This window comes from Inquilinus sp. CA228 (genome assembly GCF_052078665.1).
Classification (GTDB): domain Bacteria; phylum Pseudomonadota; class Alphaproteobacteria; order DSM-16000; family Inquilinaceae; genus Inquilinus.
Map to the genome: position 1 here is coordinate 52,804 of NZ_JBQJIK010000012.1, position 55,995 is coordinate 108,798.

Sequence of the window (55,995 nt, forward strand, 5' to 3'; positions counted from 1 at the left end):
TGACCCATGGCGCGGTCAGCCGGCGCGTCGCCGCGGTCGAGGCATGGCTCGGCACCGCCCTGTTCGAGCGCCACGGCCGCGGCGTGCGCCTGACCCCGGACGGGCAGCGCTTCGTCTCGCGGGTCGAGGCGGCGTTCCGTCTGATCGACGAGGCCGCGGTGCGCTGGCGCCGCCGGCGCGGGCCGGAGGTGGTGCGGATCAGCGTGGTGCCGGGCTTCGCCAAGCTCTGGCTGTTCGAGCGGCTGGCGGCGCTGGAGCAGGGCGATCCGGCGCTGCGGGTCGAGATCGCGGTCGAGGGCCGCAACGCCGATGTCGAAGGCGGCGAGGTCGACCTGGCGGTGCGCTATGGCGCGGGTAGCTGGCCCGGAACCCAGGCCGTCCGCCTGCTGCCGGAGCGGCTGTATCCGGTGGCACACCCCGATCTGGCGCGGCGGCTCGGCCTGTCGCCGGACGGGATGCTGCGGGCGCCGCTGCTGCATGATTCCGATCTGACCGGCTGGCGCGCCTGGTTCGGATCCTGTGGGATCACGCTGAAGCCGCGGCCGCAGGACCGGCGTTTCGAGGACTACACGCTGGTCCTGGCGGCGGCGGAGGCCGGCCTCGGCATCGCCCTGGCCCGGGCGCCGTTCTCCGACCGTGCGGTCCGGGCGGCCGGCCTGGCGCGGCTGGGCGAGCACGCGGTGCCGAGCCCCCTCACCTACCATCTGGTCACTCGCACCGGCGGCAGCCGGCCAGCCGTCGCCGCGCTGGCCGCGCGGATGTTGGAGTTCGCTGCTTCCTCGTAGGTTATCCCGCCCGCACCGCCTGCAGCAGGCTGGTCGTCGCGAAGCCGTCCGGGATCAGGCCCTTGGAGACCTGCCAGGCGCGGATCGCCCCACGCGTCGCCGGCCCGATCAGCCCGTCCGGCGCGCCGCCGGTGGCGAAGCCCCGGGCCACCAGCAGCGACTGCAGCTCCAGCACCTCGTTGCGCGACAGCGGCTGCTCGCCCCGCGGCCAGGCCCCGACGATCGGGCCGCCGCCGGCCAGCCGGTCGGACAGCGTGGCGACCGCGAGCGCGTAGCTGGTCGAGTTGTTGTACTTCATGATCACGCTGAAGTTCGGGCCGACCAGGAAGGCCGGGCCGCGCGCGCCCGCCGGGGTGATCACCGAGCTGTCGCCCAGCGCCGGCAGGCTGCGGCCGGAGACCGGCTTCACCCCCAGCGCCGCCCACTGCGCCACCAGCCGCCTGGTGCTCAGCTCCGCCACCGAATAGTCGAAGCCGGGCGGCAGCGTCACCTCGACGCCCCAGGGCTGGCCGCGCTGCCAGCCCGACTGCGCCAGGTAGTTGGCGGTCGAGGCCATGACGTCGGGGATGCTGCCCCAGATGTCGCGGCGGCCGTCGCCATCGGCGTCGACGGCGGAGCTCAGGAACACCGTCGGCAGGAACTGGGTGTTGCCCATGGCGCCGGCCCAGGAGCCGAGCATGCGGTCGCGGCTGATGTCGCCCTGCTGCAGGATCTGCAGCGCGGCGAAGAGCTGTTCCTTGAAGAAATCCTGGCGCCGCCCCTCATAGCCCAGGGTGGCCAGGGCGTCGATCACCTCGGTGGTGCCGAAGTTCTGGCCGTAATTGCTCTCGATGCCCCAGATCGCGGTGATGACCTGCTTCGGCACGCCGTAGCGCTGCTCGACGGCGTTCGCGGTCGATCCCCATTGCGCCAGCATCGCCTGGCCGTTGCGGATGCGGTCGGCCGAGACCGCACCGTCGAGATAGGTCCAGATGGCGCGGGTGAACTCAGCCTGCGACTGGTCGGAGTCGATCACGTTCGGCAGGAACTGCACGGTGTCGAAGGCGGTGGCCAGCGTCGCCTCGCTGATGCCGCGCGCCGCGGCCTCGGCCCGGAACGCCGCCACCCATTGCGGGAAGCTCTGCGCCTCGGACTGGGCTGGGGGAAAGGCCTGGGCGCCGGGCGTCGGGGTCGGCACCACCGGCTGGCCCTGGCCCGAGCTCTGGCAGGCGGCCAGCAGCACCACCCCGGCCAGCACCGCCATCCGCGTGGTCATCGACATGGGCCCTCTCCGCAATTCCGAATCAGTCGGTGAACGTCGCGGCAAAGTGCCCCGAGATCAAGGCCGGACCGCGGCAGGGCCGCCGCAAATGCCGCGCGGCGGTCACCCCTGCGGCGCGCCGGGGAAGGCATCGAGCGGGATCTTCAGGTAGCGCCGGCCATTGCTTTCGGGCTCGGGCAGGCGGCCGCCGCGGATGTTCACCTGCAGCGCCGCCAGCATCAGCGCCGGCAGCGGCAGCGTCCGGTCGCGGTCCTGGCGCAGCGCCACGAACTCGGCCTCCGACACGGCGGCGACGTGGATGTTGCGCTCCTTCTGGTCGGCGACGGAGCTCTGCCAGCGCGGCTCGCGGCCGTCCGGCTGGTAGTCGTGCCCGGTGAACAGGCGGGTCTCGTCCGGCAAAGCCAGGATGCGCTGGATCGAGGCCCAGAGCTGGCGCGCGTCGGCGCCCGGAAAGTCGGCCCGCGCCGTGCCGCCATCGGGCATGAACAGGGTGTCGTGGATGAAGGCGGCGTCGCCGACGAGATAGGTGATCGAGGCCATGGTGTGACCCGGGCAGAACAGCACCCTGGCCTCCAGCGACCCGATCTGAAAGCGGTCGCCGTCGCGGAACAGCCGGTCCCAGCCCGAGCCGTCGGTCGGCTGGTCCGGCAGGTTGTAGATCTCCTGCCACAGCGCCTGGACGCCGGCGACCTTCTCGCCGATCGCCGTCGGCGCGCCGGTCTTCGCCTTCAGATAGGCGGCGGCCGAGAAGTGGTCGGCATGCGGATGGGTGTCGAGGATCCAGGCGACCCGCAGCCCGGACCGCGCGACATGGTCGAGGATCAGGTCGGCGTTGCGGGTGGAGACGGTGCCGGATTTCAGGTCGAAATCCAGCACCGGGTCGATGATCGCGCAGTCGCCGGTCCCGGGATCGGCCACGACATACTGCACGCTGCCGGTCCGCGGGTCGAAGATGGCGTGGATGGCGGGCGGCGCGCCGGCCGGTGTCATGGTCGATCGCTCTTGGCTGCTCGTGGAAGACTCTCCGACCATGCTGGCAAAATAATCTGTCGACGGGAATTTCAACCTGACATGAACACGGGAGGCTGAATTCCAAATTTCAGCCCGTATCGGCAACAATAGCACCATAAATGTCGTGAAGCTCTATCATGGGATTGCGCAGTATTTCGCTCGGATTGACATACGATCGGCGTCCAATCTTAGAAACGACACAGCGAATCGCTGGGGATCGATACGAAAGACGGGACGACGTGCGGGTTCTCTGCCGATGGCCGGTGAAATTCCGGACTCTCGTCCTCCGCGGCATGCAGAGGCCCTCAGCTGCGGGCGCGCAGCTCGGCCTGGGCGCGGCCGATGATGCCGGGGTAGCGCTTGTCCGGATACCACGGCATCTCGGCGATCCGGTCGAAGCCGGGGATCGCCTCCATGTGCTGCAGCATGCGCCGGCGCATCTCCGCGTCGGGCAAGGGGCCCCGCAGGGCGGCGATGTTCTCGGCGGCGTGGTCGGGATCGGCGGTCGCCGGCAGCGCACAGGTCACGGTCGGGTGCGAGATCACCCATTTCAGGAAATACGACGCCCAGCTGCCGATGCCGATCTCGGCAGCGAAATCGGGCAGCGGCCGGCCTTCGACGACTTTGAACAGACGCGCCTTCTCGAACGGCATATTGGTCAGGACGGCAGTGCCGCGCTCCGCGGCGGCGGGCAGCACCCGCTCCTCGGCGCGCCGGTTGAAGATCGAGTAATTGACCTGCACGACATCGAGATCGCCGCGTTCCACCCAGCCGGCCAGCGGCTCCAGATACGCGCTCTCGAAATGGGTCACGCCGATAAGTCGGATCCGTCCCTCCTTCTTCCAGGCACGCAGAGTGGGGACGATGAGGTCGACATTGACCAGGCTGTGGCATTGCATCAGGTCGATGCGGCCGCGCCACAGCCGGTCCTCCGACAGCCGCAGGCTGCGCAGGGCATGGCTCTCATCGGCCAGGAAGTCGCCTGTTGACCAGATCTTGTTGGCGACGAAGATCCGGTCGCCGATGCCGAGCGCGGTCGCGAAGTCCCCGACCGTGGTCTCCGCGGTGCCGTAGAGGGGCGAGGTGTCGACCACCCGGGCGCCGCCCTCCCAGGTGCGGCGCAGCACCTCGCGCAGATGGTCGCGCGGCGCGCCCGGGATGGTGTCGAAGGTCAGGAAGGTGCCGAGGCCGATCGCCGGCAGCGCCTCGTTGGTGCGCGGCACGGTCCGGGTGATGATGCCGTCCGCGGCGGCGGGCTGCTGGGCGCGGACGGCCGAGGGGCCGAGCAGTGCCGGTGCCGCGGCGAGAAGGCCGAGCGCCCCGCGCATCAGGCCGCGCCGATCGGTGGGAAGGAAAGGCTCCTGTCGCATCGCCGTGATCCGCTCCGGAATGTGTGCGCCGCGGACTCTAGCGGCCGTCGCGGCGGCAGATGCGCCGGATCCTGACCTGCCCGCGCCCGATCCTGACCCGATCGGCGGGCGGGATGCGTCGGCGGGGCACACTGACACCCGACAGGACCCGGCCTATCCTCGGAGCGTCGGTCGAGACCGGAGCACCGCATGGCATACGAGCGCAGGATCGAGCCGCGGGCCACCGGCTGGCGCAGCTTCGCCTGGGCCGGCGGCGTCTTCGACACGGCGCGCCGGCCCTACACCGAGGCGGTCGAGGGCACGATCCTGATCCCGCATCACCTGGTGCTCGTCACCCTCGCGGGCGGGGCATCCCATCAGGAGGTGGTCTCGTCCTGCGGCCACCGCTATGTCGGCAGCGACCGGCCGGGCGCGGTGTCCTTCGTGCCGGCCGATTGCGAGCGCCGGCTGCGGCTGCGCGGCGTCGAGTCGGAATGGGCGTCGATCTCGCTCGACCCGGCGCTGCTGCAGGACGAGGTGTTCGAACCGGCCGGGCGATCGCTGGACGGCGCCGCCTTCACCAACCAGGAGGCGCCCTTCCTGGCCGGCATGGTGGCGGAGGCCGCGCGCCTTGCCGCGGCGGAAGGCGGGCTGGACCGGGCCTATGGCGAGGCGATGTCCTGGGCCCTGGCCCATCACCTCGTCCGGCGCTACGGCCACGCCGCGCCCGCCGGCGGCCCGCGCCGCTGGGCGCTGCCGCCCTGGCGCCTGCGCCGCATCGCCGACTATGTCGACGCCCATCTCGGCGCGGAGATCCGGATCGCCGACCTCGCCGGCCTCGTCGGGCTCTCGCCCGGCCGGCTACACCGGGCGTTCCGGGAAACGACGGGCCGCACGCCGCTCGCCTTCATCAGCGACAGGCGGATCCGCCGCGCCATGCGGATGCTCGAGGCCGAAGGCGGCTCGATGGCCGAGATCGCGCTGCGCTGCGGCTTCGTCAGCCCGAGCCATTTCGCCCGCCTGTTCCGCAGCGTCGCCGGCATGGCCCCGTCGCGCTATCGCGCGTTGAATGGGGCCGGCCCGCGAGACCTGGCACCGGGCCGGCATCCGGATGGGACCGGATGCCGCAGCGGCCCGGTGTAAGGGGACGCCGGTCCGCTTCCCTGGCACAGTTGTACGACAAACGGAACGTATCCTTCTCCTTCCCGGATTCCTGGACCCGGCGCGCAGGCGGCGGTTCGCCGTGCATGGCCGGTCGCAGAGACGGAGCTGTCCATGGCTGTCGAACTCAACATCAATGGCCGGACCGAGCGCATCGACGCGCCGCCGGAGATGCCCCTGCTGTGGGCGCTGCGCGACGAGCTCGGGCTGGTCGGCACCAAATTCGGCTGCGGCGTCGGGTTGTGCGGCGCCTGCACCGTGCATCTCGACGGCGCCGCGGTGCGCGCCTGCCAGACCGCGATCGGCGATGTCGGCGGCGCCAAGATCGTCACCATCGAGGCGATCGGCGCCACCGACATCGGCGCCCGGCTGCAGCAGGCCTGGCTGGCCTTCGACGTGATGCAGTGCGGCTACTGCCAGGCCGGGCAGATCATGTCCGCCGCCGCGCTGCTGGCCACCACCCCGGCCCCCGGCGACGACGACATCGACTCCGCCATGGCCGGCAATCTCTGCCGCTGCGGCACCTACACCCGCATCCGCACCGCCATCCACAAGGCGGCCGAGCGGAAGGCGGCGGAAGGGAGGGCCGGCTGATGGGACACATCCTTCCTGACGCCGGCCCCATGGACGGCAGTCTGGGCCGGCGTGCCTTCCTCAAGGCCTCGCTGCTGGTCGGCGGCGGGCTTCTGATCGACGCCACCCTGCCGGTCCCGGCGACCGCCGCCGGCGGCGGCGCTGGCACGCTCGGCGCCTTCATCGCCATCGCGCCGGACGGGCGGGTGACGATCACCGGCAAGAACCCGGAGATCGGCCAGGGCATCAAGACGTCGCTGCCGATGATCATCGCCGACGAGCTGGACGTCGACTGGGACCAGGTCACCGTCACCCAGGCGATGGTGAACGAGGCCGCCTATGGCCCGCAGACGGCGGGGGGCAGCCGGGCCACGCCGGCCAACTGGATGCCGATGCGCCAGGTCGGCGCCGCGGCGCGGGCGCTGCTGGTCGACGCCGCGGCGCGGCGCTGGGGCGTGCCGGCCGACAGCGTCACCACCCGGTCCGGCCGGCTGCTGCACGAGGCCAGCGGGCGCTCCCTGGGCTGCGGCGAGGTCGCGGCCGACGCCGCGGCGCTGCCGATGCCCGATCCGGGCACGGTCCGGCTGAAGGACCCGGCCGAGTTCCGCATCATCGGCAAGCCGACCGGCGGCTGCGACAGCCCGAAGGTGGTCCGGGGCGAGCCGATCTTCGGCATCGACACCCGGTTGCCCGGCATGCTGTACGCGGTGTTCGAGCGCTGCCCGGTGTTCGGCGGCACGCTGACATCCGCCGATCTCGACGCCGCCCGCGGCCAGCCCGGCGTGCGCCAGGTGTTCACGGTCAAGGGCAACGGCCGGCCGGAAAGCCTGGTCGACGGCGTCGCGGTGCTGGCGACCAACTGGTGGCTGGCCAACCAAGCGCGGCAGGCGCTGAAGGTCGAATGGGACGAGGGCCCCGGCGCAGCCCAGAGCACCGACGGCTACGACGCCCGGGCCAAGGCCCTGTTCGACGGCACGCCGCAGGCCGAGCTGTTCCGCGCCGGCGACGTCGAGGGCGCGCTGGCCGGGGCCGCGAAGCGGATCACGGCGGACTACGCCTATCCGTATCTGTCGCATGCGCCGCTTGAGCCGCAGAACTGCACCGCGCTCTATCGTGCGGACAGCACGCTGGAGCTGTGGGCGCCGACCCAGATGCCGGAGCGCGGCCGCGGCCTGGTGGCCGAGGCGCTGGGGCTGAAGCCCGAGGCGATCACCATGCACATGCCGCGCATCGGCGGCGGCTTCGGCCGGCGGCTGATGAACGATTATGTGGTACAGGCGGCGGCGATCGCGCGGCAGGTGCCGGGCACGCCGGTCAAGCTGGTGTGGTCGCGGACCGAGGACATCCAGCACGACTTCTACCGCCCGGCCGGCTGGCACCGCTTCACCGCCGGCTTCGACGCGGCCGGCAAGCCGACCGTGTTCACGGGCCATTTCGTCACCCTGACCCGGGGCGGCAAGCCGGTGTCGGGCGGCGAGTTCGACTTCCAGGAGCTGCCGGCGCTGATGACGCCGAACCTGCTGTTCGCCCAGTCCGGCATCGACAGCGTGGTGCCGACCGGGCCGATGCGGGCGCCGCGGTCGAACGGCCTGGCCTGGGCCTACCAGTCCTTCCTCGACGAGGTGGCGCAGGCGGCCGGCAGCGACCTGCCGACGCTGCTGCTCGGGCTGCTCGGCGAGCCCCGGGCGCTGCCGGCGCGGCAGGGGTCGCAGGTGCAGTTCCACACCGGCCGGGCCCGCGGCGTGATCGAGAAGGCGCTGGTGATGTCCAGCTGGCCGGTCAGGCCGGCGGCCGGCAGCGGCAAGGGCTTCGCCTTCTACTTCTGCCATCTCGGCTATTTCGCCGAGGTGGTGGAGGCGGCGGTGGCGCAGGACGGCACGGTGCGGGTGCCGCGGGTCTGGGTGGCCGGCGACATCGGCAGCCAGATCGTCAACCCGTCGGGCGCCGAGAACCAGGTCCGCGGATCGGTGATCGACGGGCTCGGCCAGGCGCTGGGCGGGCTGTCGATCAAGCTGACCGGCGGGCGGGTCGAGCAGGAGAACTTCGACACCTATCCGCTGCCGCGGATCCCGGGCACGCCGGACATCGCAGTCGAGTTCGTCGCCACCGATTTCCCGCCGACCGGCCTCGGCGAGCCGGCGCTGCCGCCGGTGATCCCGGCGCTGTGCAGCGCCGTCTTCGCCGCGACCGGCAAGCGGGTGCGGAAACTGCCGCTGGACACGGCGGGGTTCAGCCGGCCGGCCTAGGCGCAAACGAAAAGGGGCGGCCCGAAGGCCGCCCCTGTCCTCTCTCCGCCGAAGCGAAGCCTCAGAACGTCGTCTCCGGCTGCGACCGCGACTGCTCCTCTCGGGGCAGCTCGGCGCCGGTCTGCTGGTCGATGAACTTCATCGACAGCTTGATCTTGCCGCGGTCGTCGAAGCCCAGGACCTTGACCTTGACCTCGTCGCCGACCTTGACCACGTCCGCCACCTTGGCGACGCGGCCGGGCCGCATCTCCGAGATGTGGACCAGGCCGTCGCGGCTGCCCAGGAAGTTGACGAAGGCGCCGAAATCGACCGCCTTCACCACCTTGCCGTTATAGATCTTGCCGACCTCGGGCTCGGCGACGATGCCCTTGATCCAGTTGATCGCCGCCTCGGCCGCCGTCTCGTCGACCGCCGCCACCTTGATGGTGCCGTCGTCCTCGATGTCGATCTTGGCGCCGGTGGTCTCGGTGATCTCGCGGATCACCTTGCCGCCGGTGCCGATGACTTCGCGGATCTTGTCCTTCGGGATCGAGAAGGTGGTGATGCGCGGGGCGTTCTTGTTGACCTCGCCGCGGGCCGCCGACAGCGCCTTGGACATCTCGCCCAGGATGTGGACGCGGCCTTCGCGCGCCTGCTCCAGCGCGATCTTCATGATCTCCTCGGTGATCGAGGTGATCTTGATGTCCATCTGCAGGCTGGTGATGCCGCGCTCGGTGCCGGCCACCTTGAAGTCCATGTCGCCGAGATGGTCCTCGTCGCCCAGGATGTCGGTCAGGACGGCGAAGCGGTCGCCCTCCTTGATCAGGCCCATGGCGATGCCGGCCACCGGGTTGGACAGCGGCACGCCGCCATCCATCAGCGCCAGCGACGAGCCGCACACCGTGGCCATCGAGGACGAGCCGTTCGACTCGGTGATCTCCGACACCACGCGGATGGTGTAGGGGAACTGCTCCTTCGACGGCAGCACCGGGTGGATCGACCGCCAGGCCAGCTTGCCGTGGCCGATCTCGCGGCGGCCTGGGCTGCCCATGCGCCCCGCTTCACCGACCGAATAGGGCGGGAAGTTGTAGTGCAGCATGAAGTTCTCGCGGTACTCGCCCTCGAGCGCGTCGACGATCTGCTCGTCCTGGCCGGTGCCCAGCGTGGTGACCACCAGCGCCTGGGTCTCGCCGCGGGTGAACAGGGCCGAGCCGTGGGCCCGCTTCAGCACGCCGACTTCGGCGACGATCGGGCGGACCGTCTTGGTGTCGCGGCCGTCGATGCGCAGGCCGGTGTCCAGGACGTTGCCGCGGACGATGTCGCTCTCGAAGTCCTTGAACACCTTGGCGCCGACGGCCAGCTCGGCCTCGTTGCCCTCGAGCAGGGCCAGCGCCTTCTGCTTGACCGCGTCGACCGCGGCGTAGCGGTCCTGCTTGCGGACGATCTTGTAGGCGTCGCGCAGCTCGCCGGCGACGGCCTGGAACTTGCCGCGCACGGCGGCGACCTCGGCCGGCTCCTCGGTCAGGGCCCAGGGCTCCTTGGCGCACAGCTCGGCCAGCTCGATGATCGCCTGGATCACCTGGCGGGACGCGGCGTGGCCGAAGGCGACGGCGCCGAGCATGATCTCCTCGGTCAGCTCATGCGCCTCGGACTCGACCATCAGCACGCCTTCGTCGGTGCCGGCGACCACGAGGTCCAGCTGGCTCTCGGCGGTCTGGGCGATCGTCGGGTTCAGGACGTACTGGCCGTCGATGTAGCCGACGCGGGCGGCGCCGATCGGGCCCAGGAACGGGATGCCCGAGATGGTCAGGGCGGCGGAGGCGCCGACCAGGGCCGCGATGTCCGGATCATTCTCCAGATCGTGGCTCAGCACCGTGGCGACGACCTGGGTCTCGTTGCGGTAGCTCGGGTGGAACAGCGGGCGGATCGGGCGGTCGATCAGGCGGCTGACCAGCGTCTCGTTCTCGGACGGGCGGCCTTCGCGCTTGAAGAAGCCGCCCGGGATCTTGCCGGCGGCGAACGCCTTCTCCTGATAGTTCACGGTCAGCGGGAAGAAGTCGAACTTCGACTTCTGCTTCGACCCGACCGCGGTGCAGAGCACGACGCTCTCACCATAGGTGACGAGCACGGCGCCATCGGCCTGGCGGGCGATCTTGCCCGTCTCGAGGACCAGCTTGCGGCCGCCCCAGTTGATCTCTTTGCGATAGATGTTGAACATCGCTTTTCCTTCCATCGGACACCCCGTGCCGCAGAGGCCTATCGGGGTCGGGCCGCTCCACGCCGGGCCCGGGGGCAAATACGACAAGCGCCGCCGGCTGGGGGCCGGCGGCGCGAATGTCACGAAACCAGAAACTCCGTCCCTGTCGTCATCCTCGCGAAAGCGAGGATCTCGTCACGTCCAAAACGGATGGAGATTCCCGCTTTCGCGGGACTGACATGGGAAGGAGGGTGCATAGGCAGGGTCAGCGACGCAGGCCGAGACGCTTGATGATCTCGTCGTAGCGCACGACGCTCTTGCGCTTGAGATAGTCGAGCAGGCGGCGGCGGCGGCCGACCATGATCAGAAGACCCCGACGGCTGTGGAAGTCCTTCGAGTGGGTCTTCAGGTGTTCGGTCAGGTTGGCAATGCGCTCGGACAGGATCGCGACCTGCACCTCCGGCGAACCGGTGTCCCCGGGCTTGGGGGCGTAGGTGCCAATGACTTCCTGCTTGCGCTCCGGCGTAATCGACATCGTGGTCTCCTGAATCAGAGGTTGAGGATGCGCACCGGCCGGATCTCGCCGCCGTCGATACGGGCCAGGGCCACGGGGGCGTCCCCGCAGGTGACCAGAACGATGGCGTCCGGGTTGTCCGGATCGAGATCGAGGGCGGCGATCCGCTCCCGATCCGAGCGCCGTAGCAGCGCGACCGACTGGCCGTGCCGCATCCGTTGCGCTTCAGCTTCCGTCAGGGCCACCGCCGGGATGTCGTCCAGCGGGGTCTCGACCGGAAGCAGAATGCCGTCGAGGGCCGATTGCTCGGCCCCCGGCTGCTTGGCTAGCGCGTCGATATGCTCCAAGGGGACCGCGTCGTCAAGGCCGAAGGGCCCGACTCGCGTGCGGCGCAATGCGACGATGTGTCCCACCGTGCCGAGGGCGAGGGCGATGTCGCGGGCCAGGCCGCGCATATAGGCGCCCTTGCCGGACTGCACGTCGAAGGTGGCGTGGTCGCGGTCGGGGATCTCGGCCAGGCGCAGGTCGTCGATCCGGATCAGCCGCGGCGCCAGCTGCACCGCCTCGCCGGCGCGGGCCAGGTCGTAGGCGCGCTCGCCATCGACCTTGATCGCGGAGAAGGCCGGCGGCACCTGGCTGATCTCGCCGATGAAACGCGGGATGATCGCGGCGATGGCGTCGGGCTCCGGGCGCATTTCGCTGGTCGCGGTGACCCGGCCTTCGGTGTCGTCGGTGTCGCGCGCCTCGCCCCAGCGCACGGTGAAGCGGTAGGTCTTCTCGCCATCCATGGCGTAGGGCACGGTCTTGGTGGCCTCGCCCAGCGCGATCGGCAGGATGCCGCTGGCCAGCGGGTCCAGCGTGCCGGCATGGCCGGCCTTCTCGGCGTCGAACAGCCGGCGGATGCGGCCGACCACCTGGGTCGAGGTGACGCCGACCGGCTTGTCGACCACCACCCAGCCATGCACCGGGCGGCCGCGCTTCCTACGCGCCATTGGTGTCGTCTGCCCTGTCGTCCGACCGCTCTTCGTCGTCGGACAGGTCGCGGGCGATCACGTCCTGGTGCAGCAGCGTGTTGATCTTCTGCGCATAGTCGAACGAGGTGTCGGCCTGGAAGCTGAGCTGGGGCGTGTGGCGCAGCCGGACGGTCTTCGCGACCTGGCCGCGCAGGAAGGATGCGGCGCGGCGCAGCGCCGGGAGCACGACGTCCATCTTGTCGCCGTTCAGCGTGGTGACGAAGACGGTGGCGTGCTTCATGTCCGGGCTGGGCCGGACCTCGGAGACGGTGATCGAGACGCCGGCAAGGTCGGGGTCGTGCAGCTCGCCGCGCAGCAGGATGGCGGCCAGGGCGTGACGCAGCTCCTCGCCGACGCGCAGCTGGCGTTGGCTCGGGCCATTGGCAGTGTTGTGTCGCATGGGGGTCGTTCTCAAAACGCCGCGGTCCGGCATAGCCGGACCGGGGGGAAGGATCCATCCGCCGCCGATCGAGAATAGTCCCGATCGGCGGCGATGGTGCAGGAAATCAGGAAGCCCGGCCCTAGAGCGCGCGGACCTCCTCGACCAGCTCGAAGCACTCGATCACGTCGCCGGCGCGGATGTCGTCGTAGTTCTCGAAGGCCATGCCGCATTCGTAGCCTTCGCGCACTTCGCGGACTTCGTCCTTGAAGCGCTTCAGGGTCTTCAGCGTGCCCTCGTGGACCACGACGTTGTCGCGCAGCAGGCGGACACCGGCGCCGCGCTTGACCACGCCGTTGGTGATCATGCAGCCGGCGACCTTGCCGACCTTGGTGATGTTGAACACCTCGCGGATCTCGGCATTGCCGATGTAGTTCTCGCGCATCTTCGGCGCCAAGAGGCCGGTCAGGGCCGCCTTCACGTCGTCGATCACGTTGTAGATGATCGAGTAGTAGCGGATCTCCACACCGTCGCGCTTGGCCATCTCCCGCGCCTGCGGGTTGGCGCGGACGTTGAAGCCGATCAGCATGGCGCCGGTCGACGCGGCAAGGGTGACGTCGCTCTCGGTGATGGCGCCGACCGCGGAGTGCAGCACCCGCACCTTGACCTCGACATTGTCGCCCGCGGCCTTCTCCAGCGACCCGGCGATGGCTTCGACCGAACCCTGCACGTCACCCTTGATGATGACCGGCAGCTCCTTCGCCTCGCCCTCGCGGATCTTCTCGAACATCTGCTCGAGCGAGCCGCGCGCGGTGGCGACGTGAGAGGCCTCGCGCCGCTTGCGGGTGCGGAACTCGGTGATCTCGCGGGCCCGGCTCTCGCTGTCGACGACCACGAAGTCGTCGCCGGCGAGCGGCGTGCCGTTGAGACCCAGGACCTCGACCGGCTGGGCCGGGCCCGCCGATTTCAGGTTCTGGCCGCGATCGTCGAGCAGGGCACGCACGCGGCCCCATTCGCCGCCGGTGACGAAGATGTCGCCGACCTTGACGGTGCCGCGCTGGACCAGGACGGTCGCGACCGAACCGCGGCCGCGCTCCAGCTTCGCCTCGATCACCGAGCCTTCGGCCGGACGATCCGGGTTGGCCTTGAGGTCCAGCACCTCGGCCTGCAGCAGGATGGTCTCGACCAGCTTGTCGAGGCCGGCGCCGGTCTTGGCCGAGACCGGGACGTCGAGCGTCTCGCCGCCCATCTCCTCGACCACGATCTCGTGCTGCAGCAGCTCGGTGCGCACGCGCTCGGGCTTGGCGTCGGGCAGGTCGATCTTGTTGATGGCGACGATGATCGGCACCCCCGCCGCGCGGGCGTGGCGGATGGCCTCGATCGTCTGCGGCATGACGCCGTCATTGGCGGCCACCACCAGCACGACGATGTCGGTGGTGTTGGCGCCGCGGGCGCGCATCTCGGTGAAGGCGGCGTGGCCCGGCGTGTCGATGAAGGTGACGCGCTGGCCCGATTCGACCTGCACCTGATAGGCGCCGATGTGCTGGGTGATGCCGCCGGCCTCGCCCGACACCACATTGGTGTGCCGCAGGGCGTCCAGCAGCGACGTCTTGCCGTGGTCGACATGGCCCATGATGGTCACGACCGGGGGCCGCGACTGCAGATTCTCCGCCACGTCCTCGTCGCCGCGCAGGCCGATCTCGACGTCGGATTCGGCCACGCGCTTTACCTTATGTCCAAATTCCGCGACCACCAGCTCGGCGGTGTCGGCATCGATCGACTGGGTGATGGTGGCCATCACGCCCATGCGCATCAGCGACTTGACCACGTCGCCGCCGCGCTCGGCCATGCGGTTGGCCAGCTCCTGAACGGTGATGACCTCGGGGATCACCACCTCGCGGGAGAACTTCTCCTGGTTCTGGCTCAGCTGGGCCAGGCGCTCGCGTTCACGGGCCCGGCGCATCGCCGCCAGGCTGCGGCCGCGGGTCTCGCCGTCGTCGCTGAGGGCCTGAACCACGGTCATCTTGCCGGAGCGGCGCTTCGGCTCGGACTTGCCGGGGCCGGGGGCGCGCCGGGGCGGGCTGGCCGGGGCGCCGCGGCCGGGCAGGGCACCGCGGCCGGCAGGGGCGCCTCGACCAGGACCGCTGCTGCGACGGCGGCTGTCCTCTTCATCATCGGCCGTGGCCGGGACGCCGCGCACCGGCTCGGCCGGGGCCCGGGCCGCGGCGGCCTGGCCGGAACGGTCGGCGGCGGCCTTGCGGCGGGCGTCCTCGGTGGCGCGCTCGGCGTCGCGGCGCTTCTGCTCCTCGTCGAGCAGGAAGCGCTCCTCGTCGATCTTGCGCTTGGCCTCGCTCTCGATGGCGTTGAGCTCGTCCAGCTCGCGCCGACGCAGAGATGCGGGATCGAGCGGCGCGGCGGGTTCCGGCGCGACCTCGACGACCTCGGTGTCCAGCACCATTTCGGGCTCGTCCGGCTCGGGCAGGTGCCGGCGGGCCTCCTCCTCGCGCAGGGCGACCTGCAGGGCGCGCTGCCGCGCCTCGCGTTCGGCCTGCGAGAGAACCCGTCCGCCCAGCATGCCGCCGCCGCCGCCACCACCGCGGGCGCTGCGGCCGGGCTGGCCTTCGGCCGCCCGCCGTGCCGCCGCGCCGCCGTCGGCGAGGGCCGTGTTGGTGCCGCCGCGCTGGCGCTTGACCTCGACGGTCACCGCCTTGGAGCGGCCGTGGCTGAATTGCTGGCGCACCTGGCCCCCATCGCCCGGCTTCCCACCGAGAGTGAGCTTGGGCTTCGCACTGCCCAGCGACAGCGTCTTGCGATCCTGTTCCTTGCTATCCGTCATATCGTCCAGCGTGATCCGCCGCTATCCCTGCACAGAGAAGGCCGGCGCGGCATTCGATGCCTCGTCGACCACACCACGTCCAGCCGGTCCGTCGGCTCGACCACGAATTCCGTTCAGCCGCGCCGCTTCCGCGACCAGCCGTTCCGCCAGCCCGCCGCGAGCGATCGCAGCGTGTACCATGCGGTCCCGGGCAAAGGCCATCCCGAGTGCGTCGGCGGAGAAGATCTCCACAAGTGGCACCGGCCGGACCGCGGCGGCCAGGGCTGCCAGCTTGGCTCGCCCGTCCGCCGCACCGTCCGATGCTGCCAGCAGCACCGCGGCGCGGCCCTCGGCCAGCCACGCATGCACTTTCTCATATCCGGCCACCGCCTGTCCCGCCCGGCGTGCCATCCCGATGAGATCGATGCAGCTCCGATGCAGGAGCGCTTCGACCCGATCGACCAGATCGTCCGGGACGCGGACCGACTGGCGCGCCGCCTTGGCGAACAGGCCCTTGGCCTGGGCCCGACGCAGCGCCTCGCGCTCGGCGGACACCCACAGGCCGCGGCCCGGCAGCCGTTCCGCCAGATCGGGCACGACCTCGCCATCGGGGCCGACGACGAAGCGAATCAGCTCCGCCTTCGACCGCACGGTTCCGGTCGCGATGCAGCGCCGCTCGGGCCCTTCGGCCTCGGGCAGGTCTGCGTCCTCGGGGGAAATGGCGGTCGGGTCGCTCAGGCCTTCTCCTCCTCCTCGAACCAATGCGCCCGCGCCTGCATGATCAGGGCGTTGGCATCGTCGAGGGAAATCGTCTTTTCGCCGAGAATCTCGACCAGCTCGTCGCCGGCCAGGTCCGCCAAATCGTCCAGGGTCTTGACCCCGTTCTCGCCGAGCTTGACCAGGATCGCCGGGGTCAATGCCTCCAGCGCCGCCAGGTCGTCGGCCACACCGAGCTCTTTATACCGCACGGTCAGCTGCCGGTCGCGCTCCTCGAGCCAGCGCAGCGCGCGCTCCTGCAGCTCGCCGGCCACGCCCTCGTCGAAGCCCTCGATCTCCGCCAGCTCGTCGAGCGGCGTGTAGGCGATCTCTTCGACCTGACGGAAGCCCTCGGCCACCAGGAGATGGGCGATGACGTCGTCGACGTCCAGGGCCTCCATGAACAATTCGCTGCGCAGCTTGGTCTCTTCCTGGCGGCGCTCGCTCTCCTCGGCCTCGGTCAGGATGTCGATGTCCCAGCCGGTCAGCATCGAGGCGAGGCGGACATTCTGGCCGCGGCGGCCGATCGCCAGCGACAGCTGGTCGTCCGGCACCACCACCTCGATCCGGTTCTGGGTGTCGTCGAGCACCACCTTGGCCACCTCGGCCGGGGCCAGGGCGTTGACCACGAAGGTGGCGGCGTCCCCGGACCAGGGGATGATGTCGATCTTCTCGCCCTGCAGCTCGCCCACCACGGCCTGGACGCGGCTGCCGCGCATGCCGACGCAGGCGCCGACCGGGTCGATCGAGCTGTCCTTGGAGATCACCGCGATCTTGGCGCGGCTGCCCGGGTCGCGGGCCACCGACTTGATCTCGATGATGCCGTCATAGATCTCCGGCACCTCCATGGCGAACAGCTTGGCCATGAACTGGCCGTGGGTGCGGGACAGGAAGATCTGCGGCCCGCGCGGCTCCTCGCGCACGTCGTAGATGAAGGCGCGGACGCGGTCGCCGACCTTGAAATGCTCGCGCGGCAGCAGCTCGTCGCGGCGGATGACGCCCTCGGCGCGGCCGAGATCGACCGTGACGTTACCGTATTCGACGCGCTTGACCGAGCCGTTGACGATCTCGTCGACGCGGTCCTTGTATTCCTCGAACTGGCGGTGGCGCTCGGCCTCCCGCACCTTCTGCACGATCACCTGCTTCGCCGTCTGGGCGGCGATGCGGCCGAAATCGATCGGCGGCAAGTCGTCGATGACGAACTCGCCGGGCTTCATATGCGGCCAGCGCTTGGCCGCGTCCTTGGCGTCCAGCTGCGTGGCCTCATCCTCGACCGTCTCGACGATCTGGCGGTAGCGGCGCAGCTCGATATCGCCCGACTTGCGGTTGATATGGGCGCGGATGTCGTGCTCGTGGCCGTATTTGGAGCGGCCGGCCTTCTGGATGGCCTGCTCCATCGCGGTCAGCACCTCGTCGCGATCGATGCTCTTCTCGCGGGCCACGACATCGGCAACGTGCAGCAGTTCCATAGCCTTGGGCGTTCCTATGCGTCTTGGGTGTCGGGCTGCGGGGCAGCTGCGGCTGCGGCAGCCTCGGCCTGCTCGGCCTCTGCGGCGGCGGCGTCGATCAGGGCGTCGGTGAGGAGCAGCTTCGCCCGCTGGATCTCGGCGAAGGGCAGCCGCACCGGCTCCTCCCCGATCTCCTCGGACCGCAGCAGCACCGTCTCGCCCTCGACCCCGGCCAGGACACCGCGGAAGCGCTTGCGGCCGTCGACCGGGACCCGCGTCTCGAGCCGCGCCTCGTGGCCGAGGAAGCGCTCATAGTCGACGGGCCGGGTCAGCGGGCGGTCGATGCCGGGGGAGGAGACCTCGAGCGTGTAGGCGGTCTTGATCGGATCCTCGACATCGAGGACCGCCGACACCGCGCGGCTGATCTCGGCGCAGTCTTCCACGGTCATGCCGCGACGGTCGATCCGTTCGGCCATGATCTGAAGCTGCGGCCTGTGCTCGCCGCCGGTCATGAGGACACGCACGACCTCATAGCCCATCGCTTCGAGCGACGGCGCCACGATCGCGCGCACCTGATCCACTTGCGTCATCCTCTCCGGCATTCCCCGCGTCCAGAGCCTTGGAAAGCCGTCACCACAACGAAAAAAGGCGGGCCGCAGCCCACCCTCTCAATCGTTTGACCGAACCATAGTCAAGTCAAACGCTATGGGTAACTGCGGTGATATATAGCGATCCGCCACAGATACGCAACCCGATTCGCCGCAAACATCAAAACCGAGGCCGCGCCGGCACCGACTCGGCGCCCGAAGAGCGGCATGATGGAGGGGCGCGACGAAGGAATAGGGCGACCGAGCTACCGGCTATGCCGCGTCCAGCCCGACATGGACGCGGCGGCCGAGGGCCGTCGCGATGTTCACCAGCGCATCCAGGGAGAAGCGGGAAACCCGTCCGCGCAGCAGGTCGTTGATGCGCGGCTGGGTGACGCCGCAATGGGCGGCTGCCTCGGCCTGCGTCCAGCCTTTCTCCCTGATGATCTCGGCGATCTTCATCATCAGCTCGGCGCGGGTCCGCAGATTGGCCGCTTCCTCGGGCGTGTCGGCGACAGCGTCCCACACGCTGTCGAAGCTCTCGAACTCGGTCATCGGGCACCTCGCACAAGGTCGGTGAAGCAGGACCGGGCCAGCTCGATGTCGCGCCTGCTGGTCGTCTGCATCCTCTTCTGGAAGCAATGCAGAACATAGACAGCTTCGGCCCGTCGGGCGGTGTAGATCACCCGGAAGGTTCCGGAGTCGTCCCACACCCTGATTTCCTCGACGCCTTTACCGATCGACGGCATCGGCTTGAAGTCATCGGGTTGCTGCCCGCGTTGCACCTTGTCCAACTGATAGCCAGCGTCCTGGCGGGCTTCGGCCGGGAACGTACGCAGGCCTTCGAGCGAATCCCCCAGGAAGCGGAGCGACTTCATTCACCGTAGTATATCCAAACGGATATAAGCCGCAACTTCTGGCCTGATGACTCGAGGCCCCGCGCTATCCCCGCGGCCGGCGGCGGAAGCGCAGGTAGTAGGGCCGGCCGTGCAGGGCCTTCTCCTCGTAGCGGGTCGGCGGCCAGTCGGCCGGTCGCTCGCGCCAGTCGGCCGGCCCCTCGGCGGTCCAGGCGAAGGCCGGGTTGCGGCGGACGCGCTCCAGCGACCAGTCCAGGAGCGGCGCGTCGTCGGTGGCGATGCGCAGCTCGCCGCCATCCTGCAGCAGGCGGGCCAGGTCGGCCACGGTGTCGTCCTGGATGAAACGGCGATTGTGGTGGCGCAGCTTCGGCCAGGGGTCGGCGAACAGCAGGAAGAGGCGGCCGACCGAGCCGTCCGGCAGCCGGTCCAGGAGCGGCCGCGCGTCGTCGTGCCAGAGCCGGACCATGTCCAGCCCGTCGCGCTCCACCGCCGCCAGCAGCGTCGCCATGCCGTTGATGAAGGGCTCGCAGCCGATGAAGCCGACATCGGGGTGATGTGCTGCCTGCCAGGCCAGGTGCTCGCCGGCGCCGAAGCCGATCTCGACCCACAGCTCGCGCGGCGGGCGCGGGAACAGGGCGGCCGGGTCCAGTGTGCCGCCCTGCTCGGGCAGCGCCACCGTCAGCTGCGGCAGCAGGGTGTCGATCAAAGCAGCGCGGCCGGCGCGGAGCTTTCGCCCATGGCGCCGGCCGTGGAAGTGGCGGCGCTTTTCGGCGCCGCCGTCGGGTTCGCTCATCGGATCAGAAGGCGGAGCGCAGGTCGTCCACCAGGTCCGTCCGCTCCCACGAGAAGCCGCCATCGGCCTCCGGGTTACGGCCGAAATGGCCGTAGGAGGAGGTGCGGGCGTAGATCGGCCGATTCAGGCCGAGATGGGTGCGGATGCCGCGCGGGCTGAGGTTGACCAGCTGCTGCAGCACGTCGGACAGCTTGTCCTCGTCGACCCGGCCGGTGCCCTGGGTGTCGATGTAGACCGACAGCGGATGGGCGACGCCGATGGCGTAGCTGAGCTGGATCACGCAGCGCTCGGCCAGCTCGGCCGCGACCACGTTCTTGGCCAGGTAGCGCGCGGCATAGGCGGCCGAGCGGTCGACCTTGGTCGGGTCCTTGCCGGAGAAGGCGCCGCCGCCATGCGGGGCCGCGCCGCCATAGGTGTCGACGATGATCTTGCGGCCGGTCAGGCCGGCATCGCCGTCCGGGCCGCCGATGACGAAGCGGCCGGTCGGGTTGACGTAGAAATGCGGCTCGTCGCACATCCAGCCATCCGGCAGGACCGAGAGGACGTAGGGGCGGACGATCTCGCGCACCTCGGCCTGGTCCAGGCCATCGGCATGCTGGGTCGAGACCACGACCGAGGTGGCGGCGACCGGCTTGCCGTTCTCGTAGCGCAGCGAGACCTGCGCCTTGGCGTCGGGGCCGAACTGCGGCGCCTTGCCGGAGTGGCGGGCGTCGGCCAGGCTCTTCAGGATCTGGTGCGAGAACTGGATCGGCGCCGGCATCAGCGCGTCGGTCTCGCGGCAGGCGTAGCCGAACATGATGCCCTGGTCGCCGGCGCCCTCGTCCTTGTTGCCGGCGGCGTCGACGCCGACGGCGATGTCGGCCGACTGCTGGTGCACCAGCACGTCGACCTGGGCGGTGCGCCAGTGGAAACCGTCCTGCTCATAGCCGATGTCGCGCACCGCCTGGCGGGCCGCGTTCTCCAGCAGGTCCGGGGTGATCGAAGCCGGGCCGCGGACCTCACCGGCGATCACCACCCGGTTGGTGGTGGCCAGCGTCTCGACCGCCACCCGGGCCTCGGGATCGGCACCGAGATAGAGATCGACGATGGAATCCGAAATGCGGTCGCAAACCTTGTCGGGGTGCCCTTCCGAGACCGATTCGCTGGTGAAGATGTAGTTGCCTTTGGCCACGTCGAACCCCTGGCTGCCATGAAAGAAGAGAGTGAAAACGTCGTACGGCGGCGACCGGGCTTTTTGGCAGGGGCCACGGGCGCGGTCAAGTGCAGGTGATTCAGCTGTCCTCGCCGCCGGTCTCGTCGGCCCGGGCCCCGGACATGGCCTTGAGCAGATCCAGCACGCGCCGCCGGGTCGCATGGTCCTCGACCCGGTAATAGGCGCGGATCAGCTCCAGCGTCTCGCGGCGCTGCATCGGATCGGGTCCGGCGTCGTAGGGCTCGGCCTCCTCGGCCAGGCCTCGCGCCCCCGCCCCGGTGAGCGGAGGGGCGTCCTCGAAGAAGAAGTCGACCGGCACCTCCAGCACCCGGCTGAGCTGGTGCAGGCGGCTGGCGCCGATGCGGTTGGAGCCGTGCTCGTATTTCTGGATCTGCTGGAAGGTCAGGCCGATCGCCGTCGCCAGCTTGGCCTGGCTGAATCCCAACAGGGTCCGTCGCAGGCGGATGCGGCCGCCGATATGCATATCGAGCGGGCTGGGTTCGTCATTCCGCGGACGACCACGGGGCCGTTTCGGGGCGTCGGGTGCGGCCACGCACTACTCCGCAGCAATTTGCAAGGGGCCGGGTGCGATCGTTTCGCGAGGCGCGCATCCTAATGCGCGAAGCCGGGCAACATCAAGGCAGTCTGGGGGCGGCTGGGAGTACGATCGATCAAGCCCGCCGTCCGATGCGGCCGGCCAGCAGCCCCAGAAGCAGCAGCAGCCAGAAGCCGGCCTCGCCCCAGCGGACATAGGGCGTCTCCGGCAGCGCCGCCGGCAGGGCGGCGTCGAGGATGCCGGCCTCGCCCAGGGCGATCTCGCCCTTGACCCGGCCATAGGCGTCGACCACGCCGCTGATGCCGGTGTTGGCGGCGCGCACCAGCGGCAGCCCTTCCTCGACCGCGCGGGTCTGGGCGATGGCGAAATGCTGGTGCGGCCCGCTGGTGTGCCCGTACCAGCCGTCATTGGTGACGTTCAGCATCCAGCCCGGCCGCGGCGCCGCCGGATCCACCACGGCGCCGGGGAAGATCGCCTCGTAGCAGATCTGCGGGCTGACCGGCGGCAGGCCGGGCAGGTCGATGGTGCGCGGTCCCGGCCCGGGCGAGAAATCGACCGACCCGGCGGTGATCTTCTCGATGCCGAAGGGTGCCAGCAGGTCGCGCAGCGGCACGTATTCGCCGAACGGCACCAGATGCGCCTTGTCGTAGGTGGCCAGGACCGTGCCGGCGCGGTCGACCGCATAGATGCTGTTCCAGGCCTCCAGCGGCTCGGTGCCGTAGGGCGTGGCGCGGGTGGCGCCGACCAGGGCCAGGGCGCCGGGGGGCAGGATCGCGCCCAGCGCCTTCTGCGCCTCGGGCTCCCAGGACAGGGTGAAGGGCACCGCCGTCTCGGACCAGATCACGGCTGTGACGTGCTCGATCCCCGGCGCGGCCGACATCGCCAGCTGCTTGTTGAAGTTCTCGATCCGCTTGTCGCCGGACCATTTGTCGGCCTGGGAGATGTTCGGCTGCACCAGCCGCAGGATCACGCCGGAGACGGGAGTGACGCTGCTCTCACCGGCCAGCCGCAATGCGCCCCAGGCCGCGATCGCCAGGAACAAGGCAATGCCGGCGGCGGTGGCGGTCAGGCCGGTGCGCCGCGGCCCGGCCAGCATCGCCGGCAGGGTGGCGGCGGCGACGGTCAGGACGCTGAGCCCGTAGATGCCGATCACCGAGACGCTCTGCAGCACCGGCAGCCAGCCGACCCAGGTGTAGCCGATCAGGTTCCAGGGGAAGCCGGTCAGGACATGGCCGCGCAGCCATTCCGCCAGGCCCCAGGCGACGGCCAGGGCCAGCGGGCCGCCCCAGCCGGCGCGGCGCAGCCCATGGAAGCCGAGCCCGGCCAGGCCGGTGAAGATCCCGAGCAGCGCCGGCAGCCCGGCGAGGGCGAAGGGGATCATCCAGAAGAAGCGCGGCAGGTCGACGGTCAGCGCCCAGGACACCCAGTACAGGCCGGGCACGAAGAAGCCGAAGCCGAAGGCCCAGCCGGTCAGGAAGGCGGACCAGCCGCTGCGGGCCCCGGCGAGCAGCCAGAACAGCCCGGGAAAGGCCAGCCACAGCAGCGGCGCGGCGTAGAGCGGCGGCACCGACAGGCTGGCCAGCACGCCGAGGCCGATGGCGGCGCCGAATCTGCGCCAGCGGCTCAAGGCTGCGATGCGGGTGGCGAGGCGTTCGATACCGTGGCCGGACAGTGGCCCGGCCGCCGCCTCACGCAGCCTCGGCGCCGTCCTTGCGGCGGATGCGGAGGCGTTTGATCCGGCGCGGATCGGCATCGATCACCTCGAACTCGAACCCCTTGGGGTGGGTCAACAGCTCGCCCCGCGCCGGGATCCGGCCGGCGAGGGCGAAGACGAGGCCGCCGAGCGTGTCGATGTCGTCGCGCTCGCCCTCCTCCAGCACCGCGCCGACCTTGGCCTCGAAGGCCTCGATCGGCAGGCGGGCATCGGCGATCAGCGTGCCGTCCGGCTTCTCGACCAGCTGCGGCGGCTCGTCGATGTCGTGCTCGTCCTCGATCTCGCCGACGATCTCCTCGACCAGATCCTCGATCGTGATCAGCCCGTCGATGCCGCCGAACTCGTCGATCACCAGCGCCATGTGCTGGCGCTTCTCGCGCATCTGCAGCAAGAGGTCGAGCACCGGCATCGACGGTGCGACGATCTGGACCGGGCGCAGGATCTCGGTCAGCGATTTCGGGGCGTCGCCGTCGCCGGCCCGGGCGCGGCTGAGGGCGGCCACCACGTCCTTGACGTGGATCATGCCCAGCGCGTCGTCCAGGTTGTCGCGATAGACCGGCATGCGGCTGTGCGCCTCGCGCGCCAGGATGTCGAGCACCCCGGGCAGGGGCGTGTCGACCTCGACCCCGACGATGTCGGCGCGCGGCACCATCACGTCGATAGCGGTGCGGTCGCGCAGCCGCAGGATGTTGCCCAGCAGCATCCGCTCGTGCCGGGCGATCGAGGCCTCGTCTTCGCCCTCGTCGCCGTCCTCGATCAACTCCCCGATGGTCTCGCGCCAATCCTCCTCGCTCTTGCCGCGCAGCAAGCCCCGCAGCCAGCTTCGCAGCGGGGTCGCGTCGGAGGAGCGGGAAGGTCGACCGGAAGATGTGTCGGACATGGCCTCAGGCAGGTGGGTCGGAATAAGGATCGGTGATGCCGAAGCGGGCGAGGATCGCGGTTTCGATCCGCTCCATTGCCTCGGCCTCGGCATCGGTCATGTGGTCATGGCCCAGCAGGTGCAGGATACCATGGACCACCAGGTGGCGGGCATGGTCTGCGGGGACCTTGCCGTCGCGCTCGGCTTCGGCCAGCACCGTTTCGAGCGCCAGCAGCACGTCGCCCAGCACCAGCGGGGCGCCGGGAAAGTCGGGTTCGTCGGCTTCGGTCAGGGCGAAGGACAGCACGTTGGTCGGCGCGTCCTTGCCGCGATAGTCGCGGTTCAGCCGCTGCACCGTGGCGTCGTCGGCGAACACGACCGACAGCTCGGCCGGGCGGCCGGGTTCGATCGCTGCGCCGGGGCCCGCCCCGGCGGCGACGGTAGCCTCGACCAGCGGCTCGAGGGCCGCGGCCAGCGCGTCCTCGTCGGCGAAGTCGGGGCCGAGCGCCGACCAGCCGGGCGCGTCGATGCTGACGGTAAGGTCGATCACGGCTGCGGCTTCCGGGCGCGGTCCGCCGCCTCATAGGCGCGCACGATGCGCGCCACCAGCGGGTGGCGCACCACGTCGCGGTCGGTGAAGCGGACGACGCGGATGCCTTCGGTCTCGTCCAGGATCTCCAGCGCGTCGACCAGGCCGGATTTGTCGCCGGGTCGCAGGTCGATCTGGCTGATGTCGCCGGTGATCACCATGCGGCTGGCCTCGCCCATGCGGGTCAGCGCCATGCGCATCTGCATCACCGTGGTGTTCTGCGCCTCGTCCAGGATGACGAAGGAATGGGCCAGGGTGCGGCCGCGCATGAAGGCCAGCGGCGCGATCTCGATCACGCCGGTCTCCATGTGCTTGGCCACCTGCTCGGCCGGCAGCAGGTCGTAGAGGGCGTCGTAGAGCGGGCGGAGATAGGGGTCGACCTTCTCCTTCATGTCGCCGGGCAGGAAGCCCAGCCGCTCGCCGGCCTCGACCGCCGGGCGCGACAGCACGATGCGGTCGACCCGGCCGGCGATCAGCATCGACACCGCCTGGGCGACGGCGAGATAGGTCTTGCCGGTGCCGGCCGGGCCGACGCCGAACACCATCTCGCTCTGCCCCAGCGCCTCGATGTATTCGGCCTGGGTCGGCGAGCGCGGGCCGATGCGCTTGCGCCGGGTGACGATGGCGCCGTCAGATCTCAGCAGGGCGTCGCGCAGCGGCGCCCCGTCGCCGGCCGGCGCGTCGCGCACCAGCCGGATCACGCCGTCGATGTCGGCGCCGGTGACGCCCTGGCCCTGGGACAGGCGCTGCCACAGCGTCTCCAGCACCAGCCGGGCCTGCTCCACCGGCTCGGCCGGGCCCTTGATGGTGACGGTGTTGCCGCGCGAGGCCAGCGACACGCCCAGCTGGTGCTCGATCCGCAGCAGATGGGTGTCGTGCTCGCCATACAGCAGCGGCAGCAGCCGGTTGTCGTCGAAGCTGATCTCGGAGCGCTGGGTCGCGGGCTTGGCCCCGGGCTTGGCCCCGGTCCTCGATTGGGCCGACATCAGTCCGGAGTTCTCGGAGTCGCGGGTCACGCCGCCTCCTCCGCATCGGCCAGCATGGCGGAGCCGGTCAGGCTCAGCAGCTTGCCTTCGGTGATGCGGACCGGCTGGACGGTGCCGAGCAGCCGGGCCGGCGCGTCGAGATGCACCGACTGCATCCACGGGCTGCGGCCCTGCAGCTGGCCGGGGCGGCGGCCCTGGCGGTCCAGCAGCACCGGAACCACGCGCCCGGCCATGCCCTGGTTGAAGGCGGCCTGCTGCGCCCACAGCAGCTGCTGCAGCGCCTGCAGCCGCTCGTCCTTCGCCGCCTCGGGCAGCTGGTCGTCCAGCGCCGCGGCCGGGGTGCCGGGGCGGGCGCTGTACTTGAAGCTGTAGGCCTGGGCGAAGCCGATCCCGGTCACCAGCTTCAGCGTGTCGGCGAAGTCGCGGTCGGTCTCGCCCGGGAAGCCGACGATGAAGTCGGAGGACAGCGCCAGGTCCGGCCGGGCCGCGCGCAGCCGGTCGACGGTGCGGCGGTACGAGTCGCCGTCATGCTTGCGGTTCATCGCCGCCAGGATGCGGTCCGACCCGCTCTGCACCGGCAGGTGCAGGAACGGCATCAGCTGCGGCACGTCGCGATGCGCCGCCACCAGCTCGTCGTCGACATCGCGCGGATGGCTGGTGGTGTAGCGGATGCGGTCCAGGCCGCCGATCTCGGCCAGGGCGCGGATCAGCCGGCCCAGGCCCCAGACCGACCCGTCCGGCCCGTCGCCGTGGAAGGCGTTGACGTTCTGGCCCAGCAGGGTGATCTCGCGCGCGCCGGCCGCGACCAGGCGGCGCGCCTCGGCCAGGATCCCGGCGACGTCGCGCGAATATTCGGCGCCGCGGGTGTAGGGCACGACGCAGAAGGTGCAGAACTTGTCGCAGCCCTCCTGCACCGACAGGAAGGCGGACGCGCCCTGGACGGCCTGCTCGCCGGGCAGGTGGTCGAACTTGCTCTCGACCGGGAAGTCGGTGTTGACCAGCGGTCGGCCGGCCTGGCGGTGGGCGCGGGCCACCATCTCCGGCAGCTGGTGGTAGGTCTGCGGCCCGAACACCATGTCGACCCAGGGCGCGCGGCGGGCGATCTCCTCGCCCTCGGCCTGGGCGACGCAGCCGGCGACGGCGACGATCATCGGCTCCTCACCGCCCTTCGCCTGCTTATGCGGGCGCAGCCGGCCGAGGTCGGAGAACACCTTCTCCGTCGCCTTCTCGCGGATGTGGCAGGTGTTGAGGATGACCATGTCGGCCCCCTCGGGGCTGTCGGCCAAGGCATAGCCGAGCGGGGCCAGGATGTCCGCCATACGACCGCTGTCGTAGACGTTCATCTGGCAGCCCCAGGTCTTGATGAACAGCTTCTTGCTGGCTGCGGTGGTCACGCGCGCGGGTCCGATCCGGTCCAGATCTCGATGGAATTGCGATGATAGATCACGGCGGCGCCGTCGAAAATCAAGCATTGCCTCATGCGGCGCGGCGCTGATCGGCCATGTTGTCATCCGCCGCGCCCGGCAGCCGGCCGGCATTGGCGTCGGACACGCCGCCGGCGATGGCGCGCCAGCAATGGTCCGCCAGCGCCTTGCGCGACCGGACATTCTCCAGCGTCACCGGCGGGTGGAAGATCACGGTGATCCTGAGTTGCCCCTGCTTCACCACGTTCCAGAGGTGAGGCACCAGGTCCATGTCGCCGTACCAGGCGTAGATCGGGCGCAGCCGCCGGCCCAGCGGGATGCCGTCCAGCGTGGTGCAGGCCAGCGACACCGGCTGCACGGTCAGCGGCTTGCCGTCGATGCGCAGCCCGGCGGCGGCGAACAGGGCGCTCTTGAACGGCAGGGTGCGGTTGCCGTCGCTCGAGGTGCCTTCCGGGAACAGCACCAGGTTGTCGCCGGCCTCCAGCCGCGACTGCAGGCTGTCGCGCTGCACATCGGCCGACCCCCGCCGGTTGCGGTCGACGAAGACGGTGCGCTGCAGCCGCGCCAGGGCGCCGAAGAACGGCCAGGTGCCGACCTCGGTCTTGGCGACGAAGCTGCCGGGGATCAGCGATCCCAGCACCTCGATGTCGAGATAGGACAGGTGGTTGGAGACGAACAGCGTCGGCGCCGCGGTCGACATCGTGCCGCGGACCTCGACGCCGAGGCCGAGGATGCGGCAGCAGGTCCGGTGGTAGAACACCGGCAGGCTGGTCTGCAGCCGCCAGCCGAAGCGCACGGCCAGGGCCTGTACCGGCATCAGCATGACGGTCCAGGGCACATAGACAGCGAGCCGGGCCATCGCCCGGAGCTTCGACCCGAGACGGGTGCCCGCCATCGCGCCGGTCAGTCCTTGCGGAAGGCCAGGATCGGCCGCTGCTCGCGCTTCAGCTCGTAGTGCTTGAAGTACTTCTCGGTCACCAGGTCGGTTTTGACGATGATGGCGACGTCGGTGGTGCCGAACTGCTCGTCGATCACCGCGCCGTCGCCGACATGGCCGCCAACGCGGAGATAGCCCTTGATCAGCGGCGGCAGGGCCGCGATCGCCTCGCGCTGGTCGATCTCCGCCAGCGGCAGCAGCCGCATGTCGGTGTAGCGTTCCGGCAGGGCCTTGGGCCGCAGCGCCGGCGGTGCCAGATGGTAGTGGTACAGATAGGACAGCGGCAGCTTCAGCGCCTCGGCGTCGACCCCGGGCAGGCTGGCGCAGCCGAACATGATCTCGATGTCATGCTGGAACAGATAGGCGGCGATGCCGCGCCACAGCAGCTGCATGGTGCCGCCCGAGCGATAGGGGCCGGCGACGCAGGACCGCCCAAGCTCCAGGATCCGGCCGGGATGGGCCTCGATCTTGGTGATGTCGTATTCGCTGGCGGAGTAGAAGGCGCCGATCCTGGCCGCCCCGTCGCGCTGGATCAGCCGGTAGGTGCCGACCACGCCCTGGACGCCCTTGCCGCGCGCATGGTCGATCACCAGCAGGTGGTCGGCCACGTCGTCATAGGCGTCGAAGTCCCGGCCGGCGGCCGCCATCTCGGCCGAGGGCTTGGCCGCCATCTCCTGGTAGAAGACGGCGTAGCGAAGCTCCTGGGCCGCCCAAATCTCCTCCTCCGTCTCGGCCAGCCGGACCTCGAGATTGCCTGCGCGCAGGCTGAATCCGTGGTCATCGACGAAGGTTGTGACTGCCATGCTGCGTCCGTCCGCTCTTATTCCCCCGGGGCGCCGCGGCGATTCTCGTGTCACCGCACAAGGCGCTCGCCCAATTATAAAGCAGAACGGTTACAAATGTGCGCTGATTTCGCGGCAGGGCCGAAGCCCTGGCCGGGAGCCGGAAACCGGGCGGTCCGCCGGGCGACGGACCGCCGCGATCCGGGTTCAGTCCCGCCGGGCGCGGGTGCCGAGGCCGATCTGCTTGGCCAGCCTGCTGCGCTGCTTGGCGTAGTTCGGCGCCACCATCGGATAGTCGGCCGGCAGGCCCCAGCGATCGCGATACTCGTCCGGGGTCATGTTGTAGGCCGTCTTCAGATGCCGCTTCAGCATCTTCAACTGCTTGCCGTCCTCGAGACAGATGATGTAGTCCGGCGTCACCGACTTCTTGATCGGAACCGCCGGCTGGGGCTTCTCCGCGATCGGCGTCGGCTCAGTCCCGAGACCATTGAGCGCGCGAAAAACGTGCTCGATCAGGCCCGGCAGGTCGGAGATCGCAACGGTATTGTTTCCTACATGTGCCGCGACGATTTGGCTCGTAAGGTTCATCAAATCGTTGGACGGCGTTTCATTGCTCATGTTCATACTCCCGCGGCACGAGTGTTGGGTATATAAGTCGCCCAGTACTGGACTGCAACACGAATCGCCTCGAAAATCGAGAAAGCGTCATGAGCAACGAGCCACCGGTCCGGACTCTCGATGTAACGGCGGAGGTCTGCCCTTTCACTTTCGTCAAAACCAAGCTGCTGCTGGAAGATATGAAGCCCGGCGAAGTGGCGGAAATACGGCTGAACGCGGGTGAGCCGCTGATCAATGTTCCGCGCTCGGCGACGGAAGGCGGCCATCGCGTGCTGTCGGTCAAGCCCGAGGATGCCGGCGAGACCCGCTGGCTGGTGCGGATCGAGCGCGGCCCGAAGGGCTGATCGCGGGCGGTTCCGTCCGGGATTTCTCTACACAAGCGTGTAGTTGACTTTTATTTTACGCCCTGTCACGTCGAAGCTTCCCGCCCGAGGAGGACACCCGTCGATGCGCTCTCACCGCACACCCCGCCTGGTCGTATTGGCCCTGATGCTCGGTCTCGCCGGCGGCCCGCCCGCCCTGGCCCAGGACGCGCTGCCCGACGGCATCACCGCGGCCGCGGATCCGTCGGCGATCCCGGCCACGGCCAAGGCCCGCAAGGACACCGTCGTCGCCTCGATCAGCGCGCCGCAGGGCGTGTTCAACCCCTACTTCTTCACCAATGGCTGGGACGAGAACGTCACCAACGTGATCTTCGGCCGGCTGGTCAACTACGACAGCCAGGGCGAGCTGATCCCGGAGCAGGCTGAATCCTGGACTGTCAGCCCGGACAACCTCGTCTACACCATCAAGCTGCGGCCCGGCCTGACCTTCAGCGACGGCTCGGCCCTGACCGCCGAGGACGTGGCCTTCACCCTGACCGTGCTGCACGACCCGACGCTGGAGAGCGAGACCGACATCACGCCCGCCGCGATCGCCGGCGGGGCGGAGTACAAGGCCGGCAAGGCCGACAGCATCGCCGGCATCAAGGTGATCGACCCGCAGACCATCCAGGTCACCACCACCCGGCCCGGCGCCAAGACGCTGGTCCTGCTCGGCGGCCCGGTGCTGTCGAAGGCGCATTACGGCAAGGGCTTCGCCCGCGGCCAACTCGACGGCATCCGCGCCCTCGGCGGCGACCCGCTCGGCGCCGGCCCCTATGTCTTCGACAGGTTCATCCCCGGCCAGGAGGTGCGGTTCCACGCCAGCCCGGCCTATTTCAAGGGCAAGCCGGCGGTGGAGCATTTCATCTACCGGATCACCTCGGACGCCACCAAGCTGCAGCTGTTCCAGACCGGCGAGACCGACTATGACGGCTTCACGGTCAGCCAGGACAATGTCGACGCGCTGCAGAGCCTGGGCTTCGCCGCGATCAACCTGTACGGCTCCAGCGACTACAGCATGATCGAGTTCAACCCGAAGGATCCGCTGCTGCAGGACCCGCGGGTGCGGCATGCTTTGACCTACGGCCTCGACCGCCAGACCCTGGTGACGGTGGTCTATCAGGGCTACGGCCAGGTCGCGACCCAGCCGGTGGCGCCGATCTCCTGGGCCTATGACGCCGACGCCGTCGACCCCTACGCCTACGATCCGGCCAAGGCCGCGGCGCTGCTCGACGAGGCCGGCTGGAAGGCCGGTGCGGACGGCATCCGGGTCAAGGACGGCCAGCGCCTGTCGCTGCGCCTGCTGGCCACCAAGTCGCTGTTCAACGACGCGCTGATCCCGATCGCCCAGGAGAACTGGAAGGCGATCGGCGTCGACCTGGTGCCCGAGGTGTCGGACTTCAACGCCCTGCTGGCCAAGCGCAAATCCGGCGACTACAACCTCGCCACCTTCCGCACCTCGACCATCAACGACCCGCATGACGGGGTCGAGGACTTCCTGTCGACCGGCGATGTCGGCCGGCTCGGCTACCGCAACGACGAGGTCGAGCGGCTGATCCTCGAGGGCAACGCCACGCTGGATCCGGAGCAGCGCAAGCCGATCTACCACCAGCTGTACAAGGCGCTGGCCGAGGACCCGCCGGTGATCTTCCTGGCCTACCGCAAGATCCTGTCCGCCACCGATGCCCGGGTCGAAGGCTTCAACCCGGACATCTACAACGGCATCGTCGCCAGCCTGCCGAACCTGAAGATCGTGCAGTGAGCTTCCGCGGCGTCCGTTCCCCCTCCCGACACCGGGAGGGGGCATGAGGACCTTCATCATCCGCCGCCTGCTGCTGGCGGTGCCGATGCTGCTGGGGGCGTCGGCGCTGATCTTCTTCATCTTCGCCCTGACCCCGGGCGACTTCATCGACGGCAACATCAACCTGACGCCGGAGCGGGCGGCGGAGCTGAAGTCGCTGTACGGGCTCGACCGGCCGGTGGTCGACCGCTACCTCGACTGGCTGGGCCGGCTGGTGACCGGCGATCTCGGCTATTCAATGCAGTACCAGATCCCGGTCGGCACCCTGCTGAACCAGTATGTCTGGAATTCCTTCCTACTGGCCGGCACCGCGATGCTGCTGTATTGGACCCTGTCGCTGCTGGCCGGGGTCACGGCGGCGATGAAGCCGTATTCCTGGTACGACCGGCTGGTGACGCTGGCGGTGTTCGCCGCCATGTCCTTCCCGGTCTTCTTCCTGTGCCTGCTGCTGATCAAATGGTTCGCGGTCGACCTGCGCTGGCTGCCGGTCGGCGGCATGATCAGCACCGGCAGCGAGGCGACCGGCTGGCCGCTGGTGGTCGAGATCGCCGGCCACATGGTGCTGCCGGTGCTGGTGCTGACCGCGCTGCAGGCCGGCAGCCTGACCCGCTACATCCGCGCCAGCATGCTGGAATCGCTGGCGATGGACTTCGTCCGCACCGCCCGGGCCAAGGGGCTGAAGGAGCGCAAAGTGGTGCTGAAGCACGCGCTGCGCAACGCGCTGCTGCCGATCATCACCCTGCTGGGCTTCGAGCTGCCGGGCCTGTTCTCCGGCGCCATCGTCACCGAGAAGATCTTCAACTGGCCGGGCGCCGGGCACATCCAGATCGACACGCTGGCGGCGCGCGACTATCCGGTGCTGATGGGCTTCACCATGGCGCTGGCGGCGCTGACCATCCTCGGCAACCTGATCGCCGACATCGCCTATGCCGCGGCCGACCCGCGCATCCGGCTGCGGCGGCGCTAGGCCATGGCGTTCGCGTCGCTGAATCCGTTCCGCCGCCGCCGGGCGCGCGAGGCCGAGCTGGTGGAGCTTGCCGGCCGCCTCGCCGTCACCCGCTCGCCGCTCGGCGACGCGCTGTGGCGGCTCCGGCGCAACCGCATCGCCATGGTCGCGGCCGCGGTGCTGCTGCTGATCGTCCTGGTCTGCGTCGTCGGGCCATGGATCAGCCCCTGGGACCTGAACGCGACCGACGCGCTCAGCCCCAACCGTCCGCCCAGCCTGCGGCATTGGCTCGGCACCGATTTCCTCGGCCGCGACATCCTGGCCCGGCTGATGGCGGCGGGCCGGATCTCGCTGACCGTGGGTCTCGCTTCGGTGCTGCTGTCAGTGGTGGTCGGCTACATCGCCGGCGCCGTGGCGGGATATCTCGGTGGCCTGGCCGACGCCGTGATCATGCGCGCGGCCGACATCGTCATGACGATCCCGACCCTGCCGCTCTTGATCATCCTCGGCGCCGTGCTGTCCGAGCTGAGGGTGCCGCCGGACCAGCGGATCTACCTGGTCGTCCTCATGCTCAGCCTGCCGAACTGGATCCGCGTCGCCCGGCTGGTGCGGTCGCAGATCCTGTCGCTGCGCGAGCGCGACTTCATGGTGGCGACCGAGGTGCTGGGCCTGCCGCTGTACCGCCGGCTGTTCCACCACCTGCTGCCGAACACCGTGCCGATCCTGATCGTGGTCGGCACCGTCGGCGTCGCCGACGCGATCCTGAACGAGGCCTATCTCAGCTATCTCGGCCTCGGCGTGGTGCCGCCGACCCCGTCCTGGGGCAACATGATGGACACCGCCAACAGCTTCGTCGACTTCCAGCGCCGGCCCTGGCTGTGGGTGCCGCCGGGCGTGGCGATCTTCCTGACCGTGGTCGCCATCAACATCCTCGGCGACGGGCTGCGCGACGCGCTCGACCCCAAGATGAAGCGCTAGCGCCATGCTGGTCGAGTTCCAGGACCTGTCGGTCCAGTTCCGCACCGAGGAGGGCGTCGCCCGGGCGGTGACCGAGGTCAGCTTCGGCATCGCCGAGGGCGAGACCGTCGGTGTGGTCGGCGAATCCGGCTGCGGCAAGAGCGTCACCGCGCTGTCGCTGATGGGCCTGCTGCCGCGCCCGGCCGGCAAGGTCGCCGGCGGCCGCATCCTGTATCGCGGCCGCGACCTGCTGGGGCTGCGGCCGGAGGAGATGCGCGGCCTGCGCGGCAACGAGATCGCCATGATCTTCCAGGAGCCGATGAGCGCGCTGAACCCGGTGCTGACCATCGGCGAGCAGATCGTCGAGCCGCTGGTCGAGCATCGCGGCCTGGCGCCGAAGGCGGCCTGGGACGAGGCGATCGCGCTCTTGGACCGGGTCGGCATCGCCCGGGCGGACAAGATCGTCGAGGGCTATCCGCACCAGCTGTCGGGCGGCATGCTGCAGCGGGTGATGATCGCGATCGCGCTCAGCTGCGGCCCTCGCCTCTTGATCGCCGATGAGCCGACCACCGCGCTCGACGTCACCATCCAGGCCCAGATCCTGGAGCTGCTGGGCCGGCTGAAGCGCGAGCAGGGCACGGCGCTGATGCTGATCACCCACGATCTCGGCATGGTGGCGGAGCTCGCCGACCGGGTGGTGGTGATGTATGCCGGCCGGGTGGTCGAGACCGGGCCGGTGCGCGACATCCTGCTGCGGCCGAAGCACCCCTACACCCGCGGGCTCCTGGCGTCGCGCCCGGTGCCGGGCCAGCGCCGCCGCCGGCTCGACTCGATCCCGGGCCAGGTGCCCAGCCCGGCGCATCTGCCCCCCTGGTGCGCCTTCGCCGATCGCTGCTTCGCCGCGGCCGACATCTGCCGCACCGGCATCCCGGCGCTGGAGCCGGCCGGGGTGCCGCACCGCGCCGCCTGCTTCCTGGCGCAGCAGGGGGCGATATGACGGACACGCCGCTGCTCGAGGTCGAGGGCCTCAAGACCCATTTCCCGATCCGCGACGGGGTGTTCGGCCAGGTCACCGGCCATGTCCGTGCCGTCGACGGGGTGACCTTCCGCATCCGCCGCGGCACCAGCTTCGGCCTGGTCGGCGAATCCGGCAGCGGCAAGTCCACGCTCGGCCGCACCGTGCTGGGGCTGTACCAGCCGACGGCCGGCACCGTGCGGTTCGAGGGCTGCGACATCAACGCGATCGGCCGCCGCGGCCGGCGGGCGCTGCGGCCGAAGATGCAGCTGGTGTTCCAGGACCCCTACGGCTCGCTCAACCCGCGGGTGCGGGTCGGCGACGCGATCGGCGAGGCGCTGCTGGCGCATGGCCTGGTCCGCCGGGCCGAGCTGCGCGACACGGTGCTGGAGGTGATGCGGATCTGCGGCCTGGCGCCGTACCAGTATGCCCGCTACCCGCATGAATTCTCCGGCGGCCAGCGCCAGCGCATCGGCATCGCCCGGGCCCTGGCGCTGAAGCCGGAGCTGATCGTGGCGGATGAGCCGGTCTCGGCCCTCGACGTCTCGATCCAGGCGCAGATCATCAACCTGTTCTCCGACCTCAAGGAGCAGCGGGGCGTCACCTTCCTGTTCATCTCGCACGACCTGGCGGTGGTCGAGCATCTCTGCGACGAGATCGCGGTGATGTATCTCGGCGTGATCGTCGAGACGGCCAGCCGCGACGCGCTGTTCGACCGGCCGCTGCACCCCTACACCCAGGCGCTGCTGTCGGCGATCCCCGCGATCGACCCGGATGCGCCGCGCGATCGTGCGGTGCTGAAGGGCGAATTGCCCAGCCCGGCCAACCCGCCGGCCGGCTGCCGCTTCCACACCCGCTGCCCGCTGGCGACCGACCGCTGCCGGGCCGAGGTGCCGGAGATGCGCACGCTCGGCGAGGGCCACCGGGTCGCCTGCCACCTGGCCTAGCGGAAAATCTCCGGGGCCTGTCGAATCCGGACGGCGCCGGACGATTAGGGGCATTCGAGGCGCAAGCAGAAGGACTTCCGTCATGCGCTATGCCTGCCTGATCTATTACGATCCGCAGACCCTGTTCGGCGGCAGCCCCGAGGCCCAGGCGGCGCTCGAGGGCTGCGCCACCCATGACGAGACGCTGAAGGCCAGCGGCCATTTCGTCGCCGGCGAGGCGCTGGAGCTGCCCGACGGCGCCCGCACCGTGAAGGTGCGCGAGGGCAAGACCTCGGCGGTCGACGGCCCGTTCATGGAGACCAAGGAGATCCTGGGCGGCTTCGTCGTGATCGAGGCGCGCGACATCGACGAGGCGGCGCAGGTCGCCGCCACGCACCCCCTGGCCCGGGTCGGCTTCGTCGAGGTGCGGCCGCTGGTCGATTTCAGCACGCCGCCGCCGGATTTCAGCCAACCGTCCTAGCGCCGGCCGCCGGCGGCTCCGGGACGCCTTCCTGCTGTGTCAGGTCGCGGACCAGCGACATCGTCAGCAGCAGGTGGTCGGACAGCAGCCGGCACCCGGCCTCGGCATCGCCGGCGAGCACCGCCGCCATGATCCGATGGTGCTCGCCGTCGAGGTCGCGCCGGTGCTCCGCCATCGGCACCGACAGCCGGCGATAGCGTTCGGATTGCACATAGAGCATTGCCCGCAGCCGCAGCAGCCAGGGGCTGTCGCAGGCGGCGACCAACGCCAGGTGATAGTCGGCATGGGCGGCCGCCCAATCCTCGCTCACCCGGCGCTCGTCCCCCTCCACCCGCTCAGGCGTGCGCGACAGGCGATGATAGGCCGCCACCAGCCCCGTCTCCCAGTCGATCCCGCGCACCGCCATCGCCCGGCGCAGGCACAGCGTCTCGATTTCGACCCGGGTGCGGGTCAGATCGTCGAGATCGGCGGCGGAGACCGGGGCGACCTGGAACCGCTTCTGCGCCTCGGAGATCACGAAGCCCTCGGCCGACAGCCGCGACAGCGCCTCGCGCACCGCGCTGAGGCTGACCCCGAGCTGGGCGCAGAGGTCGTTGATCTTCAGCCGCTGCCCCGGCCGCAGGCGGCACGCCAGGATGTCCGCGCGCAGCCGCACATAGGCGGCCTCGGTCAGGCTTCGGGCTTCCTGCAATCCTGTCAGCATCGATACCTCCGTCTCGCTTATAGCAAATATCCATCATTCCACAAAAAATCTATTTTTCTTGACATGATCGATCTCCGGCCTAGGCTTGGCCGCATCGACCCAGCCGAGGATGGAGTCCGCAATGCGCCTGTCGACCCTGGCCATGGACGGCCGCCGCCTCGTCGCCGTGCGAAGCGGAGACGAGTTGATCGACCTGTCGCTGGCGGCCCCGCGCCTGCCAGACGACCTCGCGGCGATCATCGCCGGCGGCGGCGAGGCTCGCGAGGCGGTCGAAGCGGTGCTGCGGTCGCCGCCGCGGCAGGCCGTGCTGCCCTCCGGACGGGCACAGTGGCTGCCGGTGCTACCGCATCCGGGCAAGATCCTGTGCGTCGGCCTGAACTATCGCGACCATTCGGCCGAGAGCGGCTTCCAGCAGCCCGCCTATCCGGCGCTGTTCGCCCGCTTCGCCTCCAGCCTGGTCGGCCACGGGGCGGCAATCCTGCGGCCGCGCCAGTCGGAGCAGCTCGACTACGAGGGCGAGATCGCGGCGGTGATCGGCCGCGGCGGGCGGCACATCAGCCGGGCGGCCGCACTCGACCACGTCGCCGGCTATGCCCTGTTCAACGACGCCTCGATCCGCGACTACCAGACCAAATCGCCGCAATGGACCGTCGGCAAGAATTTCGACGGCACCGGAGCCTTCGGCCCCGAATTCGTGACCGCCGACGAGCTGCCGCCGGGCGCCGCCGGCCTGCGGCTGCGCACCCGGCTGAACGGCACGGTGGTGCAGGACGCCTCGACCGACGACATGGTGTTCGGCGTGGCGGAGCTGGTCGCGATCCTGTCCGAGGCGATGACCCTGGAACCGGGGGATGTCATCGTCACCGGCACACCGGCCGGCGTCGGCCTGGCCCGCAAGCCGCCCTTGTGGATGCGCCCCGGCGATGTCGTCGAGGTCGAGGCCGACGGCATCGGGCTGCTGCGCAACCCGGTCGCGGAGGATGGCGCACGGCTGGCGGCCGATGCCGCCTGAGGCGGGCCGGATACAAGAACAATCCGTGGGAGCTGGAAACGCCATGACGCATCTGATCCGGCAAATGGGCCATGTGGCCTTCACCACCCCCGATCCTGAGGGATCGGCGCGGGACTTGGCCGAGATCGTCGGCCTCAAGGTCACCGACCGCCGGGACGGCACCGTCTATCTCTCCGCCAACCAGCGCCACCACGAGGTCTCGTTCCGGCCCGGCCCGCGCGCGGAGGTGCTGGCGATCGGGCTGGAGGCGATGGACGCGGCCGCGGTCGACGAGGTGCAGCGGCGGCTGCGGTCGGAGGGGATCGAGATCCTGGACGACCGGCCGCTGGGGCCGGGCATGGAGCGGGCGGTGCGCTTCGTCGCCCCGTTCGGCGCGGTGTTCGAGGTGCACACCCCGGTCGCCCGCGACCAGGCCCGACGCCATGTCGGCCCCGGCTCGCGGCCGAAGCGGATCGAGCATGTCAACCTGAAGGCGCCGGACACGCTGCTGGTGCGCGACTTTCTGACCCGGCTGCTGGGCATGCAGCTGTCCGACCGCACGGCGGGCGACGAGTTCCTGTGGTTCCGCGGCTGGGACGGCTATCACCACACCGTCGCCGTGTTCCGCGGCGAGCCGCAGTTGCACCATTACGCCTTCGACCTGCACGCGCTGGAGGACCTCGCCGGCATCGCCGACACGCTGGTGCTGAAGGACCGCGCCCTGCTGTGGGGGCCCGGCCGGCACGGCGCCGGCGGCAATGTCTTTACCTATTACGTCGATCCCGATGGCTGCGTGGTCGAGAACTCGACCGGCATGGACCGCATCGACAGCGACCTGCTGTACGAGGCCCGGACCTGGGAGATCTCGGCCACGCTGGCCGACCGTTGGATCAACCAGTGGGGATCGCCGCCGCCGGCCGGCTTCACCGATCCCGGGCTGCCCTTCGCCGCCGTGCGCTGAGCCACGGCCGACCCCGCCGGCCCGGGAAGCGGCGCGCAGACGGCCGCCCCGGGGATCACCGGCCCGACAGATGGCCCGACAGATGGGAGGACATCGCGAATGGCCCGTCCCGACAACGCGATCCATGACGTCATCCAGATCGGCTACGGCCCGGTCAGCGCGGCCCTGGCGATCATGCTCGGCCGCCTCGGCTTCACCGTCGCCGTCTTGGAGCGCTGGAAGAGCCGATACCCCCTGCCCCGCGCCGTCTGCATCGACCACGAGCTGTACCGCGTGCTGTGCGCCATCGGGCTGCGCGACGCGTTGCCGGCGATAACCCATTCGGCACCGGTCTATCGCTGGTTCAACGCCGAATGGCGCGAGCTGCTGGCGATCGACTGGTCGGCGGAATCGGTCTCCGGCGGCCCGGAGGTGCATTTCGTACACCAGCCGACGCTGGAGGAGCTGTTCGACCAGGCCGTGCGCGCCCAGCCCGGCGTGGCCGTCCATCTCGGCAGCGAGGCGGTGGCGATCCGGGAGGAGGCGGATCACGTCGCCGTGACCGTCCGGGACGGCGATGGCGGCAACCGTATCGTCCGCGGCCGCTTCCTGGTCGGCGTCGACGGCGCCAACAGCCTGGTGCGCCACCACATCGGCTCCGGCCAGGAGGATCGCGGCTTCGAGGCGGACTGGCTGGTGATCGACATCCTGCCACACCAAGGCGTGGCGCTGGACATCCCGGCCGCGGCCCAGCTCTGCGATCCCGTCCGGCCGACGACGATCGTGCCGGCGGGGATCCGCAACGGCCGGTACTTCCGGCGCTGGGAGTTCATGCGCCTGCCGCATGAGACCCGCGAGGAACTGGAAGACGAGGCGATGGCCTGGCGGTTGCTGCGGCCCTGGGTGACGCCGGACCAGGCCGCCATCGTCCGGCACAAGGTCTACACCTTCCGATCGCTGCTGGCCGACCGCTGGCGCCGGGGGCGGATCCTGATCGCGGGCGACGCGGCCCATGTTATGCCGCCCTTCATGGGGCAGGGCATGTGCGCGGGGCTGCGCGACGCCTGGAACCTCGCCTGGAAGCTGGACCTGGTGCGGCGCGGCCAGGCGGACGACCGGCTGCTGGACACCTACCAGCCCGAGCGCCGGCCGCATGCCAGCGACATCATCGACATCTCGATGTATCTTGGGAAGATCATCTGCATCCCCGACCCGGAGGAGGCGGCGCGGCGCGACCGTGCGTTCCTCGACGGCTTGGCCCCGCCGCCCCCGCCCTTCCCGCAGCTGACCGACGGGCTGCTCGACCGCTGGCCGGACGGCCGGATCCGCGGCCCCGCCGGCCTGCTCGGCCCGCACGGCACGATCCGGCTCGGCGGGCGCGACGGCCGCTTCGACGACCTGGCCGGCCTCGGCTTCCGCATCGTCGTTGCCGAGGCCGACGCCGGGACTGTGCTGCAGGACGGGCATCGCGAGATCCTCGACGGGCTCGACGCCCGTGTCCTGCGCATCGAGCGGCCGGGGACGCCGGCCCCGGGGGCGGCTGTCGACCTGGACGGCAAGATCCTGCCCTTCATGGCCCGGCACGGCTTGGCCGCCATGGCGGTGCGGCCGGATTTCTACCTCTATGGCGGGGCCGGCTCGCTCGCCGAGCTGCCCGGTCTGGTCGATCGCCTCGCCGCCGGTCTCGCCTTGTCTGGATGCCGCCCGGCGTCCGTCCCGCCCCTCTTCTGCGCCGCCGGCTGACCGCCGGCGCAGCCCAGCCGGAGACCGACATGCTGCGATCCCCGATCCTTGGCCGCAGGGCGGTGCTGGGCGGCCTGCTGCTGGCCGGCAGGGCCGGACCCGCCCCGGGACAGCCGATGGCCGCGGCTCTGCCGCCGCGCATCGACGTGCACGCGCACTACCTGCCCGGCTTCTACCGCGAGGCCGCCATCGCCGCGGGCCACGAGCACCCGGACGGCATGCCCGGCCTGCCGAAATGGGATGCCGGCATGGCCGTGGCGATGATGGATCAGATCAACATCCGCACGGCGATGCTGTCGATCTCCTCGCCCGGCGTGCATTTCGGCGACGACGCCGCGGCGCGGACGCTGGCGCGCCGGGTCAACGAGGAGGCGGCGCGGGCGGCCGCCGACCATCCCGGGCGCTTCGGCCTGTTCGCCTCGCTGCCGCTGCCGGATGTCGACGGGGCGTTGGCGGAGGCGGCCTACGCCTTCGACACGCTGAAGGCGGACGGCGTCGTGATCGAGACCAACCATCACGGGGTCTATCCGGGCGACGGACGGTTCGACCCGCTGTTCGCCGAGCTCGACCGCCGCCGGGCCGTGGTGTTCATGCACCCGACTTCGCCGCACTGCCCGTGCTGCCAGACGGCGGGCCCGGCCTGGCCCCGGCCGATGCTGGAATTCATGTTCGAGACCACGCGCGCCGTCACCAACCTGATCCTGACCGGCACGCTCGACCGCTTTCCCGGCATCCGGCTGATCGTGCCGCATGCCGGTGCAGCCGTGCCGGTGCTGGCGGACCGCGTCGTCGGCCTGGCCCCGGCGCTGCAGCTGCCGAACCCGGTCGAGCCCGATCATGTCTTCGCCGTGCTGCGCGGCCTCTACTACGACCTGGCCGGCTTCCCGCTGCCGCGGCTCCTACCCGCGCTGCTGCAGATCGCCGATCCCGGCCGCATCCTCTACGGCAGCGACTGGCCGTTCACGCCGCTGCCGATCGTCGCCCGGCTGGCGCAGGCACAGGACACGACGACGCTGCTTGACGACGCCACGCGCCGGCGCGTCCTGCACGGCAATGCGCTGACCCTGTTCCCGCGCTTCGCCTAGCCGCGTCCGGCCGCCTCGCGCCGCGCCCGGCTGGCTTCGGCGGCGATGTCGAGGAAGGCGCGGACGATGGCCAGGCGCTGGCGTTCGCGCAGGCACACCACATACTCGTCCATCTCCACCCGGCAGCCGCCGATCGGGCGGCTGGCCAGGCGGGGATCCGGCGTCATCTCGCCGGCCGACATGAAGCCGATGCCCAGGCCGGCGGCGATCGCCTCGCGCGACGCCTCCCGCCCCTCCACCTCCATCCAGGGCGCCAGCGGCAGGTCGATCGCGGCGAAGGCGCGCTCCACCGTCTCCCGCGTCATCGACCCGGCCTCGCGCATCACCAGACGCTCGCGCGCGATCAGATGCGCCGGCACGCTGCGCATCCGGGCCAGCGGGTGGGCGCGCGGCAGCAACACATGCACCGGGTCGTGCCACAGCGGCACCGCATGCAGCTGCGGGTCGCCCGGCACCCGCGCCAGCACCGCCACGTCGAGCCGGATGTCGATCAGCGCGGCCAGCACCCGCTGGGCGTTGCCGACCGTCATCCGCACCCGCGCGCCGTCGTGCCGGGCGGTGAAGGCGGCGATCAGCGGCATGGCGTGGAACGGCCCGTCCGCGCCCAGGCGCAGCGTGCCGGTCGGCACCCGGCTGGTGCCCTGCAGCAGCTCCGCCGCCTCCTGCTGCGCGGCGAAGGCGCGGTTGGTGTAGATCAGCAGCTCGGCGCCCAGCAGGGTCAGCTCGATCGTCCGGCCGGAGCGGCGGAACAGCTGCACGCCGTAACGCTGCTCCAGTGCCTTGACCTCGATCGACAGCGTCGATTGCGACACGCCGATCGACCGCGCCGCCTTGGTGAAGCTGCCCTCGGTCGCCACCGCGTGGAAGGCGCGCAGCTGGACGTTGAGTGTTGAGCCCATCAATACATCGCATGGAGAATATGAATTGGATCAATAATAGCTGTTCTGGCTCAATCCGGCCATCCGATCCCGCCGACGCGGATCCACCAGCCGGAGGGCCATCATGAGCTTCACCTATCGCCGCCGCTATGCCGGCCCGGTCCGGGCCGCGATCTTCGACTGGGCCGGCACCACCGTCGATTTCGGCTGCCAGGCGCCGATCACCTCGCTGGTCGACGCCTTCGCCAAGGTCGGGGTCGAGGTGCCGCTGGCCACCGCCCGGTTGCCGATGGGCACTGCGAAATGGGACCACATCCGGGCCCTGCTCGACATGCCGCAGATCGCGGCCGCCTGGCAGCGGGCGCATGGCCGGGCGCCGATCAAGGCCGATGTCGACGACCTGTACGACCGCTTCCTGCCGCTGCAGGTGGCGGCGGTGGAGCGCCACGCGGTGCTGATCCCGGGCACGGTCGAGACCATGGCGGCGCTCAAGGCCCGCGGCATCCGCATCGGCACCACCACCGGCTTCCCGCGGCCGGTGATGGAGGTGGTGATCCCGGCCGCCGCCCGGCAGGGCTATGCGCCGGAGGTGATCGTCTGCGCCGGCGAGACCCCGTCCGGCCGCCCCGGCCCGGCGATGGCGCTGAAGGCGCTGATCGAGCTCGACCTCCATCCGGTCCAGGCCGCGGTCAAGATCGGCGACACGGTGGTCGACGTGGCCGAGGGGCTGAACGCCGGCATGTGGACCATCGCGCTGGCCGTCACCGGCAACGAGGTCGGGCTGACGGCCCCGGAATGGGCGGCGCTGCCGGCGGACCGGCAGGCCGGGCTGCGCCGCGCCGCCGCCGACCGGCTGTGGGCCGCCGGGGCGCATGAGGTGGTCGACGGCATCGCCGAGGTGCCGGCCGCGATCGATCGGATCGAGGCCCGCATCGCCGCCGGCGAGACGCCCTGACATCAAACCTTCGTCAAATCGCAACGATGTCGGCGGATCGTCTTCGGGCGACCCATTGCGCCGTCATCACCGACCGGCCTTGGCCGGTTCTCACAGAGGGGTTTCACGAGATGAAGCGCACCGTGCTGCTGGCCGGCGTCGCCGGCCTGCTGGCGCTGGCGGCCCCCGCCGTCGCCGCCGACAAGATCACCGTCTACACCGCGCTCGAGGCCGACCAGCTCAAGGCCTATGAGGCGGCGTTCGAGGCCGCCAACCCGGATGTCGAGATCCAGTGGGTGCGGGATTCGACCGGCATCATCACCGCCAAGCTGCTGGCCGAGAAGGACAACCCGCAGGCCGACGTGGTCTGGGGCCTGGCCGCCACCTCGCTGATGCTGCTCGACACCCAGGGCATGCTGCAGGGCTACGCCCCGGCCGGGCTCGACCAGGTGACGCCGGCCTTCCGCGACCCGCGCCCGGCGCCGACCTGGGTCGGCATGGACATCTGGGCCTCCGCCCTGTGCTTCAACACCGCCGAGGCCGAGGCCAAGGGCCTGCCCGCGCCGAAGAGCTGGGAGGACCTGACCAACCCGGCCTACAAGGGCCAGATCGTGATGCCGAACCCGGCCTCCTCCGGCACCGGCTACCTGATGGTCTCGGCCTGGCTGCAGTTGATGGGCGAGGAGAAGGGCTGGGCCTATATGGACAAGCTGCACGAGAACATCGGCAGCTACGTCCATTCCGGCTCCAAGCCGTGCCGCCAGGCCGGCGCCGGCGAATACGCCATCGGCCTGTCCTTCGAGTACCGCGCCAACAAGACCAAGGCGGACGGCGCCCCGATCGACATCGTGTTCCCGTCCGAAGGCCTCGGCTGGGACATGGAGGCGGTGTCGGTGGTCAAGGGCACCAAGCACGCCGCGGCGGCGCAGAAGCTGGTCGACTGGGCGATCTCCGGCCCGGCCAACGACCTCTACGCCGGCAGCTACGCCATCACCGCCGTGCCCGGCCATGCCAAGCCGCTGGAGAACGTGCCCGCCGATCTGCAGCAGCGGCTGATCAAGAACGACTTCGCCTGGGCCGCCGCCAACCGCGACCGGATCCTGGCCGAGTGGAGCCGCCGCTACGACGGCAAGTCCGAACCGAAGAGCTGAGCTGACGGCGGCCGGTCCTGCGACCGGCCGCCTCCCGCAACGGAGGGCCCGATGACCGACCCGTATCTGACCGTTCGCGACGTCACCAAGCGCTTCGGCGGCTTCACCGCGCTGGACGGCGTCAGCCTCGACATCCAGCCCGGCGAGTTCGTCTGCTTCCTCGGGCCCTCCGGCTGCGGCAAGACCACGCTGCTGCGCGCCATCTCCGGCCTCGACGTCCAGACCGCCGGCGAGATCCGCCAGGGCGGGCGCGACATCTCGCGGCTGCCGATCGGCCAGCGCGACTTCGGCATCGTGTTCCAGTCCTACGCCCTGTTCCCCAACCTCTCGATCCGGGCCAACGTCGCCTACGGCCTGGAGAACCGCGGCAAGCCGCGGGCCCAGATCGACGCCCGGGTGGCGGAGATGCTCGACCTCGTCGGCCTGGCCGACCAGGCGCGCAAGCACCCGTCGCAGCTGTCCGGCGGCCAGCAGCAGCGCGTCGCCATCGCCCGCGCCCTGGCGCCGGCCCCAGGCCTGCTGCTGCTGGACGAGCCGCTGTCGGCGCTCGACGCCCGGGTGCGGGCCCGGCTGCGCGGCGAGATCCGCGACCTGCAGCGCCGGCTCGGCATCACCACCATCATGGTGACGCACGACCAGGAGGAGGCGCTGACCATGTCCGACCGGATCGTGGTGATGAACCGCGGCCGGATCGAGCAGATCGGCACCCCGACCGCGATCTACGACCGGCCGGCGACGCCCTTCGTCGCCGATTTCGTCGGCAAGATGAACGCCTTCGCCGGCCACGTCTCGACCGCGGAGGAGGTCGATATCGGCGCCACCCGGCTGCGCTGCGCGCCCACCGCGATCGCCGCCGGCCAGCCCGTCACCGTCTGCATCCGGCCGGAGGAGGTGGCGATCCGCGATCTCGGCGGCGTCGGCGCCAATGTGCTGGAGGCGGAGGTGGCGGCGCTCGACTTCGTCGGCACCCATTTCGCCGCCCGGCTGGCGGTGCCCGGCACCAGCTTCGACCTGACCGTCGACCTGCCTGTGGGCGAGGCCCGGGCCATGGACATCGTGATCGGCCACCGCCTGCGCGTCGGCCTGCCGCCGGACCGGCTGCGGGTCTACGCCCGGGCGGCCTGAGGGGAGGCGACCCATGACCGCGACCACGATCGCCACCCCCGCCGCGCCGCGGGGCCGGGCGGCGCCGCTGCGCCAGCTGCTGGACCGCGACGACCGGATGATGCGGTTCGGCATCGTCGCCCTCGGCGCCTGGCTGGCGCTGACCGTGCTGCTGCCGCTGGCTGTGCTGCTGGTCAAGAGCGTGCAGGCCCGGGACGGCACCTTCGTCGGCCTCGACAATTTCGCCCGCTACTTCGCCACGCCCAACCTGGTCGCCTCGATCGGCAACAGCCTGGTGATCGCGGTGATCAGCACCGTGATCTGCCTGGCCCTCGCCTTCCTGTTCGCCTATGGGCTGACCCGCACCTGCATGCCGCTGCGTGGAGTGTTCCGCACCATCTCGCAGATCCCGCTGCTGGCGCCGTCGCTGCTGCCGGCGATCAGCCTGGTCTACCTGTTCGGCAACCAGGGGCTGCTCAAGGGCTGGATGTTCGGCCATTCGATCTACGGCCCGATCGGCATCGTCATGGGGTCGGTGTTCTGGACCTTCCCGCACGCCCTGATCATCCTGGTCACCGCCCTGTCGCTGTCCGACGCCCGGCTATACGAGGCGGCCTCGAGCCTGCGCGCCAGCCCCGGGCGCACCTTCTGGACCGTGACCCTGCCGGGCGCCCGCTACGGGCTGATCAGCGCCGGCTTCGTCATCTTTACCCTGGTGGTCACCGATTTCGGCGTGCCCAAGGTGGTGGGCGGCCAGTTCAACGTGCTGGCGACCGACATCTACAAGCAGGTGGTCGGGCAGCAGAACTTCCAGATGGGCGCCGTGGTCGGCCTGGTGCTGCTGCTGCCGGCGGTGCTGGCCTTCGTCGTCGACCGGGTCGTGCAGCGCCGCCAGACGGCGCTGCTGACCGCCCGCGCCGTGCCGCTGGAGCCGAAGCCGAACCGCGCCGTCGACCTCACCTTCCTGGCGATCTGCGGCGTCATCGCCATCGCCATCATCGGCGTGATCGGCGTCGCCTTCTTCGCCTCGATCGCCAAGTTCTGGCCCTACAACCTGACGCCGTCCTGGAAGAACTATGACTTCGACATGATGGATGGCGGCGGCTGGGCCAGCTACGGCAACTCGCTGCGCATGGCGGCGCTGACCGCCGTCTTCGGCACCACCATCGTCTTCACCGGCGCCTGGCTGCTGGAGAAGAGCCGCGGCTTCGGCAAGGTCCGCGGCACGGTGCAGATGCTGGCGCTGCTGCCGCTCGCCGTGCCCGGCCTGGTGCTCGGCCTCGGCTACATCTTCTTCTTCAACAATCCGGCCAACCCGCTGGGCTTCATCTACGGCACCATGACCATCCTGGTGGTCTGCACCGTGTCGCACTTCTATTCGGTGGCCCATCTGACCGCGACCACCGCGCTGAAGCAGATGGACCCGGAGTTCGAGACGGTCTCGGCCTCGCTGAAGGTTCCGGCCTGGCGCACCTTCATGCGCGTCGGCATCCCGGTGTGCCTGCCGGCGATCCTGGACGTCGCGCTCTACCTTTTCGTCAACGCCATGACCACGGTGTCGGCCGCCGTCTTCCTCTACGCCCCGGACACCACGCTCGCCGCCATCGCCGTGCTCAACATGGACGATGCCGGCGACGTCGCCCCGGCCGCCGCGATGGCCATGGTGCTGTTCGCCACCTCGGCCGTGATCCGGCTGCTGTACCTGGCTGCCACCCGCGGCCTGCTCGCCCGCACCCAATCCTGGCGCCGCCGCTGAAAGGAGCCATCTTGACCCAAGACAGATACGACCTCGCCGTCGTCGGCGCCGGCATCGTCGGCCTCGCCCATGCCCTGGCCGCGGCGCGGCAGGGCCGGCGGGTGGTGGTGATCGACCGCGAGGCGCGCGCCATCGGCGCCTCGATCCGCAATTTCGGCTTCGTCACCGTCAGCGGCCAGTCGGCCGGCCCGACCTGGCGCCGGGCGATGCGCAGCCGCGAAATCTGGGCCGAGGTGGCGCCGCAGGCCGGCATCCCGGTGCTGCACCGCGGCACTGCCCTCCTGGCCCGGACCGAGGAGGGGCAGGGCGTGCTCGAGGCCTTCGCCCGCACCGGGATGGGCGAGGGCTGCGATCTGCTGCCGGCCGCCGCCATGGCGGCGCGGCTGCCGATGGCGCGGGCCGAGGGGCTGCGCGCCGGGCTGTGGAGCCCGCATGAGCTGCGGATCGAGCCGCGCGAGGCGATCCCGCGCCTGGCCGCCTGGCTGGAATCGGCGCATGGCGTCGTCTTCCGCCGCGGCGTCCAGGTCCGCGCGGTGCAGGCGCCGCGGGTCGAGACCAGCGAGGGCTCGATCCTGGCCGATCGCATCGTGGTCTGCCCCGGCCCGGACTTGCGGTCGCTGTTCCCCGAGATCATGGCCCGCCGCCGCACCACCCTGTGCAAGCTGCAGATGCTGCGCGTCGCCGCCCCCGGCTGGCGCCTGCCGGCGGCGGTGATGGGCGACCTCAGCCTCGGCCGCTACCACGGCTTCGCCGACCTGCCGGAAGCGACAGCGCTGAAGGCCCGGCTGGCGGCCGAGGTGCCGGAGACGCTGGCCAACGGCATCCACCTGATCGTGGTGCAGTCGGCCGACGGCTCGCTGGTGGTCGGGGACTCCCATCATTATGACGATTCACCGGACCCCTTCGCACCGCAGGCGGTGGAAGGGCTGATCCTGCGCCACTTGGCCGAGCTGCTGGACGTGCCGCAGCCGGTGGTGACCGAGCGCTGGGTCGGCATCTATCCCTCCGGCCCGGCCGAGGCCTTCGCCGAGGCGCCGGACGAGGCGACCCGGGTGGTCCAGGTCACCAGCGGCACCGGCATGAGCACCGGCTTCGCCATCGCCGAGGAGGTGGTGGCCGGGCTGCTCGGCGTGGCGGCCCCGCGCCACGCCGCCTGACCCGGCCTCCTCGGTCAGTCCGGGGCCCGATCAGAGCGTGAAGTCGCCGGCCACCAGGCCGATGGACCCTGTGAGCTGGATGTGGAAGTCCGAGGTGCCGTCGCCATTGATGTCGCCGGCGACGGTGGTGACGGTGCCGTTGGAGACGTAGCGCAGCTGCCCGGCGACCCCGGTGTAGAGCGCGGTGCCGATGAAGCTGAACGCCTGGTTGCCGGCGAGGACGGTGCTGGCGTCGATCGCCGACAGGTCGATGCGGTCGCCCTGGGCGTGGGTGAAATCGGTGATCCGATCGGCATTGGCCCCGACCGCGCTCTGCGCCGCGCCGGCATAGACGAAGCGGTCCGCCCCGGCCCCTCCGGTCAGCGTGTCCTTGCCGTCGGCGCCGGTGAGCGCGTCGTTGCCGTTCCAGCCCTGCAATGTATTGGCGCCGCTGTTCCCGGCCAGGCTGTCGTTGCCCTGGCTGCCGGAGAGGTTCTCGATCCCGGCCAGCGAATCGTCCTGGGCCTCGCCGCCACTGCCGTTGCCGGTGGCCAGGCTGACCGAGACGCCGGCCGAGCCGGTGTAGTAGCTGGCGGTGTCGATGCCGGCACCGCCGTCGAGCGTGTCGGCCCCGGCGCCGCCACGGAGCACGTCGTCGCCGCCGACGCCGCGCAGGTTGTTGCCGCCCGCATCCCCGACCAGGGTGTCGTTGCCCTGGCTGCCGTCAACATTCTCGACCTCGATATAGGTGTCGCCCTGGGCCGCGCCGCCGGACCCGAGGCCGGTGGCGAGATTGGCCACGATGCCGACGCTGCTCTCGGTGTAGGTCGCCGTGTCGCCCAGCGCGGTCCCGTTTGCCCTGCCGGCGAGTTCGTCGGCGCCTTGTCCACCGCGCAGCACGTCGTCACCGCCGTTTCCGTTCAGGACATCGTTGCCGTCGAGGCCGGTGAGCGTGCTGGCGCCGTCGTTGCCGAAGATCAGGTTGTTGGCCGCATTGCCGGTGCCGCTGAGGCTGAGCGAGCCGTACAGGGTCAGCTCCTCGACATTGTCGGCCAGCGTGAAGCTGGTGAGGGCGATCACCCGGTCATAGCCCTCGCCGGCACGCTCGATCACGATGTCGCCGGCGGCATCGACCATCATGATGTCGTCGCCGGTGCCGCCGATCATGATGTCGTCGCCGTCGAGACCGTTCAGCTGGTCGCTGCCGCTGCCGCCGTCGACGATGTCGTTGCCGGCTCCGGCATCGACCAGGTCGGCGCCGTCGAAGCCGCGCAGCACGTCGCCTCCGGCGCCGCCGATGAGGATGTCGTCGATCGCGGAGCCCAGCAGCGATTGCGGCGTGGTGTCATAGGCGGCGGTGAACACGTTCCAGGTGGCCGCGATCCCCTCTGCGCTGAAGTCATTGGTCGCCTGGAAGTCGATGACATAGGCGTTCACGCCCAGCCCGGAGTCCAGTCCGAGGCCGGACAGGGCCGTGGTGTTCTCCGTCCCGAATCCGTTGTTGCCGCCGATGACGGGGCCGCCGGCTATGGAATAGGCGATCGCCCAGGTGGTGTTGCCGAAATATTCGGAGGTTTCCGGGTCGATATACGGTTCGACGTAATAGTCGATCAGGACGTTGAAGGTGCCGCTCGATCGGTCGATCTCGACATTGAGACTCCAATAGCCGGCCATGGATGTTTCCCCCTTGGAGCCTGTGTTGAGGATCCGGCCGCAGGCTTTCCGGCCGCGCAGGGTCCCGCCGGTTGCCGAACGGGACGGGCAAGGCGCCTCTCCGCGGCGCCGCTCGCAGTTCCAATCGTCGCCCTGAAACAGGAAAATATGGGCGAAGGCGCGTCTTGAATGGCCGACAGTATGCCAGAAGTCGCAGAACCGCGGGATCACCCGATTGGGTCAGCCGGCCGGGCGCATCCGGCCGCGGCGCCAGACCCGCGGCGACGGGGCCGCAATAGGTGGCGATGGTATGCGCCGGCAGTGCCGGCATGGGCTCGTGCTTCGGGGTTCCGGCGGTCCGTCTGGGCGAGGCCGCATAGCCCGATCTTCCGGCGCGACGGAATTTCGCCACAAACTCACGTGTTGATCTGGGGAGCATGAACGACGAGGGAGAGCGTCGTGGCATATGGCAGTGGTCTGTTCCGGACGGGGCTGGTCGCGATCGCCATGGCAGCCTCCGCTCCGCTGGTGGCGTCGTGCCAGACGGGGCCCGGCTACTATGGTGGCGGCTACTACGGCGACAGCTATTCCAGCTGGTACGATGACGACGATCGCTACCGGGGCTACGACCGGTATCGCGATCGCGATGACAACCGGTATCGCTACCGTGACCGCGACCGGTATCGCCACCGTGACCGGGACGATGACGACGACAATGACCGGCGCCGCAACCGGCGGCGCGTCGATGGCGACGCCGAGCAGCGGGCTCGCCGGCTGTTCGGGCTTGACGGGCAGAACCGGGACCGGGACGGCGACCGCAACCGCAACCGCAACAATTCGGAAAATGTCCGCCGCCTGTTCGGAGGAGGTGGGAACGACGGCGACAACGACCGCGGCAACCGCGGCGGGAACGACCGCAAGAACGACGCGCGGAGCATCTTCTTCCCGCAGAAGTAGGGAAGCCGGACGGCAAGCGTGCTTCCGCCGGCAGCCGAGTTATGTCCTGCCGTCCTGCCAGTGCCGAACCGGTGCAGGGGCGGGCAACGGTTTCGACGGAACCCGCGCCCTGGGCCGTGCGTCTTCCAGATGGATCACGGAGGCAGAAGGATGCCCCTCATGAAATCGTTGCTCAGGGCCGCTCTGGTTGCGGCCGCATTGACGGCCATGGCGCCGCTGACCGCGCCGGCGGCTCACGCCGAAGGCGCCTCGGAACATAACCAGCCGCGCCTGTCGCCCTATGCCTATCGGCACCAGCGGGATCACGACCGCGACTGGCGGCGGGATCACGACCGGCACCGGGATCGGTACAGCCAGCGCCGGCATCGCGACGACGACCGCCGCGACGGCCATCGGCGCCACCGCAGCGACGCGGAGGAGCGGTTCTGGCAGCTGGTCCGCTGAGTCCGAATGGATTTGGGGGGCTGGCGCACTCGACAGGATTCGAACCTGTGACCTCCGCCTCCGGAGGGCGGCGCTCTATCCAGCTGAGCTACGAGTGCAGGCCATGGACTCGGGTCCGAGGACCCGAAGCGGCGCGGACCATACTGCAAAGCGGCGGCGATGCAAAGCCCGGATTCGGGGTGCGTCCCACTGGCATTTGACAGACCCGATCCCGGCCGGAATGCTGAGGACTTCCGATCGAACGGGAGGCGCCGGTGCTGCATCGCGGTTTCGCCCTGGCCCTGGCGCTGTGCGCGGCCCCCGCCGCGGCGCAGGACTTCGACGTCGATGTCGAGCTGGTCTTCGCCACCGACGGCTCCGGCTCGATCGACGACGAGGAGCTGCGGCTGCAGCGCGAGGGCTACGCCAAGGCCCTGGCCGACCCGCGGGTGCAGCAGGCGATCCGCGGCGGCATCACCGGCCGGATCGCGGTCGCCTTCGTCGAATGGGGCGGGGCGGAGTCGCAGCATGTCATCGTCGACTGGACCGTGATCGACGGACCGGGCAGCGCTGCCGCCTTCGGTGCGGCGCTGGCCGTGGCGCCGCGGCGCGCGGTCGGCTGGAACTCGATCAGCAACGCCATCGACCTGTCGCAGCGCATGATCGAGGGCAACGCCCATCAGGGGTTCCGCCGCGTGATCGACGTGTCGGCCGATGCCGGCCAGCGCGGCGGGCGGCCGCTGCCCGAGGTGCGGGCCGAGGCGCTGGCCGCCGGCATCACCATCAACGGCCTCGCCGTGCTGTCGCGCAGCGGCCGGCCGGGCTGGGCCGGCGGCTCGCTGGAGGATTTCTTCCGCGACCAGGTGATCGGCGGCCCCGGCGCCTTCGTCATCACCGCCGACGCCGATGCCCGCTTCACCGACGCGGTGGTGCGCAAGCTGATCCTCGAGATCGCCGAGCGGCCGGCGGAGACGGCGCCGATGCCGCCCGGCTGACGAGGGTCCAGGCCCCTGCTACGGTGCCGGCTCGAATCGGTTCCTGGAGCAGATCAGATGAAAGCCCGCATCACCTGGGTCGAAGGCCGCACCTTCGTCGGCGAATCCGGCAGCGGCCATGCCGTGGTCATGGACGGCGCGCCGGAAAGCGGCGGGCGCAACCTCGGCGTCCGGCCGATGGAGATGCTGCTGCTCGGCCTCGGCGGCTGCACCGCCTTCGACGTGGTGATGATCCTGGAGAAGGCGCGCGAGCCGGTGGCCGATTGCCGGGTCGAGGTCGAGGCCGAGCGCGCCGAGACCGACCCGAAGGTCTTCACCAAGATCCATATGCGCTACATCGTCTCCGGCCGCGGCCTCGACCGCGCCAAGGTCGAGCGCGCCGTGGCGCTGTCGAAGGAGAAGTACTGCTCGGCCTCGATCATGCTCGGCAAGGTCGCCGAGATCACCACGGAGATCGAGGTGACGGAGGCGGCCTGAGGCCGGTCAGGCGGCGGCCTTGAGCGCGGCCAGTTCCGCCACGATCGCCGCGACATCCTCCGGCCCGGCGCCGCCGGCCTGGAGGCAGGCATCGAGCCGCGCTTCCAGCGCCGCCGCTGCCTGCGACAGGGCGGCGAAGCCCATGGTGCCGCCGGTGCCGTGCAGCCGGTGCGCGACGAAGCGCAGCCCTTTCAGCGCCTCGCCGTCGCCGGCCCGCAGCGCCACCAGCAGGGCGTCGGCCTCGGCCAGCTTCCGCGGCAGCTCGGTCGCGAACTTTGCCCGCAGCCGGTCGAGATGGGCCTGCAGCGCGTCCTGGCTCACGATCCCATGCCCCGACCGCCGCGCCGGGCCCAGATGGCGCGGATCTCGTCGGACAGGGTCATCGGGTCGAACGGCTTGGAGATGACGTCGATGGCGCCGAGGGCGCGGTAGCGTGCCACCTCCTGCGGCTGCACCTTGGCGGTCATGAATACCGCCGGCGTCGCCGCGGTGCCCGGCAGCGCCCGCAGCGCCGCCAGCGTCTCCGGCCCGTCCATGCCCGGCATCATCACGTCAAGCAGCAGCAGCTGCGGCGCGAAGCCGGGCGCCTGGGCCAGCGCCTCCTCGCCCGAGGCGCAGGCGGCCAGGACGAAGCCGCCCACCGCCTCCAGCGCGAAGCTGGCGACCGAGCGGATGTCGGCATCGTCCTCGACATAGAGGATGCGGGTCAGCACCTCATCGGCCATAGCGGGCGCCCCCTTGCTTGTCCTGGATCAGGCCGTTGATCAGGTCGGTGATGGTCTGGTGCAGCTGCTCGTTGTCGGTGCGGCTCTTGACCAGCGAGGCGGAGACCGCACTGGCATAGGAGGCGCTGGAATCCTGGGCCGAGAAGATCAGCACCGGCTCCCGCGGCGTGCGGGCGTTGATGGTCTCCAAGAGGTCGAGGCCGGAGCCGTCGGGCAGCCCGACATCGATGATGACCAGGTCGAAGCGCCGCTGGGCCAGCTTCTCCCGGCCCTCCTGCAGCGACCGCGCCGGCACGATCTCGGCCTCGTCGCGGACGATGGCGCCGACCACCTCGATCACGTCGTCGTCGTCCTCGACATGCAGGATGCAGGCGCGGCCGGTGCGGCTGCGCAGGCCCGCCTGGCGCAGTGCCGCGCGCAGCCGCAGCTGCTCGATCGGCTTGTCCAGCCAGTCGACGATGTTGAAGGCGTCGCCGTTCAGCTCGCGCTTGCCGTCCTGGGCGGTGGCGGAGACGACGACGATCGGCAGGCCCGCCGTGGCCGGGTCGGCCCGCAGCTGCCGGATCAGCGTGATCCCGTCCATGCCCGGCAGCAGCAGGTCGACGGTCATCGCGTCGTACTGCCCGGTGCGGGCCTTCTCCAGCGCCGTCTCGGCGTCGCGGGCGAAGTCGACCCGCCAGCCATCCTGCTCGATCATCAGGCCCAGCAGGGTCGCCACATCCGCATCATCCTCGCAGATCAGCACCTGGCGCCCGGCGTCGCCGGGCATGGCGACCGACTCCGGCGCCTCGGCCAGCAGCGGCAGGGTGAACCAGAAGCGGGTGCCGCCACCCTCGGCCGGCTCGAAGCCGATGCGGCCGCCATGGCGCTCGACGATGGCCTTGGCGATCGACAGGCCCAGGCCGGTGCCGCCCTTGCGCCGCACGTCGCTGGCATCGGCCTGGGCGAAGCGCTGGAAGATCCGGCTGCGGAACTCCTCCGGAATGCCGGCGCCGCGGTCGCGCACGCCGATCCGGGCCTGGCGGCCGCCCAGCCCGGCCAACAGCTCGACTGCCACCTCAATTGTGCTGCCGGCCGGCGAGAACTTGGCGGCGTTGGACAGCAGGTTGGTCAGCACCTGGATCAGGCGGTCGGCGTCGCCCTGCACCGGCAGCGGCAGGTCGGGCCGTGTCGTGATGCGGTACTCGACCTCGTGCTGCGCCGCATAGGCCTGGTTGGCCTCGACCGCCTGCTCGACCAGCACCCCGGCCTCCAGCCGGTCGTGCCTGAACTCCATGCGGCCGGACTCGATCTTCTCGATGTCGAGGATGTCGTTGACCAGCCCGACCAGCCGCTCGCTGTTCTTGTGCGCGATCTCCAGCAGCGACTTCGCCTTGTCCGGAAGCCCTCCCGCAGCCCCGGCCACGATCAGCCCCAGCGAGCCGCGGATCGAGGTCAGCGGCGTGCGCAGCTCGTGGCTCACCGTCGACACGAACTCGTTCTTCAGCTGGTCCAGCCGGTGCCGCTCGGTCATGTCGCGCAGGATGCAGACCGACACCGTGCGGCCGTCGCGCTCGAACACGCCGGTCGAGATCTCGGCCGGGAAGCTGCTGCCGTCGCGCCGCGTCACCGTGACCTCGCCGATCGGGTGGGCACCGCCGGCCAGGGCCGGCACCAGCGCCGAGATGTCGGTGCCGGCCAGGCTGCCACCGGCCACTCCGAAGGCCTCGCCGCAGGCGCGGTTGGCCAGCTCGACCACACCGTCCTGGCCGACCACCAGGATCGGGTCGCGGGCGCTGTCCAGCACGGCCTGCAGCTGGGCCTGGTTCTCGGCCAGCGCCCGGGCGGCGGCGTCGCTCTCCAGCTTGGCCCGCTCCAGCTCGCGGTAGCGCTGCAGGTCGGTGCGCACCTGGCGCGACATCGCCCAGGCCGCCAGCAGCCCGCACAGGGCTGCCAGCGCGGCGACGCCGGCCAGCAGCCAGATGATCCGCCGCAGCGTCGCGTCGGTGGCGGCCTGGCGCTGCGCCAGCAGCAACTTCTCGACCGCCACCGCCTCGTCGATCTTGGCGCGGAAGGCCGGCCCCTGGTCGGCGGTCTCCCGGACGAGGGCGCGGGCGCCGTCGAGATCGCCGCGCCGGACCGCGGCAAGGATCCGGTCGTTGGTGACCAGGATCTGCTCGGAGATCGCGGCGGCATCGTCGAAGCGCCGGACCTGCTCCGGGTTGTCGGCGGCCAGCTTGCGCAGGTCCAGGAGCCCGTCGGTGGCCAGCCGGGCGCTGTCCTCGGCCAGCGCCGCATCCCGCGGGTTGCCGGTGATGACGAAGCCGCGGCCGGAACTCTGCGTCCGCGACAGGTTCAGCCGGGCCTCATAGATGGTGGCGATCACCAGATTGGTGTGGTCGACCCAGGCCTGGGTGCGGGTGTTGTCGGCCAGGAACTGCTTGCCGAGCCATCCGGCTGCGCCGAAGAACAGCAGGAAGCCCAGGATCGCGAGCA

General features: G+C 70.4%; 54 protein-coding genes and 1 tRNA gene (2 of these 55 cut by a window edge). 24 read left to right on the top strand and 31 right to left on the bottom strand.

Going from position 1 to position 55,995, the window contains the following annotated elements; genetic code table 11:
• Positions 1-785 carry the 3' portion of a LysR substrate-binding domain-containing protein gene (locus tag ACTOWL_RS07900; protein ID WP_441320658.1) on the top strand. It extends 91 nt beyond the left edge of the window, so the window shows 785 of its 876 coding nt (coding positions 92-876); its start codon lies beyond the left edge, outside the window; the stop codon is at positions 783-785.
• Between the two features lies 1 nt (position 786).
• Here the strand turns inward: ACTOWL_RS07900 and ACTOWL_RS07905 are convergent, their stop codons facing one another.
• The 3 genes from ACTOWL_RS07905 to ACTOWL_RS07915 all read right to left on the bottom strand — a co-directional run bounded on the left by ACTOWL_RS07905 (position 787) and on the right by ACTOWL_RS07915 (position 4,427).
• Entirely contained in the window at positions 787-2,046 is a 1,260-nt protein-coding gene (locus tag ACTOWL_RS07905) for a lytic murein transglycosylase (RefSeq protein WP_441320659.1), read from the bottom strand.
• 102 nt (positions 2,047-2,148) lie between these two features.
• Entirely contained in the window at positions 2,149-3,036 is an 888-nt protein-coding gene (locus ACTOWL_RS07910; protein WP_441320660.1) for an MBL fold metallo-hydrolase, read from the bottom strand.
• 326 nt (positions 3,037-3,362) lie between these two features.
• Complete coding sequence (locus ACTOWL_RS07915; protein ID WP_441320661.1) at positions 3,363-4,427, bottom strand: aldo/keto reductase; 1,065 nt, start codon at positions 4,425-4,427, stop codon at positions 3,363-3,365.
• 189 nt (positions 4,428-4,616) lie between these two features.
• On the opposite strand from ACTOWL_RS07915, the gene ACTOWL_RS07920 reads away from it, so the two are divergent.
• The 3 genes from ACTOWL_RS07920 to ACTOWL_RS07930 all read left to right on the top strand — a co-directional run bounded on the left by ACTOWL_RS07920 (position 4,617) and on the right by ACTOWL_RS07930 (position 8,386).
• Entirely contained in the window at positions 4,617-5,549 is a 933-nt protein-coding gene (locus tag ACTOWL_RS07920) for a helix-turn-helix transcriptional regulator (RefSeq protein WP_441320662.1), read from the top strand.
• Positions 5,550-5,681: 132 nt separating this feature from the next.
• Complete coding sequence (locus ACTOWL_RS07925; protein WP_441320663.1) at positions 5,682-6,161, top strand: (2Fe-2S)-binding protein; 480 nt, start codon at positions 5,682-5,684, stop codon at positions 6,159-6,161.
• Positions 6,161-8,386, top strand: coding sequence for a molybdopterin cofactor-binding domain-containing protein (locus ACTOWL_RS07930; protein WP_441320664.1), 2,226 nt, complete (start codon positions 6,161-6,163; stop codon positions 8,384-8,386). Before ACTOWL_RS07925 ends, ACTOWL_RS07930 begins: the two co-directional genes overlap by 1 nt.
• A 61-nt stretch (positions 8,387-8,447) precedes the next feature.
• On the opposite strand, the gene pnp is transcribed toward ACTOWL_RS07930, so the two are convergent.
• The 21 genes from pnp to ACTOWL_RS08035 all read right to left on the bottom strand — a co-directional run bounded on the left by pnp (position 8,448) and on the right by ACTOWL_RS08035 (position 29,381).
• Positions 8,448-10,598, bottom strand: coding sequence for a polyribonucleotide nucleotidyltransferase (gene pnp, locus ACTOWL_RS07935; RefSeq protein ID WP_441320665.1), 2,151 nt, complete (start codon positions 10,596-10,598; stop codon positions 8,448-8,450).
• Between the two features lie 229 nt (positions 10,599-10,827).
• On the bottom strand, positions 10,828-11,097 hold the full coding sequence (gene rpsO, locus ACTOWL_RS07940; RefSeq protein ID WP_441320666.1) for a 30S ribosomal protein S15: 270 nt from the start codon (positions 11,095-11,097) through the stop codon (positions 10,828-10,830).
• 14 nt (positions 11,098-11,111) lie between these two features.
• Entirely contained in the window at positions 11,112-12,068 is a 957-nt protein-coding gene (gene truB / locus ACTOWL_RS07945; protein ID WP_441320667.1) for a tRNA pseudouridine(55) synthase TruB, read from the bottom strand.
• Positions 12,058-12,489, bottom strand: coding sequence for a 30S ribosome-binding factor RbfA (gene rbfA, locus ACTOWL_RS07950; RefSeq protein WP_441320668.1), 432 nt, complete (start codon positions 12,487-12,489; stop codon positions 12,058-12,060). The genes truB and rbfA overlap by 11 nt, the downstream gene beginning before the upstream one ends.
• Before the next feature lie 121 nt (positions 12,490-12,610).
• A complete protein-coding gene (gene infB, locus ACTOWL_RS07955; protein WP_441320669.1) occupies positions 12,611-15,304 on the bottom strand; it encodes a translation initiation factor IF-2 in 2,694 nt (897 codons plus the stop codon).
• Between the two features lie 21 nt (positions 15,305-15,325).
• Positions 15,326-16,045: an RNA-binding protein gene (locus ACTOWL_RS07960; protein ID WP_441320670.1), complete on the bottom strand. Its 720-nt coding sequence runs from the start codon at positions 16,043-16,045 to the stop codon at positions 15,326-15,328.
• Complete coding sequence (gene nusA / locus ACTOWL_RS07965) at positions 16,018-17,508, bottom strand: transcription termination factor NusA (protein WP_441320671.1); 1,491 nt, start codon at positions 17,506-17,508, stop codon at positions 16,018-16,020. The genes ACTOWL_RS07960 and nusA overlap by 28 nt, the downstream gene beginning before the upstream one ends.
• Positions 17,509-17,522: 14 nt before the next feature.
• Entirely contained in the window at positions 17,523-18,077 is a 555-nt protein-coding gene (rimP, locus tag ACTOWL_RS07970) for a ribosome maturation factor RimP (protein ID WP_441320672.1), read from the bottom strand.
• A gap of 270 nt (positions 18,078-18,347) precedes the next feature.
• Positions 18,348-18,629, bottom strand: a complete 282-nt coding sequence (locus ACTOWL_RS07975; protein ID WP_441320673.1) for a helix-turn-helix domain-containing protein — start codon at positions 18,627-18,629, stop codon at positions 18,348-18,350.
• Complete coding sequence (locus ACTOWL_RS07980; RefSeq protein WP_441320674.1) at positions 18,626-18,952, bottom strand: type II toxin-antitoxin system RelE/ParE family toxin; 327 nt, start codon at positions 18,950-18,952, stop codon at positions 18,626-18,628. Before ACTOWL_RS07980 ends, ACTOWL_RS07975 begins: the two co-directional genes overlap by 4 nt.
• A 64-nt stretch (positions 18,953-19,016) precedes the next feature.
• Positions 19,017-19,724, bottom strand: coding sequence for a tRNA (guanine(46)-N(7))-methyltransferase TrmB (trmB, locus tag ACTOWL_RS07985; RefSeq protein WP_441320675.1), 708 nt, complete (start codon positions 19,722-19,724; stop codon positions 19,017-19,019).
• Between the two features lie 4 nt (positions 19,725-19,728).
• Positions 19,729-20,895 (bottom strand): methionine adenosyltransferase, encoded by a 1,167-nt coding sequence (gene metK / locus ACTOWL_RS07990; RefSeq protein ID WP_441320676.1) that lies wholly within the window; start codon positions 20,893-20,895, stop codon positions 19,729-19,731.
• A gap of 100 nt (positions 20,896-20,995) precedes the next feature.
• Positions 20,996-21,400, bottom strand: coding sequence for a helix-turn-helix domain-containing protein (locus ACTOWL_RS07995; protein WP_441320719.1), 405 nt, complete (start codon positions 21,398-21,400; stop codon positions 20,996-20,998).
• Between the two features lie 187 nt (positions 21,401-21,587).
• The gene (gene lnt / locus ACTOWL_RS08000; RefSeq protein WP_441320677.1) at positions 21,588-23,099 is read right to left on the bottom strand and encodes an apolipoprotein N-acyltransferase; all 1,512 of its coding nucleotides are present in this window, start codon (positions 23,097-23,099) and stop codon (positions 21,588-21,590) included.
• Positions 23,100-23,160: 61 nt separating this feature from the next.
• A complete protein-coding gene (locus tag ACTOWL_RS08005; protein ID WP_441320678.1) occupies positions 23,161-24,066 on the bottom strand; it encodes a hemolysin family protein in 906 nt (301 codons plus the stop codon).
• Positions 24,067-24,070: 4 nt separating this feature from the next.
• Positions 24,071-24,595: an rRNA maturation RNase YbeY gene (ybeY, locus tag ACTOWL_RS08010; protein ID WP_441320679.1), complete on the bottom strand. Its 525-nt coding sequence runs from the start codon at positions 24,593-24,595 to the stop codon at positions 24,071-24,073.
• Positions 24,592-25,650 (bottom strand): PhoH family protein, encoded by a 1,059-nt coding sequence (locus tag ACTOWL_RS08015; protein ID WP_441320680.1) that lies wholly within the window; start codon positions 25,648-25,650, stop codon positions 24,592-24,594. The genes ybeY and ACTOWL_RS08015 overlap by 4 nt, the downstream gene beginning before the upstream one ends.
• Positions 25,647-26,963 carry a tRNA (N6-isopentenyl adenosine(37)-C2)-methylthiotransferase MiaB gene (gene miaB, locus ACTOWL_RS08020; protein WP_441320720.1) on the bottom strand — a complete coding sequence of 439 codons (1,317 nt, stop codon included), beginning with the start codon at positions 26,961-26,963 and terminating at the stop codon, positions 25,647-25,649. Before miaB ends, ACTOWL_RS08015 begins: the two co-directional genes overlap by 4 nt.
• Before the next feature lie 133 nt (positions 26,964-27,096).
• Positions 27,097-27,903, bottom strand: a complete 807-nt coding sequence (locus tag ACTOWL_RS08025; protein ID WP_441320681.1) for a lysophospholipid acyltransferase family protein — start codon at positions 27,901-27,903, stop codon at positions 27,097-27,099.
• Positions 27,904-27,947: 44 nt separating this feature from the next.
• Positions 27,948-28,784: a GNAT family N-acetyltransferase gene (locus tag ACTOWL_RS08030; protein WP_441320682.1), complete on the bottom strand. Its 837-nt coding sequence runs from the start codon at positions 28,782-28,784 to the stop codon at positions 27,948-27,950.
• A 186-nt stretch (positions 28,785-28,970) separates the two neighbouring features.
• The gene (locus tag ACTOWL_RS08035; protein WP_441320683.1) at positions 28,971-29,381 is read right to left on the bottom strand and encodes a MucR family transcriptional regulator; all 411 of its coding nucleotides are present in this window, start codon (positions 29,379-29,381) and stop codon (positions 28,971-28,973) included.
• Positions 29,382-29,470: 89 nt separating this feature from the next.
• On the opposite strand from ACTOWL_RS08035, the gene ACTOWL_RS08040 reads away from it, so the two are divergent.
• The 7 genes from ACTOWL_RS08040 (at position 29,471) to ACTOWL_RS08070 (ending at position 35,869) form a co-directional block, all read left to right on the top strand.
• On the top strand, positions 29,471-29,725 hold the full coding sequence (locus ACTOWL_RS08040; RefSeq protein ID WP_441320684.1) for a sulfurtransferase TusA family protein: 255 nt from the start codon (positions 29,471-29,473) through the stop codon (positions 29,723-29,725).
• A gap of 103 nt (positions 29,726-29,828) precedes the next feature.
• The gene (locus ACTOWL_RS08045; RefSeq protein WP_441320685.1) at positions 29,829-31,505 is read left to right on the top strand and encodes an ABC transporter substrate-binding protein; all 1,677 of its coding nucleotides are present in this window, start codon (positions 29,829-29,831) and stop codon (positions 31,503-31,505) included.
• A 43-nt stretch (positions 31,506-31,548) separates the two neighbouring features.
• Positions 31,549-32,511 carry an ABC transporter permease gene (locus ACTOWL_RS08050; protein ID WP_441320686.1) on the top strand — a complete coding sequence of 321 codons (963 nt, stop codon included), beginning with the start codon at positions 31,549-31,551 and terminating at the stop codon, positions 32,509-32,511.
• 3 nt (positions 32,512-32,514) lie between these two features.
• Entirely contained in the window at positions 32,515-33,468 is a 954-nt protein-coding gene (locus tag ACTOWL_RS08055; RefSeq protein WP_441320687.1) for an ABC transporter permease, read from the top strand.
• A gap of 4 nt (positions 33,469-33,472) precedes the next feature.
• The gene (locus ACTOWL_RS08060; protein WP_441320688.1) at positions 33,473-34,444 is read left to right on the top strand and encodes an ABC transporter ATP-binding protein; all 972 of its coding nucleotides are present in this window, start codon (positions 33,473-33,475) and stop codon (positions 34,442-34,444) included.
• A complete protein-coding gene (locus tag ACTOWL_RS08065; RefSeq protein ID WP_441320689.1) occupies positions 34,441-35,409 on the top strand; it encodes an ABC transporter ATP-binding protein in 969 nt (322 codons plus the stop codon). Before ACTOWL_RS08060 ends, ACTOWL_RS08065 begins: the two co-directional genes overlap by 4 nt.
• A gap of 82 nt (positions 35,410-35,491) precedes the next feature.
• Entirely contained in the window at positions 35,492-35,869 is a 378-nt protein-coding gene (locus tag ACTOWL_RS08070) for a YciI family protein (protein ID WP_441320690.1), read from the top strand.
• Here the strand turns inward: ACTOWL_RS08070 and ACTOWL_RS08075 are convergent.
• Positions 35,853-36,572: a GntR family transcriptional regulator gene (locus ACTOWL_RS08075; RefSeq protein ID WP_441320691.1), complete on the bottom strand. Its 720-nt coding sequence runs from the start codon at positions 36,570-36,572 to the stop codon at positions 35,853-35,855. The genes ACTOWL_RS08070 and ACTOWL_RS08075 overlap by 17 nt on opposite strands.
• A 121-nt stretch (positions 36,573-36,693) precedes the next feature.
• Here ACTOWL_RS08075 and ACTOWL_RS08080 point away from each other — a divergent pair, with 121 nt between their 5' ends.
• The 4 genes from ACTOWL_RS08080 to ACTOWL_RS08095 all read left to right on the top strand — a co-directional run bounded on the left by ACTOWL_RS08080 (position 36,694) and on the right by ACTOWL_RS08095 (position 41,331).
• Complete coding sequence (locus tag ACTOWL_RS08080; protein ID WP_441320692.1) at positions 36,694-37,584, top strand: fumarylacetoacetate hydrolase family protein; 891 nt, start codon at positions 36,694-36,696, stop codon at positions 37,582-37,584.
• A gap of 43 nt (positions 37,585-37,627) precedes the next feature.
• Complete coding sequence (locus tag ACTOWL_RS08085; protein ID WP_441320693.1) at positions 37,628-38,524, top strand: VOC family protein; 897 nt, start codon at positions 37,628-37,630, stop codon at positions 38,522-38,524.
• Positions 38,525-38,623: 99 nt separating this feature from the next.
• Positions 38,624-40,246, top strand: coding sequence for a bifunctional 3-(3-hydroxy-phenyl)propionate/3-hydroxycinnamic acid hydroxylase MhpA (mhpA, locus tag ACTOWL_RS08090; RefSeq protein ID WP_441320694.1), 1,623 nt, complete (start codon positions 38,624-38,626; stop codon positions 40,244-40,246).
• A gap of 29 nt (positions 40,247-40,275) precedes the next feature.
• Positions 40,276-41,331 (top strand): amidohydrolase family protein, encoded by a 1,056-nt coding sequence (locus ACTOWL_RS08095; protein WP_441320695.1) that lies wholly within the window; start codon positions 40,276-40,278, stop codon positions 41,329-41,331.
• Here ACTOWL_RS08095 and ACTOWL_RS08100 read toward each other — a convergent pair.
• Positions 41,328-42,230 (bottom strand): LysR substrate-binding domain-containing protein, encoded by a 903-nt coding sequence (locus ACTOWL_RS08100; RefSeq protein WP_441320696.1) that lies wholly within the window; start codon positions 42,228-42,230, stop codon positions 41,328-41,330. The genes ACTOWL_RS08095 and ACTOWL_RS08100 overlap by 4 nt on opposite strands.
• Before the next feature lie 103 nt (positions 42,231-42,333).
• Between ACTOWL_RS08100 and phnX the strand changes: the two genes are divergently transcribed.
• The 5 genes from phnX (at position 42,334) to ACTOWL_RS08125 (ending at position 48,311) form a co-directional block, all read left to right on the top strand.
• Positions 42,334-43,164, top strand: coding sequence for a phosphonoacetaldehyde hydrolase (gene phnX / locus ACTOWL_RS08105; protein ID WP_441320697.1), 831 nt, complete (start codon positions 42,334-42,336; stop codon positions 43,162-43,164).
• A gap of 110 nt (positions 43,165-43,274) precedes the next feature.
• A complete protein-coding gene (locus ACTOWL_RS08110; protein ID WP_441320698.1) occupies positions 43,275-44,294 on the top strand; it encodes a putative 2-aminoethylphosphonate ABC transporter substrate-binding protein in 1,020 nt (339 codons plus the stop codon).
• A 51-nt stretch (positions 44,295-44,345) separates the two neighbouring features.
• Positions 44,346-45,419: a putative 2-aminoethylphosphonate ABC transporter ATP-binding protein gene (locus ACTOWL_RS08115; RefSeq protein WP_441320699.1), complete on the top strand. Its 1,074-nt coding sequence runs from the start codon at positions 44,346-44,348 to the stop codon at positions 45,417-45,419.
• 13 nt (positions 45,420-45,432) lie between these two features.
• Entirely contained in the window at positions 45,433-47,154 is a 1,722-nt protein-coding gene (locus tag ACTOWL_RS08120) for a putative 2-aminoethylphosphonate ABC transporter permease subunit (protein WP_441320700.1), read from the top strand.
• Positions 47,155-47,165: 11 nt separating this feature from the next.
• Positions 47,166-48,311 (top strand): TIGR03364 family FAD-dependent oxidoreductase, encoded by a 1,146-nt coding sequence (locus ACTOWL_RS08125; RefSeq protein WP_441320701.1) that lies wholly within the window; start codon positions 47,166-47,168, stop codon positions 48,309-48,311.
• A gap of 30 nt (positions 48,312-48,341) precedes the next feature.
• On the opposite strand, the gene ACTOWL_RS08130 is transcribed toward ACTOWL_RS08125, so the two are convergent.
• Positions 48,342-49,964, bottom strand: a complete 1,623-nt coding sequence (locus ACTOWL_RS08130) for a calcium-binding protein (protein ID WP_441320702.1) — start codon at positions 49,962-49,964, stop codon at positions 48,342-48,344.
• Between the two features lie 438 nt (positions 49,965-50,402).
• Here ACTOWL_RS08130 and ACTOWL_RS08135 point away from each other — a divergent pair, with 438 nt between their 5' ends.
• Both ACTOWL_RS08135 and ACTOWL_RS08140 read left to right on the top strand, forming a co-directional pair.
• A complete protein-coding gene (locus ACTOWL_RS08135) occupies positions 50,403-50,900 on the top strand; it encodes a hypothetical protein (RefSeq protein ID WP_441320703.1) in 498 nt (165 codons plus the stop codon).
• Positions 50,901-51,059: 159 nt separating this feature from the next.
• Positions 51,060-51,344 carry a hypothetical protein gene (locus tag ACTOWL_RS08140; protein ID WP_441320704.1) on the top strand — a complete coding sequence of 95 codons (285 nt, stop codon included), beginning with the start codon at positions 51,060-51,062 and terminating at the stop codon, positions 51,342-51,344.
• A gap of 21 nt (positions 51,345-51,365) precedes the next feature.
• Here the strand turns inward: ACTOWL_RS08140 and ACTOWL_RS08145 are convergent.
• Positions 51,366-51,442: transfer RNA gene (locus ACTOWL_RS08145), tRNA-Arg, on the bottom strand.
• Between the two features lie 156 nt (positions 51,443-51,598).
• On the opposite strand from ACTOWL_RS08145, the gene ACTOWL_RS08150 reads away from it, so the two are divergent.
• Both ACTOWL_RS08150 and ACTOWL_RS08155 read left to right on the top strand, forming a co-directional pair.
• The gene (locus tag ACTOWL_RS08150) at positions 51,599-52,318 is read left to right on the top strand and encodes a DUF1194 domain-containing protein (protein ID WP_441320705.1); all 720 of its coding nucleotides are present in this window, start codon (positions 51,599-51,601) and stop codon (positions 52,316-52,318) included.
• A gap of 57 nt (positions 52,319-52,375) precedes the next feature.
• Positions 52,376-52,795 carry an OsmC family protein gene (locus ACTOWL_RS08155; protein ID WP_441320706.1) on the top strand — a complete coding sequence of 140 codons (420 nt, stop codon included), beginning with the start codon at positions 52,376-52,378 and terminating at the stop codon, positions 52,793-52,795.
• A gap of 6 nt (positions 52,796-52,801) precedes the next feature.
• Here the strand turns inward: ACTOWL_RS08155 and ACTOWL_RS08160 are convergent, their stop codons facing one another.
• The 3 genes in view from ACTOWL_RS08160 to ACTOWL_RS08170 are tightly spaced (each overlapping or abutting the next) and all read right to left on the bottom strand, a layout consistent with a single transcriptional unit that may run on beyond the window.
• Positions 52,802-53,116 carry an Hpt domain-containing protein gene (locus ACTOWL_RS08160; RefSeq protein ID WP_441320707.1) on the bottom strand — a complete coding sequence of 105 codons (315 nt, stop codon included), beginning with the start codon at positions 53,114-53,116 and terminating at the stop codon, positions 52,802-52,804.
• The gene (locus ACTOWL_RS08165) at positions 53,113-53,520 is read right to left on the bottom strand and encodes a response regulator (protein ID WP_441320708.1); all 408 of its coding nucleotides are present in this window, start codon (positions 53,518-53,520) and stop codon (positions 53,113-53,115) included. Before ACTOWL_RS08165 ends, ACTOWL_RS08160 begins: the two co-directional genes overlap by 4 nt.
• Positions 53,510-55,995: the 3' portion of a response regulator gene (locus tag ACTOWL_RS08170; protein ID WP_441320709.1), read on the bottom strand. It continues 37 nt past the right edge of the window; the window shows 2,486 of its 2,523 coding nt (coding positions 38-2,523); its start codon lies off the right edge, out of view — the gene reads right to left on this strand; its stop codon occupies positions 53,510-53,512. The genes ACTOWL_RS08165 and ACTOWL_RS08170 overlap by 11 nt, the downstream gene beginning before the upstream one ends.

Coding starts and splice junctions, on each gene's coding strand:
- rbfA (WP_441320668.1), bottom strand. CDS start 12,489: ATGCGACACAACACTGCCAATGGCCCGAGCCAACGCCAGCTGCGCGTC.
- ACTOWL_RS08110 (WP_441320698.1), top strand. CDS start 43,275: ATGAAGCGCACCGTGCTGCTGGCCGGCGTCGCCGGCCTGCTGGCGCTG.
- trmB (WP_441320675.1), bottom strand. CDS start 19,724: ATGAGCGAACCCGACGGCGGCGCCGAAAAGCGCCGCCACTTCCACGGC.
- ACTOWL_RS08070 (WP_441320690.1), top strand. CDS start 35,492: ATGCGCTATGCCTGCCTGATCTATTACGATCCGCAGACCCTGTTCGGC.
- ACTOWL_RS08075 (WP_441320691.1), bottom strand. CDS start 36,572: ATGCTGACAGGATTGCAGGAAGCCCGAAGCCTGACCGAGGCCGCCTAT.
- truB (WP_441320667.1), bottom strand. CDS start 12,068: ATGGCGCGTAGGAAGCGCGGCCGCCCGGTGCATGGCTGGGTGGTGGTC.
- ACTOWL_RS07930 (WP_441320664.1), top strand. CDS start 6,161: ATGGGACACATCCTTCCTGACGCCGGCCCCATGGACGGCAGTCTGGGC.
- ACTOWL_RS08060 (WP_441320688.1), top strand. CDS start 33,473: ATGCTGGTCGAGTTCCAGGACCTGTCGGTCCAGTTCCGCACCGAGGAG.
- ACTOWL_RS08100 (WP_441320696.1), bottom strand. CDS start 42,230: ATGGGCTCAACACTCAACGTCCAGCTGCGCGCCTTCCACGCGGTGGCG.
- ACTOWL_RS07925 (WP_441320663.1), top strand. CDS start 5,682: ATGGCTGTCGAACTCAACATCAATGGCCGGACCGAGCGCATCGACGCG.
- rimP (WP_441320672.1), bottom strand. CDS start 18,077: ATGACGCAAGTGGATCAGGTGCGCGCGATCGTGGCGCCGTCGCTCGAA.
- ACTOWL_RS08025 (WP_441320681.1), bottom strand. CDS start 27,903: ATGGCCCGGCTCGCTGTCTATGTGCCCTGGACCGTCATGCTGATGCCG.
- ACTOWL_RS08120 (WP_441320700.1), top strand. CDS start 45,433: ATGACCGCGACCACGATCGCCACCCCCGCCGCGCCGCGGGGCCGGGCG.
- phnX (WP_441320697.1), top strand. CDS start 42,334: ATGAGCTTCACCTATCGCCGCCGCTATGCCGGCCCGGTCCGGGCCGCG.
- ACTOWL_RS07995 (WP_441320719.1), bottom strand. CDS start 21,400: ATGCATATCGGCGGCCGCATCCGCCTGCGACGGACCCTGTTGGGATTC.
- mhpA (WP_441320694.1), top strand. CDS start 38,624: ATGGCCCGTCCCGACAACGCGATCCATGACGTCATCCAGATCGGCTAC.
- ACTOWL_RS07905 (WP_441320659.1), bottom strand. CDS start 2,046: ATGTCGATGACCACGCGGATGGCGGTGCTGGCCGGGGTGGTGCTGCTG.
- ACTOWL_RS07920 (WP_441320662.1), top strand. CDS start 4,617: ATGGCATACGAGCGCAGGATCGAGCCGCGGGCCACCGGCTGGCGCAGC.
- ACTOWL_RS08095 (WP_441320695.1), top strand. CDS start 40,276: ATGCTGCGATCCCCGATCCTTGGCCGCAGGGCGGTGCTGGGCGGCCTG.
- ACTOWL_RS08085 (WP_441320693.1), top strand. CDS start 37,628: ATGACGCATCTGATCCGGCAAATGGGCCATGTGGCCTTCACCACCCCC.
- ACTOWL_RS08115 (WP_441320699.1), top strand. CDS start 44,346: ATGACCGACCCGTATCTGACCGTTCGCGACGTCACCAAGCGCTTCGGC.
- ACTOWL_RS08140 (WP_441320704.1), top strand. CDS start 51,060: ATGAAATCGTTGCTCAGGGCCGCTCTGGTTGCGGCCGCATTGACGGCC.
- ACTOWL_RS08155 (WP_441320706.1), top strand. CDS start 52,376: ATGAAAGCCCGCATCACCTGGGTCGAAGGCCGCACCTTCGTCGGCGAA.
- ACTOWL_RS08040 (WP_441320684.1), top strand. CDS start 29,471: ATGAGCAACGAGCCACCGGTCCGGACTCTCGATGTAACGGCGGAGGTC.
- infB (WP_441320669.1), bottom strand. CDS start 15,304: ATGACGGATAGCAAGGAACAGGATCGCAAGACGCTGTCGCTGGGCAGT.
- ACTOWL_RS08050 (WP_441320686.1), top strand. CDS start 31,549: ATGAGGACCTTCATCATCCGCCGCCTGCTGCTGGCGGTGCCGATGCTG.
- ACTOWL_RS08005 (WP_441320678.1), bottom strand. CDS start 24,066: ATGTCCGACACATCTTCCGGTCGACCTTCCCGCTCCTCCGACGCGACC.
- nusA (WP_441320671.1), bottom strand. CDS start 17,508: ATGGAACTGCTGCACGTTGCCGATGTCGTGGCCCGCGAGAAGAGCATC.
- ACTOWL_RS07910 (WP_441320660.1), bottom strand. CDS start 3,036: ATGACACCGGCCGGCGCGCCGCCCGCCATCCACGCCATCTTCGACCCG.
- rpsO (WP_441320666.1), bottom strand. CDS start 11,097: ATGTCGATTACGCCGGAGCGCAAGCAGGAAGTCATTGGCACCTACGCC.
- ACTOWL_RS08030 (WP_441320682.1), bottom strand. CDS start 28,784: ATGGCAGTCACAACCTTCGTCGATGACCACGGATTCAGCCTGCGCGCA.
- ACTOWL_RS07980 (WP_441320674.1), bottom strand. CDS start 18,952: ATGAAGTCGCTCCGCTTCCTGGGGGATTCGCTCGAAGGCCTGCGTACG.
- ACTOWL_RS08055 (WP_441320687.1), top strand. CDS start 32,515: ATGGCGTTCGCGTCGCTGAATCCGTTCCGCCGCCGCCGGGCGCGCGAG.
- ACTOWL_RS08165 (WP_441320708.1), bottom strand. CDS start 53,520: ATGGCCGATGAGGTGCTGACCCGCATCCTCTATGTCGAGGACGATGCC.
- ACTOWL_RS07975 (WP_441320673.1), bottom strand. CDS start 18,629: ATGACCGAGTTCGAGAGCTTCGACAGCGTGTGGGACGCTGTCGCCGAC.
- ACTOWL_RS08035 (WP_441320683.1), bottom strand. CDS start 29,381: ATGAGCAATGAAACGCCGTCCAACGATTTGATGAACCTTACGAGCCAA.
- pnp (WP_441320665.1), bottom strand. CDS start 10,598: ATGGAAGGAAAAGCGATGTTCAACATCTATCGCAAAGAGATCAACTGG.
- ACTOWL_RS08080 (WP_441320692.1), top strand. CDS start 36,694: ATGCGCCTGTCGACCCTGGCCATGGACGGCCGCCGCCTCGTCGCCGTG.
- ACTOWL_RS08045 (WP_441320685.1), top strand. CDS start 29,829: ATGCGCTCTCACCGCACACCCCGCCTGGTCGTATTGGCCCTGATGCTC.
- ACTOWL_RS08065 (WP_441320689.1), top strand. CDS start 34,441: ATGACGGACACGCCGCTGCTCGAGGTCGAGGGCCTCAAGACCCATTTC.
- miaB (WP_441320720.1), bottom strand. CDS start 26,963: ATGAACGTCTACGACAGCGGTCGTATGGCGGACATCCTGGCCCCGCTC.
- ACTOWL_RS07915 (WP_441320661.1), bottom strand. CDS start 4,427: ATGCGACAGGAGCCTTTCCTTCCCACCGATCGGCGCGGCCTGATGCGC.
- ACTOWL_RS08130 (WP_441320702.1), bottom strand. CDS start 49,964: ATGGCCGGCTATTGGAGTCTCAATGTCGAGATCGACCGATCGAGCGGC.